Genomic DNA, 41505 nt, shown 5'->3' with positions numbered 1-41505 from the left:
TGGTGAGTACACGCCAGGTTTTATCCAGTGTCCACGGGGCTTGTTTGAATTTGTGCGCCTTTTGCGGGGTGTCACCTTCGAGTTTGGTTTCGATATAGGTGTAGATATCGGTCCAGACGGTCTGGAAGCAGAAGTAGCCACAAAAGACGCGACCGGCCACGCTGGTGACGGCGGCCAGTAAAATGGCGAAAAACAGCAGGGTCAGCGACAGCATCCAGATGTCCTGAGGAAATACGGTCAGGTCAAAAAAGCGGAACTGACGGTCGGGGATATCAAACAGAATCGCCTGCTGACCGTCCCAACGCAGGTAGGGCACCAGAAAAAACAGTGACCACACTGACATCCCCATCCATTTACGCAGGCGAAAACGCCCTTTCAGCCGCTTCGCCACCACCTTTTCTTCCCCGGTGTTGATGTGCCAGTCGGCGACTTCTTCGTAAATATTCGAGGGGTTCTCGATCTCATGCATATCTTTCACGGACATAGAATTACCTGTTAGCTTTAATGTCACTTCGGGTCATTACACGACTACCCGCTGTGGTTGATCGATCTGGCTGGATAGTTCAGCCAAAATGCTAAGCGCCTGGCTGAGTGTGCCGCTGTCCGTAGCGATACCCAGTGAGATTCTGACAGCTTCGATTGGTGTCTGAGTGATAGCAAACTGACTCGCTGGCACGATTGTCACACCGCGGCTGGAAGCGGATTTGGCATAGCTATCGGCCTGCCAGTGCGATGGTAACCTGAGCCAGATATGATGACCGTCCTGATCAGCCGTAAAACGCTGTCCGCTCAGGAGTGTCGCCGCCAGTTGCTGGCGCTGATTATTTTCATGCCTGATTGCAAAAGTAATATCATCCAATGTGCCGTCGTATATCCAGCGTGTAACCAGCGCGCACATCAACGGCGGTGCCATCAGATTGGTTGCACGTAAAACAATGGCTAATTGCTGAGCTGAGTATTTGTCGGGCGTGATCACAAAAGCGACCCGCAAGGCCGGGGTTGCACACTTGGATAAGGTCGCAATATGCCATGTCAGTTTTGGTATCAGGCTGCTGAAAGATGCCACCGGCTGAGTTTGTAGTGGCGAATAGGGATCATCTTCGATCACCGGCATTTGGAAGCGTTGCGCGATATCGGCAAGCGACTGACGGCGTTGCAGAGACAGGGTCGTCGTCGTCGGGTTATCCAGTGCAGGAATCAGGTACAGTGCTTTCGCCTGACCTGCCTGGCAGACAGTGGCTAAAGCTTCAGGAATAATACCCTCAGCATCACAGCTCACAGGCTGTAATTGAATCCCCAGTTGAATCGCAACCGCTTTCAGACCGGGATAACTGTATTCTGGGGTCAGTAAGGTCGCTCCCGGCGGCACCAGATACTTGCAGATGGCATAGAGGGCACTCTGCGCGCCGGCAGCAATTAAGACCTGTTCTGTCTCTACCTGTGTTTTATGCTGATTGAGCCAGTAAACCGCCGCCTCACGATCAGCCGGGTTACCGGCACTGTCCTGGTATTGCAACTGCAACATCCTGCGCTCATCGGCAATCAATCCGGCTATACCTTCCGGCAAACGTTGTTGTAACAGAGCGGTGACAGGCTGTGGCGGATTATTCATGCTGAGATCCAGCATGGACTGTTTTTCTGCGATTAACTGTTGCTGAACCGAGTCTCTAATAAAAGTGCCGCTGCCTTTATTACCCTCAACCAGACCACGGCGTTTGGCTTCATTAAAGGCACGGGTAACGGTGGTCAGGTCTACATGAAGCGTCTCGGCGATAGCGCGTTGAGAAGGCAGCCGATCACCTGGCTTGACACGACCGGCATAGATATCTGCCTCCAGTGCCTTGACGATGCCCAGATATTTTTTACCCGCTTCTGCTTGAAGATGTGGTTGCCAGATTGCCATCGCTACATGTATGCAAAAAATATACATACAATATACGCTGAATTTTCTGCTGAACCAATCCTTTTTTGATTTTTATTTCATTAACTTAATAACTGATAATCATTTACATACACTAAAGACAACCAGTCAACACAAACGAACTCATGCTTACATGTATGCATATTTAAAGCATACAATAATCCGAATAAAAAAAGGGTGGCACCCGAAGGTACCACCCCATCTCCTTATACAAGGAGATTCGCGCAGATAGGAGCTGACGACAGGTCAGTGACCGTCAGCATTATCTCTGACTGGTAATATCACCATTTTATCCATTGAAAAATATGAAAAAAAACCGCTTATTGATTCAGGGTCTAACAAATCTACTGGACTCATGATATCAGGCGCCTTAGTTCAAACTGGGCCAGGTGGCAATGAGGGAAAGCAAAAAAAAACCAGTTCACCGGGAATGAACTGGTTTAGAAGGTGGAGTGAACTGTCATTGATAGTTCGTAATCGAGCTTATCAGTTTGATGCGAAATTTACGTGAAATGGCTCAAGCTTAATCAGGAAATGATGCAGTTTGCTGGAGTCAGACTTTTAGCACTTTGATGGAGCAATTATGTATCTTCACAAACTCCCTGAGTTGCTGATGCCCTTTGACACCAAACTTCAATGGTTTGCCTTTTAGATGGTACAGGATGCCGGTTCTGGTAACTGCAATACCCGTTTTGGTTTTTGCGTTATAGTCGACATGAGCCAGCTCCTGGGTAATCACATCAAAGCCATAAGCACTGGCATAACCAATGATATGTTTATCGCCACTTTCGACGACTTCAAACAAGCCCCAGCTCATTAGTTGGCCGCATTCAGACTCGGCTCTTGCTTCCATACAAATCCTCACTCAAAGTGGGCGGTGTTCCCTGCCGGATGAATCAATATTCAAGTGCAAACTTAACCGATCACAAACTGTGATACAAGTCACAGTTTACAAATGAACTGATGAAGGATGTGGAATGATACAACGTCGATAAGATAATAATGGTCGGGACAGAAGGATTTGAACCTTCGACCCCCTGCACCCCATGCAGGTGCGCTACCAGGCTGCGCCATGCCCCGACTGTATGCGTGTTAACGTTTGGGAATGTCCGGAAGGACTTGGTTAACGACGGCGTGTATCTTAGCAAAACCCGGCCTGAAAAGGTAGACCGGGCTTTACCAAATATCACATTTATTTTTTTGAACTGATGTCAGCCAGTCTCTGCCAGGTACTGACGACGGTATCTGGGTTCAGCGAAATACTGCTGATACCGCGTTCCAGCAGCCATTCTGCCAGATCGGGATGATCCGATGGGCCCTGACCACAAATACCGACATATTTACCGGCATCACGACAAGCTTTGATAGCCATATCCAGCATTTTAAGTACTGCCGGGTTACGTTCATCAAATGATTCGGCCACCAGCGCTGAGTCACGGTCAAGACCTAAAGTCAGCTGAGTCATGTCGTTTGAGCCGATAGAGAAGCCGTCGAAGTACTCGAGGAAATCCTCAGCCAGCACCGCATTGGAAGGCAATTCACACATCATGATCAGACGCAGGCCGTTTTTACCGCGTTCCAGACCGTTTTCTTTGAGGATATTAATGACCGATTCTGCTTCCTTAGTGGTGCGGACAAACGGAATCATCAATTCGACATTAGTCAGGCCCATTTCATCACGAACGCGCTTCATGGCCTCTGCTTCCAGCTTGAAGCACTCAGCAAAGTCTTCAGAGCTGTAACGTGACGCACCGCGGAAACCAATCATTGGATTTTCTTCATGCGGTTCGAACAGTGGGCCACCGATCAGGTTGGCGTATTCGTTCGATTTGAAATCTGACATCCGCACAATGACGGTTTCCGGATAAAATGCTGACGCAATGGTGGAAACACCCTCGGCAATACGGCTGATGTAGAATTCTACCGGGTCGCCATAAGCGGTGGTGCGCTCAATAATTGCCTCTTTGACCTCACCTTCCATCTCATCCGCGTTCATCAGCGCTTTCGGGTGAATACCGATCATGTTGTTGATGATGAATTCCAGACGCGCCAGACCCACACCTTTGTGCGGCAGTTGGGCAAAGCTGAACGCACGATCCGGATTACCAACGTTCATCATGATCTTGACCGGCAGTTCGGGCATGTTATCGAGTTCTTCAACGCGATGTTCGAATTCCAGCAGGCCGTTGTAAATATTACCTTCGTCACCTTCGGCGCAGGAAACGGTAACCTGGCTGCCTTCTGCGACTTTTTCTGTGGCATCACCACAGCCAACCACAGCCGGGATACCGAGTTCACGGGCAATAATCGCCGCGTGACAGGTACGACCACCCCGGTTGGTGACAATCGCTGAAGCCCGCTTCATGATCGGCTCCCAGTCCGGGTCAGTCATATCTGTGAGTAGCACGTCGCCGGCTTCAAACTTGTCCATTTGGTCCAGGCTGTTAAGCAAACGCACTTTACCCTGACCAATCTTGCTGCCAATGGCACGACCGACGGAAAGTACTTCACCTTTCTCTTTCAGCAGGTACGACTCACGGATATTTTTGCTGCGGCTCTGAACCGTCTCAGGACGCGCCTGCACGATATAGATGCGACCGTCATTGCCATCTTTGGCCCACTCCACGTCCATTGGACGCTGGTAGTGTTTCTCGATGGTGACGACCATTTTTGACAGCTCTTCCACTTCCTGGTCGGTCAGACAGAAGTGCAGGCGATCGTTACCCTCTACATCAATGGTTTTGACCGGAGAGGCTTTATCACCAGAGTAAACCATCTTGATGGCTTTCTGACCGACAGTACGACGCAGTACAGCAGGTCGACCGGCAGCCAATGTTTCTTTGTGAACATAGAATTCATCGGGATTGACGGCGCCCTGCACCACCATTTCGCCCAGACCGTAGCTGCCGGTAACAAACACAACATCGCGGAAACCACTCTCGGTATCCAGCGAGAAAGCTACACCGGCGCTGGCGATGTCAGAGCGGACCATTTTCTGTACACCGGCTGACAAAGCCACTTCGCTATGATCAAAGCCCTGGTGATCGCGATAAGCGATGGCGCGATCATTAAACAGGGAAGCGAAAACTTCACGGATTTGTTTTTTGATGTTGTCGAGGCCGGACACATTGAGGAATGTTTCCTGCTGGCCGGCAAAAGAAGCATCCGGCAAATCTTCTGCCGTGGCAGAAGAGCGAACCGCATAACTGGTTTCAGCACCGTACTCTTTTTCCAGCGCCGAGTAGGCTTCATCAATCGCCTTTTCCATCGCGGCCGGATAAGGGATAGTCATAATCCAGTCACGGATTTGACGACCGGTTTTTTGCAAAGCAGTAACGTCATCGACATCCAGATCACGCAGCAGGTCATTGATTTGATCCTGCAGGCCATCATGGGCGAGAAACTCTCTGTAAGCATCAGCGGTTGTCGCAAAACCACTAGGAACAGCCACACCCAGTGGTGCCAGGTTTTGCAGCATTTCACCCAAAGAGGCGTTCTTGCCACCGACTCTGCCTACATCCTCCATGCACAGCTGTTCCAATGGGACAACGTATTCGGTCATAGTAATAACTACCTTGCTTTCTTTAATTTATTAAATTTTAAAACTGATTCACGCACCCGCTCCCGCCCGAGCCCAAGGGCACGAACAACGCGACTGGAAATTTCTTCAATTGAAGTATTCGTGGTCTCGAAAACCGGAATGCCGACTTTGTCGAACATCGACTGAGCTTTTTCCAGTTCCGCCTGGCAGATTTCCAGTGACGAGTAGTTACTGTCCGGCCGACGCTGGCGTCTGATGCGACTCAGCGGCACCGGCTTGATCGTCAATCCGACAAGCTTGTGGACATTGTCCTGCAGACATTGAGGCAGTTCCTCTGAGCCCAGATCTTCCGGTGTCAGCGGATAGTTCGCCACTTTTAATGAGAAGTTCATCGCCAGATACAGGCTGGTCGGGGTTTTACCACAACGGGAAACACCGGCCAGAATGACATCCGCCTCTTTATATTGATCCGGGCGAACACCATCATCATGCATCAGCGAGAAATCAATCGCATCAAGCCTGCGCTGGTAGGTCGTATCGCTCAGTTTGATTCTCGAGACCCCAGCTTTTTGCGAGGATTCTACACCAAAATAACCCTCAAGGGAGCCTATAAAGCTATGAAACAGGCTGATCACGCAGGCATCTGCACTCTCGATGATGTACTGCTGCTGATCCTGAACCAGGGTGCTGAAAACCACCGGCTTTAATTCTGCTTCTTTACTGGCCTCATTGATCTGATCGCGCGCGATTTCGGCCTTTTCAACCGTGTCGACGAAAGCCAGCGTGATGGTTTCGAATTCCAAATCCGGAAACTGTGCCAGTAGGCATTTTCCGTAGGATTCAGCGGTGAGTCCTGTCCTGTCAGAGACGAAAAAAACTTTCCGACCGTGCTCAGATTGATGCTTTTCGTTGTCTTTCATGCGCTAATCATGTGCTGAAAAGCATCGATTGATCAACAAAAATTTAACGCTGAGACTGTTCCACCGCTATCTGCGGACTCACCTCACGACGCAGAATCTTACCGTTTTTTGTACGGGGAAAATCCCGGGCGATATAGAGCTTTTTAGGCGCCTTGTAGGCAGCCAGATGTTGTTGACCAAAGGCATGCAGTTCATCGGCAGTGACTGACTCGCCTTCATGCAAAATGACATAAGCCACCACCAGCACTTTATCCTTAGCGATTTCCTCGCCCACTGCTGCACAATCACTGACTGCCGGATGCGATTTATAGACCCGCTCTATTTCATAAGGCGACACGCGATAGCCAAAGCTCTTGATAATGTCGTCTTTGCGTCCGAGGAACCAGACATAACCGTCTTTATCCAGGCGGGCGTAATCGCCGGTAAAGAACCAGCCATCATGGCGCAGCTTGGCGGTTTCTTCCGGCAGATTCCAGTACGCCAGAAACAGACCCGGGTCCGTGTCCGGCACACAGATCATGCCTTCTTCCCCCACTTTTACCGGTTTAAGCGTGTCCGGATCGAGTAGACGGATATCATGGCCAGGCTGGGGAAAGCCGGCTGATCCTGGTCGAATCGGCCTTGATTTGGTCTCGCACAGATAATAGGAAAACTCCGACATGCCTACCGCTTCATAGATGTCGATGCCGAAACGCTGCTTCCACTGGGTTAAAACTTCATCTGACAAATGCTCACCGGCGCTCATGCAGTGTCTGAGGCTGGGGACATCGTCCCTGCTGAATTCCGTTTTCTGCAGGACCTGCCGGTAAATCGTGGGCACACCGATAAAAATCGTCGCTTCGTGCTTGGCAATCAGTCTTGGCCACAGGGTCGGATCATTCTTGCCTTCATGGACAATAACTGTTTTGCCCAGATAAAGCGGGTCCATCAGACCGGAGCCTAGTACATAAGTCCAGTTAAACTTGCCGGAATGCAGAATTCTGTCCTGCTGATTATCGGCAAAATCAAACCAGTAACTCGACGCTGGTGTACGGCCGATCATCGCCCGATGAGCATGCAAAACACCCTTGGGATAACCGGTTGTACCTGAGGTGTAAACAAGATAAGCCGGATCTTCGGCCAGCGTTTCTTTGGGTGGTAACCATTTATCGATTGCTGCGACGGACGCATCCAGATCCAGCACTTTGAGGCCTTGTACCTGCTCACAATCGCCGCGGCCGGATAACAGCACCAGTTCAATCTGTGGGCACTGAGCCATTTCTTTTTTCAGTTCACCCCAGAATGCTTTATCGGTCACAAGCACCCTGGCACCGGAATCCTTGGCAAGATAAATCACTTCTTCCACTGTCAGCAGCGTTGAAGTCGGAACCGACACCGCGCCGAGTTTCATCGCCCCCAGAAACGCGGTGGGATAGTTCAGACAATTCGGCAAGCGGATCAGCACTCTCTCACCGGCCTCAATATTTTCGTGCCGCAGTAACTGAGCGAATTGATTAGTTCGGCGTGATAGCTGGGCATAGCTGATTTGATCGGTGCCGAGTTCATCATCCTCGACAATCATCGCGGTGGTTCTGCCCAGTGTGCTGGCAAGATGCTTATCGGTACAGGCCACACCAATATTGAAATGGGTCGGCACTTGCCAGTGCCAGTGTGGGAAAGCAGGCAGATTTCTCATAATATCGCTCCGTATGGCCAGTTCTCACGAATCACCTGAGCCGGCATCAGTTGCAATACCTCGATGGCAAACTGGCGATCTTCCGGTTTCAGGGCTTTTAGGGCATTGGCCCGTAACAGGGTTTGCAGGGCTTTACCGAACATCGGCGGGTCCAGCATCTCCCCCTCAAACTTGATAGCACCACCCAACAGGGCATCGGCTTCAATAGCCGCCTTGAGAATGGCGATTTTCTGATTGATATCCGTTGGTGACGGGGTATAAGCGACTTTGCACAGGTGAATATGACCGGGGTGAATCACCTGTTTGCCGGTCAGGCCCATCGCGGTCTCCTCACAGGCATGCTTATAAACGATGCGGGATTCTTCTTCGCCATGTAAATCCAGCCAGCGCCGGACATCATGTGGCTCGACAAATTTTTCCGGCATGCTGGATGAACCAATCAGGGTTTCCACCCCACCGATTACGCCTTTACCGGCGATCCGTGCTTCAAACATGATTTGATACAGAAAATGCTTGAGTTCTTCAGTCCATTTTTCCGGCGTGATATGGATACCCATCGCCTTGGAAAAGTCATGAATACCGAACACCACATGCTTAACCGTGCTGTACTGCATTAAATCCGGCGCGATTTTGAGCGATTTGGGATGCTCGATAATCGGCTGTATGGTGATCTTGTTATTGATACTGACCAGCAGATTGGACAAGTCCCGTACTTCCGGCGCGCCATAGGCTTCACCCGCCTTGGCCAGCATCACCACGTCAATGCAGTCGCCCATATCACGGACCAGATCCATGTCCTGCTCATATTCATAGGTACGGAAAGGATTCACCCGCACAGCAATGGTCACGTCTTTGTTATATTGGCGAAGCCCCGGCAATTCCTGACGCAATAAAGTCCGGCTCATCTCTTTCTGTCTGCAGCCGTCTTCCAGATCGAAAATCAGGGTGTGGGCCCGGGTTTCATAGGCGTGTTTTTTGATCCGCTGCGACGCCTGCTCCAGATCCTCATAGATACCCAGTGACGGGGCATACTTCACCGGTGGGTAATAAAGCTGAATACCGGGCCAGTAATCGCCGAGTACCGTGTTGTTGAAAACCCGGCAGAAATCAACATCTGCAAACGGTTCGGCATATTGTTTATTGGGATATTCCATCAGCTTCCCCCTGTTATCAGTGCAGGCTATGAGCCTGTTTTTTGTGCCAGCATCGCCTGTTCCTGCAGGCTGGCCACACACACCGCTTCTGACACGCGCTTTAACAGCCGCGGATCAAATGGTTTGGGAATAATGTAATCAGGGCCGAATGTCAGCGTGTCCAGGTCGTAGGCTTCCAATACCGAATCCGGCACCGGCTCTCTGGCTAGTTCCGCCAGTGCATGCGCGGCGGCAATTTGCATCGCCTCACTAACCTGCGGCGCCTTGGCATCAAGCGCACCGCGAAACAGATAGGGAAAGCACAGCGCGTTATTCACCTGATTTGGAAAATCGGAACGGCCTGTCGCCATCACCAGATCCTCTCTGGCCGCTTTAGCCAGGTCCGGCAGGATTTCAGGATCGGGATTGGCCAGGGCGAATACCACCGGTTTTGCAGCCATGGTTTTGAGTAGCTCAGGTGGTAAGGCATTGGCTGCCGAGACGCCGATAAAGACATCAGCGTCTATCATCGCATCGGCCAGCGTTCTGTCTGTTGTATTTCTGAGTAAGTCACTGACTTCCTCACTGACGCCGCTTATGCCTTTGAATAAAACACCGGATTTATTGACCAGCGTGATATCGCTGGCCCCCATGGCTTTGAGCAATCTGGCGGTCGCCATACCGGCCGCGCCGGCACCCAGGAAAACAATTTTGGCTTTGGCCAGCGTTTTTTCCTGTAAAGCCAGCGCATTAATCAGCGCGGCACAGATAACAACGGCGGTGCCATGTTGATCGTCATGAAATACAGGAATGTTGAGCCGCTGCCGTAATTCCCGTTCAATGCGGAAACAGTGCGGTGCGGCGATATCTTCAAGATTGATCCCGCCGAAAGTCGGCGCGATATTGACCACTGTCTCAATAAAACTCTCAACCGAAGGCGCATCGACTTCAATATCAAACACATCAATATCAACAAAGCGTTTAAATAAAACCGCTTTACCTTCCATCACCGGTTTGCTGGCCAGCGGTCCGACATTGCCCAGGCCCAGCACCGCAGTGCCATCGGTGATGACGGCAACAAGGTTACCTTTATTGGTATAACGATAGGCAGTTTCAGGGTCACGATGAATTTCACGCACCGGTTCCGCCACGCCCGGCGTATATGCCAGAGACAACTCGGCCCCGGTGGCGCAGGCTTTGCTGGATTCCACGCTGAGTTTGCCGGGCCGTGGAAACTCATGATAATCAAGCGCGCGCTGTTTGTAGCTAGGCTGGTTGTCTGTCATCGGGTTTACTCCAGTTCGTTCATATAATGATGTTCATCGGTGACGCAGAGACCGACACGCCACTCCATCGGTTTGTCGCCGTAGGTGTAGGCTACCCGCTCCACTTTGAGCAGTGGAAAGCCGGGTTCTACCTTGAGTAATTTGCAGTCTTCGGCGCTGGCAGCGACCGCAGTCAGTTTTTCTTCTGCACGCACCATCGGAATGCCATAAACCGTTTCGTACATGCTGTACAAAGAACCGTTATGGTCGTTAATACGTGCACTGTTGAGGCCACGGAAAAACTTGGCCTGAACGATGATGTAATCCAGGATTTTAGGTTCACCGGAAAAAGTCAGCAGGCGCTGAATTTCAATCACTGCAGTCCCTTTTTTAAGACCGGTCAGTTTTGAAATCTCAGCCGAGGCCTTGAGGCGTTTGCATGACAGCAGTTCGTTATTCAGCGGCTGCTTGTGACCATCGGCCGCGGTCAGACGCAGAAAACGCAGTTTGCTCTGCTCTTCTTTATGGGTGGCGACAAAGGTGCCCTTGCCCTGACGGCGGATCAGAATATTTTCCATGGCCAGCGCATCAATCGCTTTCCGCACCGTGCCCTGGCTGACATTGAAACGCGCCGCCAACTCAATTTCACTGGGGATGCTCTCGCCGGGCTTCCACTCCCCTGCAATCAGGCTCTGAGTCAGAAATACCTTGATCTGCTCATAGAGTGGTTTGAAAACCGGCGCACTCGCTGATTTGCTCATTATCATTCCTGTTTGGTTATCGAACATATCTCATAGCCTACCAAACCACTCTTATATAAGACACAAGTAATTCGTGTCGCCTTCACAGTCATATTCTGACTTTTCTGCTGAAACTAATAACTATCAGCCCCTGATCAATGATTTCTTTAATCAGGCGTAATCACTGTGATTGTCAATCTATATCAGTTATTTCAACTTGTCTAGTGTTTTATATCTTATATAAGACATAAGATAAATATTGACACTCTCAAAATAACGGGGATAGAATCATTTCACGCATCAGCAGATGCTGATATCAAGGTGAGATTGTTATGACTGACTATTACCGGCCAAGACGTTCCATGCTGTATGTGCCGGGTTGCAACCCGCACTATCTGGAGAAAGCCCGCAGCCTGCAGGTTGATTCCATTATTCTGGATCTGGGCGCCCCTATTCTGCTCTCTGCCAAAGAAGAGTCCCGCGCCAATGTGGTGAAGGAACTGAAAAAAGGCGGCTACGGCAATCGCGAGGTCGTAGTGCGGGTCAATGATCTCGACTCTGAGTGGGGTTATGACGACGTCAATGCCGTCGCCAACCTGGGCGCTGATGCCATCCTGTTTTCCAGTATAGAAAACCAGGATGATGTCATGGCCGCCATCAATGCCATGGAGGAAGCCGGTAATACCGAAACCCCGATTATGGTCATGATCGAGAGCCCACTGGCCGTTTTGCATGCTGAAGAAATCGCCCGGGCTTCAGATCGTATTGCTTGTATGGTGCTGGCCACGTCGGATCTGATTTCCGACCTGCATGCCAGACCCACGCTGGAACGCACCGCCATTCGCACCAGTCTGTCATGGGTTGTCCTGGCAGCACGTGCGTATGGCCGTGCAGTTATTGATGGTATTCACAGTGATCTGAAAGATATGCAGGCCTTTGAATATGCCTGTCGTATCGGAAGAGATATGGGCTTTGACGGCAAGTCACTGGTTCACCCCTTCCAGTTGCCCTATGCCAACGATGCTTATACCCCCAAACCCGCCGAAGTAGAAATGGCGAAGGAAATTATCGAAGCCCTGAGTGAAGCGAATAAGGCAGGTCGAGGCACTGTGCTGGTTAATGGCAAGCTGGTTGAACATCATCATGTGACCGCGGCCAAGCGCTTCCTGCTTCTCAGTGACATGATCAAAGAGCTGGAGTTGGATAATGACTAAGCCGCAATTCAATCAGGGCCGTTTTTTCGAAGATTTCAGCTTGGGAGAAACGATTGTGCATGCTACGCCCCGCACCATTACCGAGGGCGATGCGGCACTGTATATCGCTTTGACCGGGTCCCGCCATATCGCCCACTGTGCGCAACCGGTCGCCCATTCACTGGGCTTTGCTGATAAAACCATCGATGATCTGCTGACTTTCCACATCGCCTTTGGCAAAAGCGTGCCGGATATCTCGGTCAATGCCGTTGCCAATCTTGGCTATGCCGAAGTCCAGTTTCAGCATCCGGTCTATGCCGGTGACACGCTGACGACTGAAACCGAAGTTATCGGTCTCAAGCAGAACTCGAGTGGCAAGAACGGTATCGTCTTTGTTCGTTCCACCAGCTTTAATCAGAATCACAAAGCAGTGTTGTCCTGGGTCCGTTGGGTGATGGTGCATAAAAAGGATGTCAATGCCCCGGCACCGGAGACCGTGGTGCCGGAACTGGCTCAGGTCGTCGCCGCAGAGAACTTATTCATTCCAGCTGAGCTTGATGCCAAAGACTTCGAAGCCACTGTCACCGGTTCCAGCCGTTTCTGGGAAGACTTTGAAGCCGGCGAAAGACTCAACCACCCAGCCGGAATGACCGTTGATGACAGCGATCATACTCTCGCTACCAAGCTCTATCAGAACAACGCCCGGCTGCACTTTGATGATTTGATGATGCAGCAAAGTGCTTTCGGCAAACGGCTTATGTATGGCGGCCATGTCATATCGGTCTGCCGGGCGCTCAGCTATGACGGCCTTGAGAATGCCCTGTTTATCGCCGCAATTAACGCTGGGACCCATGCCAACCCCAGTTTCGGCGGCGATACTTTTTATACCTGGACCGAAGTGCTGGAAAAATGGCCCCTGCCCGGTCGCTCAGATCTGGGCGCACTTCGGCTGAGAATGGTCGGCCTGAAGAACCAGACGGCTGACAGTCTCGACTCCACCCACATCGATATTGATGGTAAACGTCAGTATCACCCTAATGTCGTGCTTGATCTCGACTACACCGTGTTAATGCCGCGTAAGGCATAAGGAAGAAGCAGGCTATGAATATGACTAAACTGACTCATCCCAGCGAAGCGCTGTTTGAAGGCGAACGCGCGTTCCCGATTGTTCCCAGTTGTGAGCATTTTGCCGGCAGTGAAAAGCTGATCACCAAGGCTTTAGGCCTGCAGGACAGTATCGGCCCGGTATTTGATATCACCTGTGACTGTGAAGATGGCGCCGCCGCGGGTACTGAAAAAGCGCATGCCGAGATGATCGTGCGCGTGCTTAACTCGGACCTGAATAAACATAAAATGGCCGGTGCCCGTATCCACGACTATACCCACCCCTGCTGGCAGCAGGATATAGAGATTCTGGTGCCGGGTGCCGGAAATGTCCTCAGCTACATCACGATTCCTAAAGCAACCTCGGTCAACCAGGTTGCAGAGATGATTGGCTTCATCCAGAAAGTTGCCCGTCAGCACGGTATCGAACGCGAAATTCCGGTTCATGTGTTGATCGAAACCCACGGCGCTTTGAGAGACGTGCATCAGATCGCCGCCCTGGACTGGATTCAGGTACTGGATTTCGGTCTGATGGATTTTGTCAGCGCTCACCACGGCGCTATTTCTGCTACCGCTATGCGCAGCCCCGGCCAGTTTGATCACCGTCTGCTTGCCAGAGCCAAGGCGGAGGTGGTTGCCGCTGCCCTCGCTAATGGGGTCGTGCCCGCCCATAACGTGACACTGGACCTGAAAAACGAAGAAGTGACTCACTCAGATGCCACCCGTGCCCGTCATGAATTCGGCTTTCTACGGATGTGGAGTATTTACCCGACACAGATTAAAGCGATAGTCGATGCGATGAAACCGGATTACAGCGAAGTGCTTGCCGCCGCGTATATCCTGCTCAGCGCACAACAGGCTGACTGGGGGCCGATTCAGTATGAAGGCGAGCTGCACGACCGCGCGACCTACCGCTATTTCTGGGAATTACTGCAGCGTGCCAAACAAACCGGTGTAGACCTGCCTGCTGAGGCGGATAAAGCCTTTTTCGGATAAGGACGGATTATGACAAACATTTCAGCTGGTGCCCGTTTCAGACAGGCGGTCGCCGAAGAACATCCCTTACAGGTCATCGGTGCGATTAATGCCTACCACGCCCGTATGGCTGACAAAGTCGGTTACCGCGCGCTTTATGTTTCAGGCGGTGGTGTCGCGGCCGGATCGCTGGGCCTGCCGGATCTGGGCATCTCCACGATGGATGATGTGGCCACAGACGTCGAGCGCATCACCAATGTCACCGACAAACCGGTACTGGTTGATATTGATACCGGCTTTGGCGGCGCTTTTAATATCGCCCGTACGGTGAAAACCATGATTCGTGCCGGCGCAGGCGCTGTGCATATTGAAGATCAGGTACAGAATAAACGCTGTGGTCACCGACCTAACAAGGCGATTGTCAGCCAGCAGGAAATGGTCGACCGCATCAAGGCCGCAGTGGATGCCAAAACCGATGATGATTTCGTGATTATGGCCCGCACCGATGCCCTGGCCGTGGAAGGACTCCAGTCAGCTATCGAGCGTGCCTGCGCCTGTGTTGAGGCTGGTGCGGATATGATTTTTCCTGAAGCCATGACTGAACTGGACATGTATCAACAGTTCGCCCGGGCAGTGAAGGTACCGGTACTTGCCAATATCACGGAATTCGGCAGTACACCTTTATTCACTGTCGATGAACTGGCCGCCCATGACGTCAGTATGGTGCTTTATCCCCTTTCCGCTTTCCGGGCGATGAATGCCGCCGCGCTCAGAGTCTATCAATCCGTTCGTGAGCATGGTACGCAGCAGCATGTCGTCGATTTGATGCAAACCCGCAGTGAACTCTACGACTACCTCGATTACCACGCTTTCGAACAGAAGCTGGATGAACTTTTTAACAACGATAAATAAATGCAAGCAATGATTTAACAGGCAGCTCGGCTGCCGGGAGAAGACCATGACTCAAGTTCAGAAAAAGAAAAAAGGCGTTGCCCTGGCAGGCGTATCAGCCGGTACCACGGCAGTCTGTACCGTCGGCCATAGTGGCAATGATCTGCATTACCGTGGTTATGACATTCTGGATTTGGCGGCCAAGGCCAGCTTTGAAGAAGTCGCCTTTCTGCTGATTCATGGACAATTACCCAATCAGGCTGAGCTTAATGCCTATCACGCAAAACTGAAAAAACTCAGAAATATCCCTGATGCACTGAAAGTCGTGCTGGAACAATTGCCTCCGACCGCCCACCCGATGGATGTGATGCGCACAGCCACCTCCATGCTGGGTACGCTGGAACCGGAACAGGCCGATCACAGTGCCGAAGGCGCACGCAATATTGCAGACCGTCTGATTGCCTGTCTCGGCTCGGCCCTGCTTTACTGGCATCATTTCAGTTTGCATGGCAAGCGAATTGAACTCGATACCGATGATGATTCGATTGCCGCGCACTTCCTGCACTTATTGCACGGCCAGTCACCGTCTGATTTACATATTGCCGCCATGAATGAATCTCTGGTGCTCTATGCGGAACATGAATTTAATGCGTCGACCTTCACCGCCAGGGTGATTGCTGGCACGCTGGCAGATTTTTATTCTTCTATCACCGGGGCTATCGGCGCTCTCAGCGGACCCAAGCATGGTGGTGCCAATGAGGCCGCGATGGAAATCATTCAACGATATGCCTGTCCGGATGAGGCAGAGAACGACATCATGCGGCGCATGGCCAATAAGGAAATCATTATTGGCTTCGGCCACCCGGTTTATACCATTTCTGACCCGCGCAATGTTGCCATCAAAGAAGTCTCCCGCCGGCTTTGTGAGGACGGGGACAATATCAATCTGTTCAATATCTCCGAACGTATTGAACAAGTCATGTGGCGGGAGAAAAACATGTTCCCCAACCTCGACTGGTACAGTGCCTCCAGCTACCACATGATGGGCATTCCCACCGCCTTTTTCACGCCGATCTTCGTGATTTCTCGGGTCACAGGATGGGCCGCTCATATTATCGAACAGCGGATTGATAACAAGATCATCCGTCCCAACGCCGAGTATACCGGCCCGGCCGACCGGCCGTTTACCCCTATTAGCGAACGCGGCTAAGCCCGTTTTAGACTGAGGAAATTTTTATGACCGCTGCTTTTTCCAATGTTCGCCCGGCACCTGACAAGGTCCTGGTCGACATCGCCGACTACGTCAGTGACTATCTGGTCACCAGTAAGGAAGCCCTGGATACCGCCCGTTATTGCCTGATGGATACTTTGGGCTGTGGCTTTGAAGCCCTTTCCTACCCTGCCTGTACTAAATTACTGGGTCCGATCGTGCCGGGCACGATTGTCCCCAACGGCAGTAAAGTACCGGGCACGCAGTTTCAACTGGATCCGGTTCAGGCTGCCTTCAATATCGGTGCCATGGTGCGCTGGCTGGATTTTAACGACACCTGGCTGGCGGCCGAGTGGGGTCACCCGTCGGATAATCTGGGCGGCATTCTGGCTATCGCTGACTTTCTGTCACGTAATCGCAGCGATGATCAGCCCCAAATCACCATGCGTGATGTGTTGATTGCGATGATTAAAGCCCATGAAATTCAGGGTGTACTGGCGCTGGAAAACAGCTTTAACCGGGTTGGCCTGGATCATGTGGTGCTGGTAAAAATCGCCTCCACTGCCGTCGTCACCGGTCTGCTCGGTGGCAGCAAGGACGATATTATCAATGCCGTTTCCAATGCCTGGGTCGATGGTCAGAGTCTGCGTACTTATCGCCACAGCCCCAATACCGGCTCGCGTAAATCCTGGGCGGCGGGTGATGCGACCAGTCGTGCCGTTCGACTGGCTCTGATGTCGATGAAAGGAGAAATGGGTTATCCCACCGCACTGACCGCCAAGACCTGGGGCTTTTATGATGTCTTTTTCAAAGGTCAGCCATTTAAATTCCAGCGCCCCTACGGCAGTTATGTGATGGAGAATGTCTTATTCAAAATCTCCTTCCCTGCGGAGTTTCATGCCCAGACCGCAGTAGAGTGTGCCTTCCAGTTGCATCCCGAAGTTGCCGATAAAATCGATACACTGAAAAAAATCGAGCAAATCGACAAGATTGTACTGACCACTCATGAGTCTGCAATTCGCATTATCGACAAACAGGGACCGCTCAATAACCCGGCCGATCGGGATCACTGCCTGCAGTATATGACGGCAGTAGGACTACTCAAAGGCAGCCTCACAGCGGCGGATTACGAAGATGCGGTTGCCGCTGATCCGCGTATTGATGCCCTGCGCGACAAGATGGTCTGTATTGAAAACCCGGAGTACACCAAAGATTATCTGGACCCTGAGAAACGCTCGATTGCCAATGCAGTACAGGTGTTTTTCAAGGATGGTTCACACTCCGAACAAATCGCAGTGGAATATCCTATTGGCCATCGCCGTCGGCGTGCTGAAGGGATTCCGGAACTGGTCCGGAAATATAAAACCAATCTGGCACGTCGCTTCCCTGAACGTCAACAAAAAGCGATTCTCGATGTGTGTATGGATGAAGCCAAGCTCTCAGCCATGCCGGTGAATGAGTTTGTTGATTTGTTTGTAATCTAAGGCGCAAATAAAAAGGCCAGCTTCGAAGCTGGCCTTTTGGGTTCTGCAATCAGTTGAGCAAGGTCCGCAGGTCTTCCAGCTCTCTGAGAAGCTCACGCACCAGATCTTTCTGATCCTGCTTGTTGGTAGTAACCATTTTCACTTCACCGGATGGTGTCAGTTGCTGACGGGCACCGCCGATAGTGAAACCCTGTTCATAGAGCAAAGCACGGATTTCACGAATCAGAATCACGTCATGACGCTGGTAATAACGACGATTACCACGGCGCTTGACCGGTTTGAGTTGGCTAAATTCCTGTTCCCAGTAACGCAGCACGTGGGGCTTCACGCCACACAGTTCACTCACTTCACCGATGGTGAAATAGCGCTTACTCGGAATGGGCGGTAATTCGTTGTTGTTACTCGCTTCCAGCATAACTGTCCACCCTCGCTTTCAGTTTTTGTCCGGGTCTGAAAGTCACCACACGACGGGCAGAGATGGGGATTTCTTCACCGGTTTTAGGGTTACGACCAGGCCGTTCACTCTTGTCTCTGAGCTCAAAGTTACCGAAACCGGATAATTTAACCTGCTCACCTTTTTCCAGTGCGGTACGAATCTCTTCGAAAAACATTTCAACCAGCTCTTTGGCTTCACGTTTGTTAAAACCCAGCTCATCGTAGAGTTGTTCCGTCATATCGGCCTTAGTCAGTGCCATGTATACCTCTAAATTCTTCTTTTAATAATACTAATCAGGATCTTATCGTTGCACCGACAGCCTGTTCCAGTGTGTCAGTCACAGTTTTGATCAGCGCATCGACTTCATCATCTTTGAGCGTACGTTCACCGTGCTGGAGGTGGAAAGCCATGGCGAGACTCTTCTTACCGAGCTCGACTCCATCTCCAGTATAGACGTCAAATAGTTGAAATGACTTAAGAATATCAGAATCAATTGCGCTCAGGCAATCTTCTATTTGACCGGCGGTGACCGCCTCGTCAACCACCAGGGCCAAATCCCTGCGTATTGCCGGATATTTGGATAAGGCAGTAAATTCAGGGATTTGGGCCAGCAATACCGCAGGCAGACTCAATTCGAACAGATACACCCGGCCATTCACATCAAGCGGCTTCTGCAGTTTTGGATGCAGGGCACCGAGCCAGCCGATGGCTTCTCCGTTCTTGTAGATTCTGGCTGTCTGGCCCGGGTGCAGCGCAGGATGCGTTTCAGCCTGGAAGCGAATGTCGCCACCGGTGACACCGAGTAATGCTTCAACATCGGCCTTGGCATCGAAAAAGTCGACTTCACGGGCTTTTTCAGACCATTGTTCAGCATCTTGATCACCATAGATCAGGCCGCCGATACGACGCTCCTGTTCGATGTTGTCGAGATCACCTTTAAACACGCGTCCGACTTCAAACAGACGTACCCGTTCATGCTGGCGATTGGCATTATAGACCAGCGCCTGCACCAGGCCCGGCCACAATGAGGTGCGCATCACCGATAAATCCGCTGAAATCGGATTGGCCAGCTTAATCGGGGCTAAATCGTCTTCAGCCAGTAAAGACTGCAGCTTGGGTTCGACAAAGCTGTAGGTCACCGCCTCGAAATAGCCGCGATCGACCAGCAGATTCTGCAGTCGTTCAAGCTGCGTCAGCCGTTCAGTGATATTACTGGTCAGTACCGTGCCCTGCGGACGGGTTTCCGGCAGTCTGTCATAACCATAAAGGCGACCCAGTTCTTCAATCAGATCCACTTCAATGGCCAGATCAAAACGGAAGCTCGGCACAGTCACCTGCCAGCCGTCTTCAACCCGGGTTAAAGCCAGTCCCAGACGACTCAATTGATCACTCACTTCAGCGGCTTCGAGGCTGATTCCCAATACCCGTTTAATCCGGTCTTCACGTAAATGAATGGATGCTGTTGACGGTAAATCTTTGTCACTAAGCACTTCTGTCACAGGGCCTACTTCACCACCGACAATGTCTAACAGCAAAGCTGTTGCCCGCTGCATGGCTTGTTGGGCCAGTGCCGGATCGACACCACGCTCAAAACGGTGTGATGAATCGGTATGCAGCCCATATGCGCGGGCTTTACCGGCAATGGCATCGGGACTGAAAAACGCTGCTTCCAGGAACAGATTATGGGTTGTTTCAGTCACACCGGACTGTTCGCCGCCCATAATACCGGCCAGTGCCAGTGGACCGTTATCGTCAGCAATCAGCAAGGTCTCTGGCTGAATCTCAACCTCCTGCCCATCAAGCAGGGTCAGCTTGTCGCCGTCCTCTGACAGTCTGACGCTGATGCGCTTATTCAGCTTATCCAGATCGAAAGCATGCATGGGCTGACCCAATTCCAGCATGACATAGTTGGTTACATCGACAACCGGACCCAGACTGCGCAGACCACTGCGACGCAGTTTCTCCTGCATCCAGACTGGCGTTTCCGCCTGCGGATTAACGTTCTCGATAACACGGCCCAGATAGCGCGGGCATGCAGCCGTGGCAGTAACTTTGACAGGGAAAGTTTTATCCGAACTCGCCTTAACCTCGTCACAGTTGACTTGGCAGACATCGGTAGAAGTCAGTACACCGACCTCGCGGGCGACACCGGCCACACCAAGGCAGTCACTGCGGTTGGGTGTCAGATCAATATCAATCGAGACATCATCGAGCCCCAGATAAACGCGAAAGTCCTCTCCTACCGGCGCTTCATCTGCCAGTTCCATCAGGCCGTCAGCAGATTCAGTGAGGCCCAGTTCTTTGGAAGAACACAACATACCGAAAGAAGGCACACCGCGCAGTTTGGCTTTCTTGATTTTGAACTCGCCCGGTAGCACCGCGCCAACCACGGCCACGGGTACTTTCAAGCCTTCACGCACATTACTGGCGCCACAGACAATTTCAAGCAACTCGGCATCACCAACATCGACCCTTGTCAGACGCAGTTTATCGGCATCCGGGTGCGGTTCCACCGATTTCACCTGGCCGACGCGCACGCCATTGAAATCACCGGCGACCGGTTCGACGGCATCAACTTCCAGTCCGGCATTGGTCAGTTTTTCTACCAGCGCAGCGGTGTCCAGTTCTGGATTCACCCACTCGCGTAACCACTTTTCACTAAACTTCATTGTTAATTATTCCCGCCGATTATTTGAACTGACTGAGGAAACGCAGATCGTTATCAAAGAACAGACGCAGGTCATTGACGCCATAACGCAGCATCGCCATCCGCTCGACACCAAGACCAAAGGCAAAGCCCAGGTATTTTTCACTGTCGATATTCACATGTTCAAAAACATTCGGGTGCACCATGCCGCAGCCGAGGATCTCAATCCAGCCGGTGTGGCTACAGACACGGCAACCCTCGCCGCCACAGATCACGCACTCAATATCCGCTTCCGCTGAAGGCTCGGTGAATGGGAAATAAGAGGGACGGAAACGCACCTTCAATGGCTTTTCAAAAAAGGCCTGCAGAAAGTCGGATAACACACCTTTCAGATCGGTAAAGCTGATGTTTTCATCCACCATCAGGCCTTCAACCTGATGAAACATGGGTGTATGCGTCAGATCCGAATCACAGCGATAGACACGGCCGGGCGCAATCAGTCGCAATGGCGGCTGATTCTCTTCCATCACCCGGATTTGTACCGGCGAGGTATGGGTGCGCAGCAGCTTATCGGCATCAAAGTAAAAGGTGTCGTGCATCGCACGGGCCGGATGGGTCTCCGGAATATTCAATGCGGTGAAGTTATGGTGACTATCTTCGATTTCAGGGCCTTCGGCGACATCAAAACCGATGTTACGGAAATACCGCTCAATCCGTTGCAGGGTACGGGTCACCGGATGCAGACCACCTACTTCGCTGTTGCGTCCCGGCAGCGTGACATCAACAGTTTCCGCTTTCAGCGCAGCCTGCATCGCCGCTTCAGCCAGCGCTTTGCCACGTTGTTCGACCAGACCGGTGACTTCCTGCTTGGCCAGATTCACTGACTTACCAATGACCGGTCGATCTTCAACACTGACATTACCCAGCTGTTTCAGGTATGCCGTGATTTTGCCTTTTTTGCCCAGGTATTCGACGCGGACATCATCCAGTGCCCGGTTATCCTGTGCTTCCGCCACAGCCTGCCTGGCTGTTGCCGTAATTTCTTCTAAAGCCTGTAACTGTGACGACAGTTCAGCCATATTTCCCCCTCATCAGAAACAAAAAAGGGCCGTGGTTGCGGCCCTTTTTTAGTCACTACAGCACTAAGGCTATCGCTCTTTACAGGCGATTTACTTAGCCAAAGCTGCTTTTGCTTTTTCCGCGATAGCTGCGAAAGCCGCTTCATCATGCACGGCGATATCAGCCAGTACTTTACGATCGATTTCAATTGACGCTTTTTTCAGGCCATCGATCAGACGGCTGTAGGACAAACCGCAATCACGAGCAGCCGCGTTGATACGCGCAATCCACAGGGTACGGAAGTTACGTTTTTTCTGACGACGGTCACGATAGGCATATTGACCGGCTTTGGTGACAGCCTGGACGGCAACACGGTAAACGTTCTTACGACGACCGTAATAACCTTTCGCTTGATCCAGAACTTTTTTATGGCGTGCGTGTGCAGTTACGCCGCGTTTTACTCTAGGCATCGGAAAACTCCTTAATTACAGATTTGGCAGCATTTTACGGACTGACATGTGATCTGCTTTGCAGACTGTCAGGGTAGAACGCAGCTGGCGTTTACGCTTAGTGCTTTTCTTGGTCAGGATATGACTGGTAAAAGCTTGTGAACGCTTGAATTTTCCGCTGCCAGTGCGTTTAAAACGCTTGGCGGCACCACTGTGGTTTTTTAACTTAGGCATTGTATTTACAACTCCGCATTCAAATTTATGTAGTTATTTTTTACTGATTGGCGACAAAACCATGATCATCTGCCGACCCTCTTTTTTGGGACGCTGCTCGACACTTGAAATCTCGTCCAAATCTGCCGCCACTCGTTCGAGTAATTTCAGACCCAGATCCTGATGTGCCATTTCACGTCCGCGGAAGCGGAGGCTGACTTTCGTTTTGTTACCGCTTTCAAGGAAACGTACCAGGTTGCGTAGTTTTACCTGATAATCCCCTTCTTCTGTGCCAGGCCGGAATTTGACTTCCTTAACCTGAATTTGTTTTTGTTTTTTACGAGCTTCGGCTTTTTTCTTGCCTTCCTCAAACAAAAACTTGCCGTAATCCATGATACGGCAAACCGGTGGTTTTGCCTGAGGGGCAATTTCCACCAAATCCAAATCGGCATCCTCGGCTTTCTGAAGTGCTTCCTTCAAGGAAACAATACCGAGTTGCTCACCGTTAGAATCCGTCAATCGTACTTCTTTGGCTGTGATTTCACCATTCAGCCGTTTCTGATCTGTAGCGATGTTCTAGTCCTCTAAAATAATTCGACCGCGGCGAGCGACGTCTTCATTCAGCAAGCTGGCGAAGTCAGAAACCGGCATGGCGCCGAGATCTTCACCCTTGCGTGTACGTACCGCCACGGCTTGATTCTGTTCTTCGCGTTCACCGACAACTAATAAATAGGGAACGCGGCGAAGTGTATGCTCGCGTATTTTAAAGCCAATTTTCTCGTTTCTCAAGTCTGTATCGACTCTAAAGCCTTGTTTCTGCAAATCCTGAGCAACTTGTTTGACGTAATCGGCCTGTTTATCACTGATGCCCATCACCATGGCCTGCTTGGGTGCAAGCCAGGTTGGGAAGGCACCGGCATACTCTTCAATCAGAATACCAATAAAACGTTCCAGTGACCCCAGAATCGCCCGGTGCAGCATCACAGGGACCTGTTTACTGCCGTCATCGGCAACATAACTGGCATCCAGACGGCCCGGCATGGAGAAGTCGACCTGGATGGTGCCGCACTGCCAGACACGACCCAGGCAATCTTTGAGCGAGAACTCAATCTTGGGACCGTAGAATGCCCCCTCGCCCGGTTGCAGATCCCAGTCCAGTTCTGCTGCATTGAGCGCCTGTTCCAGTGCGTGCTCCGCCTTGTCCCAGACTTCATCACTACCGACGCGGTTTTCCGGCCGGGTGGATAATTTAACAATGATTTCGTTGAAGCCGAAGTCTGCATACACTTCATGCAACAATTCTATAAACGTCGCCACTTCTGACTGAATCTGATCTTCAGTACAAAAGATATGCGCATCATCCTGGGTAAATCCGCGCAGACGCATCAGGCCATGCAATGTACCCGAGGGTTCGTTACGGTGACAGGAGCCGAATTCGGCCATACGCAACGGCAGATCACGGTAACTTTTGAGGCCCTGATTAAAAATCTGAATGTGGCACGGGCAGTTCATCGGTTTGACCGCGTAGTCACGGCTTTCCGAGTGGGTGCTGAAAATCATGTCACCGAACTTGTCCCAGTGGCCGGATTTTTCCCATAAAGTACGATCGACCACCTGTGGTGTGCGCACTTCCTGATAATCGTTGTCACGCAATACGTCGCGGATATAGTTTTCCACCACGCGATAAATCTGCCAGCCGTTGTCGTGCCAGAAGATCATGCCGGCCGCTTCTTCCTGCAGGTGGAACAGGTCCAGGCTCTTGGCGATTTTTCGGTGGTCGCGCTTTTCAGCTTCTTCCAGGCGGTGCAGATACTGTTTCAGCGCTTTCTTATCCTGCCAGGCTGTGCCGTATACCCGCTGCAGCATTTCATTATCGGATTTACCACGCCAGTAGGCACCAGCGAGTTTCATCAGTTTGAAGGCTTTCAGTTTACCGGTGCTGGGCACATGCGGTCCGCGGCACAAGTCGACAAAGTCGCCCTGACGATACACCGACAGCGTTTCGTCTTTGGGAATATCTTCCAGGATCTCGGCTTTATAGATTTCGCCCATATCGCGGAACATGTCGATACCGGCATCGCGCGAGATTTCTTCGCGGCGCACTGGCAGGTCTTCTTTGACCAGTTCTTCCATGCGCTTCTCGATCTTTGCCAGGTCGTCCGGGGTGAATCCCTCTGGATAAGAGAAGTCGTAATAGAAGCCGTCTTCAATGACCGGGCCGATGGTGACCTGTGCTTCCGGGTACAGCTGTTTGACGGCCTGTGCCATCAGATGTGAGGTCGAATGACGAATGATATCCAGGCCTTCTTCATCACGATCAGTGACAATCGCGACTTCAGCATCATCATTGATGACGTGGGATGTATCTACCAGTTTGCCGTTGACTTTACCTGCCAGCGCAGCACGGGCCAGACCGGCACCGATGTCATAGGCGATATCGTGAATGGAAACAGGATGATCAAACTGGCGTTGACTGCCATCGGGAAGGGTGACTGAAATCATGTTCAATTCCTTGGTTGTGGCCTATACGAGGGGCCTTAAAAACCAAAAAAGCACCTAGCGGTGCTTTTGGAAAACTGGTAGGCACGAGTGGATTCGAACCACCGACCCCCACCATGTCAAGGTGGTGCTCTAACCAACTGAGCTACGTGCCTGCCGGAGAAGCTGCGAAATTATACGCAGCCTGAGTCATATTGCAAGCCTTTTAAACCGCAACCGGTCCGATAGCCACTTTACGCAGATGTTCCAGTTCATCACGCAGCCTGGCGGCGTCTTCAAACTCAAGGTTTTGCGCATGCTTATACATAGCCTGCTCGATTTGATTGATGCGTTTGGCCAGTTGCTGCGGCGTGAGCGAGGCATATTCGGCCTGTTCTTCGGCGACTTTGGCAAACTGTTTTTTGCCGCCTTTTTCGGGCACTTCGTCCATGCCGGTGCGAATCGCCTTTTTAATGCCCTGCGGGGTAATACCGTGCTCTTCATTGAAGGCAATCTGTTTTTCACGGCGACGCTCGGTTTCCTCAATCGCTCTCTGCATCGAGCCGGTGATTTCATCGGCATAGAGAATCGCCTTACCATTCAGGTTCCGGGCGGCACGACCAATTGTTTGAATCAAAGATCGGTCACTACGCAGGAAACCTTCCTTGTCGGCATCGAGGATCGCCACCAGCGAGACTTCCGGAATATCCAAGCCTTCCCGCAACAGGTTGATGCCCACCAGCACATCAAATTCCCCCAGACGCAGGTCACGGATGATCTCGACCCGCTCCACCGTGTCGATATCGGAGTGCAGATAACGGACTTTGACGTTATGCTCGCGCAAATATTCGGTGAGGTCTTCCGCCATGCGTTTGGTCAGGGTTGTGACCAGTACCCGTTCGTTAACCGCAGTGCGTTTGTTAACTTCGGACAGGAGATCATCGACCTGGGTCCCGACCGGGCGGATTTCGACCTGCGGATCGACAAGCCCGGTGGGTCTGACTACCTGCTCGACCACGGTGCTTGAATGCGCTTCTTCATATTTACCCGGTGTCGCCGACACAAAAATCGTTTGAGGTGCCAGCTTCTCCCACTCTTCGAACATCAAGGGGCGATTGTCCAGGGCCGATGGCAGTCGGAAACCATAATCGACCAGCGTCTGTTTACGTGAGCGGTCACCTTTGTACATGGCACCAATCTGCGGCACCATGACGTGGCTTTCGTCGATCACCAGCACCGCATCATCCGGCAGGTAATCAAACAGGGTCGGCGGCGCTGCACCGGGATCGCGTCCAGACAGGTGCCTTGAGTAGTTCTCGATACCATTGCAGTAGCCCAGTTCCAGCAGCATCTCAATATCAAAGCGAGTGCGCTGTTCCAGCCGTTGGGCTTCCACCAGTTTGTTCTGTTCGTTTAACTCCTGCAGTCTCTCACGCAGTTCTTCCTTAATCGCATCAACGGCTTTGAGCAGATTTTCCCGTGGCGTGACATAGTGGGTTTTCGGGTAGATGGTGATCCTGCTCATTCGCTGCAACAATTCACCGGTGAGCGGATCGAAATAGCTGATTTGTTCGATCTCATCATCGAACAGCTCGACCCGTACCGCATCGCGTTCGGATTCCGCCGGAAAGATATCAATGACCTCACCCCGCACCCGGTAAGTACCTCTGTGCAGTTCAATATCGTTACGGGTGTATTGCAGTTCAGTCAGCCGCCGCAGAATGTCGCGCTGGCTGATGACATCGCCCTGCACCAGATGCAGTACCATTTCCAGATAGGCGTCTTTTTCGCCCAGACCGTAAATGCAGGACACGCTGGAGACGATAATCGCGTCCCGACGCTCCAGCATCGCCTTGGTCGCCGACAGCCGCATCTGCTCTATCTGCTCATTGACCGAGGCATCCTTGTCGATAAAGGTATCGGATGAGGGCACGTAGGCTTCCGGCTGATAGTAGTCATAGTAGGAAACAAAATATTCCACCGCGTTATCCGGGAAAAAGTCTTTCATTTCACTATAAAGCTGGGCAGCCAGCGTTTTATTGGGGGCCAGCACCATGACCGGACGCTGCACCGCTTGCGCAACATTGGCGACGGTAAACGTCTTACCCGAACCGGTGACCCCGAGCAGCGTCTGCCACATTTCACCGTTCTCCAGGCCTTCGATCAAAGCAGCGATTGCGGTCGGCTGATCACCGGCCGGAGAAAACTCGCTGACTAACTGCAATTCTTTACTCATACGTCTTTAGCATCGATTTAGTTTGGCGTATATTACAAGGGTTTATTTATCTTTCGGCGCGCTTTTTCAAGTTCGGTTGAAGGATAAATCTGGCCTTTTTGCTTAATTTAGTAACGTTTTACTGAAGGAAAGATTTTGACTATCAAGCTCTCCCAACGCGTTCAAAACATCAAACCCTCACCTACCCTTGCGATTACTGCCCGTGCTGCCGAGCTGCGGGCCGAAGGGAAAGATGTGATTGGTCTCGGTGCGGGTGAACCCGACTTTGATACACCAGAACACATTAAACAGGCTGCTATCAAAGCCATCAACAGCGGCATGACCAAATACACCCCGGTTGATGGCACTGCTGATTTGAAACAGGCGATTATCAAAAAGTTCGCCCGCGACAATGGCCTTGATTACGAAGCCAAACAGGTTCTGGTTTCAGTTGGGGGCAAACAGAGCTTTTTCAACCTGGCACAGGCCTACCTTCAGGCGGGTGATGAAGTCATCATACCGGCACCGTACTGGGTTTCCTACCCGGATATGACCCTACTGGCTGATGCCAAGCCGGTGATTATCGAAGCCGGTCAGGAAAATCAGTTCAAGATTACGCCGGAACAACTGGAAGCCGCCATTACTGACAAAACCCGTCTGTTTGTGATTAACAGTCCGTCCAATCCGACCGGTATGGCATACAGCCGGGCTGAACTGGAAGCCCTGGGTGAGGTGCTGCGCAAACATCCGGATATTCTGATCGCCACCGACGATATGTACGAGCACATCTACTGGGCGGATGAGCCTTTCTGCAATATCGTTAACGCCAATCCAGACCTGTATGACCGCACTCTGGTCATGAACGGTGTTTCCAAAGCCTACTCGATGACCGGCTGGCGTATCGGTTACGCCGCAGGCCCGGCTGAGCTGATTGCCGCCATGAAAAAGGTCCAGTCACAAAGCACCTCCAACCCCGCATCGATTTCACAGGCTGCTTCGGTCGAGGCGCTGAACGGTGACCAGGCCTGTATTGATGAGATGCTGGTCGAATTCAAGAAACGTCATGATTTTGTGGTGTCAACGCTCAATAGCATTGAAGGCATCGACTGTCTGGAAACCGACGGTACCTTTTATGTCTTCCCCAATATTGCCGGTGTACTCGATCAGAAACCGGCGTTGAAAGACGATATGGACTTTGCCGAAGCCCTGTTGGTAGATAAAGGCGTTGCCGTCGTACCGGGCAGCGCGTTTGGCCTTAAGAACCATGTACGCCTGTCTATTGCCACCAGTGAAGACAACCTGCGCAATGCCCTCGATCGCATTGCCGCCTTTATCGCTGAATAATCAGCTTTTCTGTTCTTTCTCGGACAGTTCCTCCTGTGGGGAGCTGTCCGACTCTGAACTGCCGGTTCTGCTCGGTTTTAAATCATTCTCGATCCATTCCCTGACCACATCCTGATCCCGCTTTCTGGTCAATTGCTCAGTATGGATATTGATAGGTTGAATCCGTGTATGCGGGCGATGCTCAATTCGAAATGAACGTCTCGCTCCCACCGGGAACCGACTCGGTCCATGGATCACTGCCACCCGCAACTCCAGTGCTTCAATCTCGTTCAGAGAACTGTGACTGTTAACCTCTTTGTGCTCAGCAAGCAACATGTTGCGGAAAGTCCCCAAGACAATGTAACCGCCGGAAAGTAACGGGCCCTGTCGCAGGCTTTGCTGGACATTTTGCTGCTCAGGATTGATACGCTGAAAATCGGTAACCGTGCTGGTTTGCGTATGGCCGTCCTGATAATGAACCGTAGCCTGTACGGTCTGCACATGGACCGGAAGTTCGCCCATGTTGACCAGCAGACAAATTGCATCCGGGTTATCGTTCTGGGCGTGATGAAAAACCAGGTAAGGCCGGCTGTTGCGACGATACTGCAAAAAAAACAGCTGGAAATAGATCACCCATATCACAGCCATGATCGCTGTGCTGATCGGTGCCAGAAACTCCACGCAAAACCTCCTGAATCGATCGTTTGTTTAGCGCAATTGAGTCAAACCTTACCGGCTTTGAAAACCGAAAATCAAACACTTAAGCCGGCTGTTTGTCTGATGGCTTTATGAATTGGAAAAAAATAGGGCTAATCCTTGACGCCCCCGGTTCAAGCCTCTATCATACGCATCTTTCTGTTCCCCGATAGCTCAGTTGGTAGAGCAAATGACTGTTAATCATTGGGTCGCTGGTTCGAGTCCAGCTCGGGGAGCCAAACAAGATACCCGAAAGCCCTGAAAACCTGTTTTCAGGGCTTTTTTGTTTCTGCTTCCGCCAATCATCTCCCCGCCTCACGATATCGATAATCTATGACTGCCTTCTCTTCTCTGCCCCTGTCCGTTCCACAGCTGGATGCACTGCGATCACTCGGTTACGAAACCATGACTGAAGTGCAGACACAGACATTGCCCCTGACACTCCGGGGTCAGGACATCATTGCTCAGGCCAAAACCGGCAGTGGCAAAACGGCTGCCTTCGGCATCGGACTCCTGCATCAGATCAATCCGCGCTTTTTCGGTGCTCAGGCCCTGGTCTTATGTCCTACCCGTGAACTGGCCGAGCAAGTGGGTAAAGAGATCAGAAAGCTCGCCCGCTTTATACCCAATATCAAACTGGTGCTGCTGTGTGGCGGCAAACCTATCGGACCCCAAATCGGATCTCTGGAACATGGTGCCCATATCATCGTGGGTACGCCAGGGCGCATTCAGGACCACCTGCGTAAAAACACCCTGAAACTGGATGGGCTGAAAACTTTGGTTTTGGATGAAGCTGATCGCATGCTGGATATGGGCTTTGCCGAGGTAATGAAAGACATCATTTCGCAGATACCGGCATCGCGTCAGACGCTGCTTTTCTCGGCGACTTACCCTGACGGTATCCAGCAAATCAGTCAGCAGATTCAGCGGAATCCTACCCACATTCGTGTCAGCGCCGAGCATCAGTCGACTGTGATCGAGCAGACTTTCTATGAAGTCGGCGAATCACAGCGCGATGACGCACTGATCGCCCTGTTTCAACACTACCAGCCTCAAAGTTGCGTCGTGTTCTGCCATACCAAGAAACAATGTGACGCGGTAGCACTGCTACTTCAGAAGCACCGGATTACTGCCCTGGCGTTGCATGGTGACCTGGAACAACGACAACGTGACCAGGTGCTGGTTCGATTTGCTAATCAGAGCTGCCCGGTGCTGGTAGCTACTGATGTCGCAGCACGAGGATTGGATATCAAATCACTGCAGATGGTTATCAATTACGAACTACCCCGTGATCCGGAAATCTATGTGCATCGTATTGGACGCACCGGTCGCGCCGGCGAAACAGGCCTGGCGATGAGTATTGTGACACCGCCGCAGACACCCCGGATTCATGCCATTGAAAAATACCGCGACCATACTTGTCACTGTGATGTGCTCTCATCACTTAAACCAAAGAATGACTTTGCGCTGACAGCGTCTATGGTGACGATACAAATCGACGCTGGTAGAAAAAACAAGCTCCGGCCTGGAGATATTCTGGGTGCACTCACAGGTGACGCAGGTTTGGCCGCTAAGCATATCGGTAAAATTGATATCTTTGACTTATCCAGTTACGTCGCCGTTGAAAGCGCCGTATTCAAGCAGGCTTTAAATTATCTGAATAAAGGTAAAGTGAAAGGACGCCCTATCAGGGCACGAAGTCTGCTGTGATCATAGTGGCAAAAGTGAATGTTACAGAGCCCGATATAAAGCCAGCCTTGTTCAGTAGACTTCCTCACTCCCCACATAATGGGGATGGCAGTGAAGCTTCGAATCAAAGATGATGACTTCAGGAATAAGAACCTTGTCACCTGGACGATGAGGTTCTGACAAGGACGTTACCCCCCCCCCCACCATCACAATAAAAACCTGACTGAATTTCGGCATCAGACTGAAACATGTTCTGTTCCAAATCGGCCAATTCAGACATCACTAAAGCCTGTCGTGCCGTTGGGTATGTGCTCTATTTCCAAGCCTATGAAAATGAGGTATATTTTTTACATAATAAACAAGGAAGTGAATTATGTTACCTACCCCAATCTACAATGCCATGCCTTTCATTTACCTGGGAACAGGTTTCTCTATTCCGTTCGCATTGGAAAACGTCTTTGCTTTCGCATCAGGCGTCAGCTTTGGTGTTGCCGCTTGTCTGATCATGCGAGCGCGCATGTGGATATAAACGGCTGGTCTTAACTGACGCGATCAGTCCGGCAGTATTGATCTTCATGGCGGGGCAGCATTGATAGTATCAGCAGGCTGATGACTATCAAAACATCAGTCCGACACCGAACAGCTTTTGACTGCCCCCATCGCTTCGTTGACAAGCGTTAGCCCTTTTCAGCGCAAGCAAAAGCCAGCGGGAGGGAAAACCCGACATCCAGAGAAACCACCCTGCGTTTAGCAGAAATCCAGGCTCAGACCGAAAAGTCATTGCCTGCCACTACCGCTATCTTTCAATCAGTAGTCTGGCAGCGATAATGCCCTGATAAAGGGAGGCTTAGGGCAAAGCCCATACTTTCAGGGCATCGCCCCCTTTAAAACCGAACAGTTTGTTTCCACCAGCTACAGCCGCAATATACTGCTTGCCACCAATCTGATAACTGATAGGGGGCGCATTCACGCCAGCTTCTGTGGCTCCGGACCATAGTTTTTCACCGGTTTCAGCATTCAGCGCAAACAATTGGCCGTTACCTTCACCACTGAAAACCAGTCCGCTGGCGGTGCTGAGCACGCCGCCCAACAACGGTTCGGGTGTTTTATGCTGCCAGACCAGTTCTCCGGTATCAATATCGATAGCACTGAGCAAACCATAACGCTCATCGGTGTTGACGGGTGACATGGAAGAATATTGCACACCGGCTTCCCCATCTTTGCCCTCCAATTGGTGCAGGCTGTAGGTGACCGGCCAGTGAATACCGGCAATAAACACCAGACGGCGTTCAGGATCCAGCGATACCGGGGACCAGTTAGAGCCACCCAGCACGCCAGGATAAATCACAGTCCCCTCTCTGGACGGAGACTGGAACATGTTCTGCTGAGGCACGTAGGCTTCACTTTTGAATATGAGTTCGCCGCTATGGCGGTTCAGCACATAAAACCAGCCGGTTTTGCCAGCCTGACCGACAGCCGGAATCGACTGACCATCACGTTGCACATCAAACAACACTGGTGGACTGGCGACATCATAACCCCACATATCATGCGGTACCTGCTGGAAATACCATTTCAGTTCACCGGTGGTCGCATCCAAAGCGACCAGAGAGGATGTATACAGATTATCACCGGGTCGAGATGACCCTTCCATCTGTGGCGATGGATTGCCGGTCCCGAAGTACAGGGTATCAGTCTCATGGTCGATGGCCGGTGTACTCCAGGCGGAGCCACCACCATAACGCCAGGCATCGGCATATTGATCAGCACTGGCTTTTTCGGATTCGATATCTCTGGGCAGTTTTTCACCATCCGGCGTGGCCTGAACAAAGTCCCCTTCCCAGCCCTGCTCCGGAATGGTATCGAATTGCCACTGCTGTTCACCGGTTTCAGCATCATAAGCTGCCATAAAACCACGGCGGCCGTATTTACCGGCAATTCCCACCACGGCGCCCAGAGGCGCATTCGGATCCGGTGAATCCAGGTGCAGGCCATAGCCGACACCGGTGATACCTATAATAACTTTGCCTTTGTACACCATGGGCGCCATGTTGAGGCCTGCACCAGAGGTCCCGGAAACTTCACCCTCGGTATCGCCCTCGAGAAGAGAGACATCTTCACGAATGCCACTCTTGCCCTTGGTGACATCCTGATCCCAGAGTTTGTTGCCGGTTCGTGCATCCAGCGCAATCAGACGTCCATCCACTGTGCCCATAAATACACGGCCCTGAGATACAGCCACACCACGATTGGCTGGACCACAGCACATTTTGCGGGTTTCATCCCAGTCATGCTGGTAACGCCACAAACGCTCTCCACTGGTTGCATCCAGAGCAACCACATCATTAAAAGGCAGGGAGACATACATGACACCGTTTTTAACAATGGGGGTCGCCTGGAAGGTGGCTTCAATACCACTGTTAAACTCCCAGGCTGGTTCAAGTTCTGCAACGTTGTCAGGGTTAATCTGGGTTAGCGGACTGTGGCGCTGGTGTAGCTCGTTACCCCCAAATAATGGCCACTCTACCTCTGTTTCCACCGAACAGGCCGGGATCAGCACGGCGCAGGTCAAAGCCCCCAGAATCTGCCTTATCCGCATTGTTTTCCTCTCAAAAGTTATTGCTTTCCTGAACAGGACAACAGTTCAGGCTGATTATCACCAAGCCAACGCAAATTTTCCAGTCACTGAGCGTCACTGCCTGACTGCTGCATTTTTGGTGCTTATTATATTTTTCCAACTAGAATAACATGGTCCTAATGAGTCTGACCTGCAGATATGGGCACATCCACGATAAGGAGTTTGAATGAGTCACAAGTTGCCAGATGAACATGCGATTCTCAGAATTATGGCACGGCCCAATGACGTCAATATAGCCGGTGATATTTTCGGTGGTTGGCTGATGTCACAGTGCGATATTGCCGGTGGCATTGTCGCCAGCCGACGCGCATCAGGGCGTGTAGTTACCGTGGCGGTCAAAGATTTCCGTTTTATCGCTCCGGTGCTCGTCAGTGATATTGTTAGTATTTATGCCGATGTTATCAGTGTCGGCACCAGTTCGGTCAGCATCAGTATTGATGTGTATGTAGAACGCAGACAGGCCGGTGAAGAAATCATCCTGCCCGTGGCCAAAGCAGAAATTGTGTATGTTCATATCAATGACGCCCGGCAACCGACGCCCATCGACTAAGTCATGTCATTAAAATATAGCTACGCGTTGAAAGTCGAAAACAATACAGTGTATTAGTACTGATTTTGTCAGGACGATATCAACCGGGTTAACCGTCCTGACTCTCGGTTCAAGCAACTGGCTTTAGTTCCTGCTCACAGCCGGTTTCAACCAGTCTCCTGATTCTGGACCAGTTCAAAAACAGCCTCCCCTGCTTATACCGAAGAGGGAAAAGGTCAGTCACCCTGAACGCAAAGGACGAACTCATTGGTTCGCTTCTTGCCAACCGTATTGCTGGGTTCAAGCGCTTGTTGCCGCCTGCTGTTTTTCAGCTGCCGCGCGATCCAGAATATTAACCGCCTCACTGGCGATGGGACTCAGCGCTTCACCATCAGACTGTCGATATTCGATAATCATTGTTTTCATACTTCGAGCCCAGAAGCGTTGGATATGGCTAGCTACACGCTCGGCAGCCTCCTCATCAGGATAAGCACCATTATTCGCCGCGATCTGATTGATCATGCGGATCAGGGTATCCAATTGGTTGTGACTCATTCCGGTAATTCCTCAGACTGCCCGGCGGGCTTTCTCATGTTGATCCTGACTATCTGGATCGTGATAAACAATATGGCGGCCATCGCGGGCAAACCCCACCAGCTTCATACCGACTTCCTGCGCCTGTTCCACAGCCAGTGACGTTGGTGCTGAAACGGCCACCAGGCAACCGAAACCGGCACTGGCGCTTTTCTGAACCATTTCATAACTGGCGCGGCTGGTCACCAGAACAAAGCCGTCATCTCGCGCATAGTCAGTTTTGGTAAAGGCACCAATCAGTTTGTCCAGAGCGTTATGACGACCGACATCTTCCCTGACCAAAAGAATATTTCCATCAAGATCGCACCATGCCGCGGCATGGGTTGCCCCTGTTGCCTGCTGTAATGGCTGGTGCTGATTCACTTCGGACAGGGCTTTCTGAATGGCTTCATCGCTGACCGCGACACTTTGAACCGGCTCAATGGATCTGATGGCCTGTTTCAGACTTTCCACGCCACACAACCCGCAGCCGGTTCGGCCCACCATATTCCGGCGGCGTTCACGCAGGGCTTCAAAGCGCTCATCGCTGATCTGAAGCCGCACAGTGATGCCGTTTTTGCCGGATTGCACATGGATATGACTGACTTCCTCGGCGTCAGCAATAATGTCTTCGGTAAGGCTGAAACCCAGGGCGAAATCCTGTAAATCATTGGGCGTGGCCATCATCACCGCATGCGAGATGTAGTTATAGACCAGCGCCACCGGCACTTCGACGGCAATATCGTCGTGCGTCCAGCGAGTCGCACGTTCATCTTCATGAACCGCAACTGCGAGATTGATGGCGTTTTCGTCTTTAATCTGCATCTATTGATACCTGTTTATACGTGTGTTTTGTGCTCATCACCGTGCAACAGTTTGAGCTGCAATTCCTCAAATGATTTGAAGTTCTGCTGCCACTCCGAGGGCTGGCTGACACGCTCGACCTGCACCGCGGTGACCTTGTATTCAGGACAGTTAGTCGCCCAGTCCGAGCTGTCGGTAGTGATGACATTGGCCCCACTGCCTGGATGATGGAAAGTGGTATAGACAACACCTGGCAACACTTTATCCGTAATCCTGGCCCGCAGTACAGTTTGACCGGCACGGCTGGTAATGCCTACCCAGTCATCTTCTTTGATACCGCGGACTTCTGCATCATGCGGATGTAGATCCAGTCGGTCCTCATCATGCCAGACCTGGTTGTCGGTTCGGCGTGTCTGCGCCCCGACATTATACTGCGACAGAATCCTACCGGTGGTCAGCAACAGCGGGAATCGACTGTTAGTTCGTTCATCGGTCGCCACATACTCGGTGACACTGAAACGACCCTTGCCAATCGGGAAGTCATCCACGTGCATGGTGGGCATACCGACCGGGTTTTCTTCATTACAGGGCCATTGGATACTGCCGAGTTCATCCAGACGCTGATAATTGACACCGGTAAAGGTCGGCGTCAGGCTGGCGATTTCATCCATAATTTCCGAAGGATGATTATAGTGCATTGGGTAACCCAGTGCATTGGACAAATCCATCGTGATTTCCCAGTCTTCCTTACCCGCCACAGCAGGCATCACCTTGCGCACCCGGTTAATACGGCGTTCAGCATTGGTGAAGGTGCCGTTTTTCTCCAGGAAAGAGGACCCTGGCAGCAAGACATGGGCGAACTTGGCCGTTTCGTTCAGGAACAGGTCCTGCACAATCAGACATTCCAATGAGCGCAGTGCTGTTTCCACATGCTGTGTGCCCGGATCCGACTGGGCGATATCTTCACCCTGCACGTAGAGAGCTTTGAAAGTACCGGCAATGGCTGAGTCAAACATATTGGGAATCCGCAGCCCCGGTTCATCATCAATCGGCACGCCCCAGACTTTTTCGAAATGGGCGCGGGCTTCGGCATTGGAGACATGCTGATAACCCGGCAGTTCATGCGGGAAGGAACCCATATCGCAGGAACCCTGCACATTGTTCTGCCCACGCAACGGATTCACACCGACGCCTTCGCGGCCGATGTTACCGGTCGCCATCGCAAGGTTGGCAATGCCCATCACCATGGTCGAGCCCTGGCTGTGTTCGGTAACACCCAGGCCATAGTAAATGGAACCGTTTTCGGCGTTGGCATAGGTCAGCGCCGCTTCACGTACCGCAGCAGCAGGAACACCGGTCACCGCTTCCACAGCTTCCGGTGAATGACGATCCTGCTTAATAAACTCACGCCAGGCGTTGTAACTATCCTTATCACAGCGTTTATCAACAAAGGCTTTGTCTTCCAGCCCTTCTGTCACTACCACATGAGCCATGGCGTTGATCAACGCTACATTGGTACCTGGTTTCAGCGCCAGGTGCTGTGCATTTTTCAGGTGCGGTGTTTTCAACAGATCGATATGGCGCGGATCAGCCACGATCAGCTGTGCGCCCTCACGCAGACGGCGACGCATCATCGAGCCGAATACCGGGTGGGCATCAGTTGGATTAGCCCCAATCACCATGATCACATCGGATTTCATCACCGAATCAAAGTTCTGGGTACCGGCTGACTCGCCCATGGTGACTTTCAGGCCATAGCCGGTTGGCGAGTGACAGACCCGGGCGCAGGTATCGGTGTTGTTGTTACCAAAAGCCGTACGCACCAGCTTCTGCACCAGATAGGCTTCTTCGTTGGTGCAGCGTGACGAGGTAATACCGCCGACACTGTCACGGCCGTATTTGGCCTGAATGCCTTTCAATTTCTCGGCAGCAAAGGCATAAGCTTCGTCCCAACTCACCTCCTGCCAGGGCTCATTGATGGCATTACGAATCATCGGCGATTTGATACGATCCTTATGGGTCGCGTAGCCGAAGGCAAAACGGCCTTTAACGCAGGAGTGACCATGATTGGCATCACCACCTTTGTACGGCACCATGCGCACCACTTTATCGCCTTTCATTTCGGCTTTGAACGAGCAGCCCACACCGCAGTAGGCACAGGTCGTGACCACACTGTGTTCAGGCTGGCCCATGTCGATGATGCTCTTTTCCATCAACGTCGAGGTTGGGCAGGCCTGAACACAGGCGCCGCAGGAAACACATTCGGAATCCATAAAGTCCTGGTTCTGTCCGGCAGCGACCTTGGAGTCAAAGCCCCGGCCGTCAATGGTCAGGGCAAATGTGCCCTGTGTTTCCTCACAGGCACGCACGCAGCGTGAGCAGACAATACATTTGCTCGGATCGAAACTGAAATACGGATTGGACTCGTCTTTTTCACTATCCAGATGATTTTCGCCACTGTAGCCGTAGCGCACTTCCCGCAGACCGACATCGCCGGCCATATCCTGCAGTTCGCAGTTGCCATTGGCCGGACAAGTCAGACAGTCCAGCGGATGGTCGGAGATATAAAGCTCCATCACGTTACGTCGCAATTTGCCCAGTTTTTGGTTCTGAGTGGTCACTTTCATGCCATCGTAAACGGTGGTGGTACAGGAAGCCGGATAACCCCGGTGCCCCTCAATCTGCACCGCACACAGACGGCAGGAACCGAAAGATTCCAGACTGTCGGTGGCACAGAGCTTGGGGATATTGATATCCGCGAGTGCCGCTGCACGCATCACCGACGTGCCTTCAGGTACCGTAATTTCGATACCATCTATCTGTACTGAGACCAGCGTTTCCGATAAACGCGCCGGTGTCCCGTAGTCTTTATCAGGGTTGAATCTTTCTACTCTCATACTGTCTCTCCTTGAGCTCTCAGCTCATCGGGGAAATATTTCATCACGCTTTGCACCGGAAACGGGGTCATGCCGCCCATGGCGCACAAGGAACCATCAATCATGGTTTCACAGAGATCTTCCAGCAACGTCCAGTTGTTATCGGCATTGTTGCCGGCACGGATGCGGTCAATTACCTCCACGCCGCGGGTGGAGCCGATCCGGCACGGGGTACATTTACCGCAGGACTCGACTTTGCAGAACTCCATTGAGAAACGGGCCTGTTCGCCCATATTGACGGTGTCATCGAACATGACCACACCGCCGTGGCCGAGGACCGCACCGACAGCAGAGAATTCCTCATAATCGACCGGTGTGTCCCACTGACTGGCAGGCATATAGGCGCCCAACGGTCCTCCCACCTGCACGGCTTTCAGTGGTCTTTCGGTCAGGGTGCCACCACCGAAGTCCTCCATCAGTTCACGCAGGGTGATACCAAAAGCCAGTTCTACCAGTCCGCCCTGCTTAACATTACCAGCCAGTTGCAAAGGCAGGGTACCGCGGGAGCGGCCCATGCCGTAGTCAGCATAAGCCTGACCGCCTTTATCCAGAATGAAAGGAATGGCTGCCAGTGATAGCACGTTATTAACAACGGTCGGTTTACCGAACAGACCAATAATCGCCGGTAGCGGCGGCTTGGCTCTGACTAAACCACGCTTGCCTTCCAGGCTGTCCAGCAGTGAGGTTTCTTCGCCACAGATATAAGCGCCGGCACCAAGGCGAACTTCCAGATCAAACTGCTTACCGGAGCCCAGAATATCGGCACCGAGATAACCCGCTTCATAGGCCTTATCAATGGCCTCATTAAGCAATTTATGAGCGACTGGATATTCCGAGCGCAGATAGATATAGCCCTGCGTGGCGTGCACAGCGAGGCCAGCGATGGTCATGCCCTCAATCAGCATGAAAGGATCGCATTCCATGACCAAACGATCGGCAAACGTCCCGGAGTCGCCTTCATCGGCGTTACAAACGATATATTTCTGCGCTGATGGCGTATCGAGCACGGTCTGCCATTTGATGCCGGTCGGAAATGCGGCACCACCCCGACCACGCAGACCGGAGGTTTTAACCTCATCAACAATCTGCTGTGGCTCGAGATTAAGCGCATTTTTCAGTCCCTGATAACCATCATGGGCTTCATAATCAATCAGTGACACCGGATCAGTGATGCCGGCACGGGCAAAGGTCAGTCTCTGTTGTTTTTTCAGATAAGGCAGTTCTTCAACCAGGCCAATACAATGCTGATCTTGCTGGCTGCCACTGGTAAACCCGGCATCAAACAACGCTGATACCTGTTGAGGCTCAACAGCCGCATAACCTACCCGGCCCTTGTTAGTCTCAACCTCGACCAGCGGCTCCAGCCAAAGCATGCCCCGAGAGCCGTTGCGGATAACTTCAACGCTGATATTACGCTTTTCAGCTTCCAACTGAATCGCTTCGGCCACTTTATCTGCGCCTAAAGAGAGCGCAGTAGTATCACAGGGCACAAAAATTCGGGTGCTCATCAGCCGGCCTCCTTCATCTCTTTCTGATGCTCGGCGACAAGCGCATCAAATTTATCGAGGCTGACCCTGCCGTGAATCTCATCATCGATACGAATCGAAGGGGCGGTGGCGCAGTTACCCAGACAGTAAACCGCTTCCAGTGAAAAGCTGCGATCAGCCGTAGTCTGATGATAATCGATGCCCAGTGTATTTTTAGCGTGTTGCTCAAGCGCGCGGCAGCCCATCGCCTGACAGGCTTCAGCCCGACAGATTTCGATAGTGTGCTGCCCCGGCGGCGTGGTGCGGAAATGATGATAAAAACTGATCACACCGTGGACTTCGGCACGGGTCTGCAATAATGACTCGGCGATCTGACTGACCGCCTTGTCCGGGATATAACCGACTTCATCCTGAATCGCATGCAGGATAGGCAGCATCGCACCGGGTTTATGCTTAAGTTTATCGATAATCTGTTGAATGGACTGCGTTGTCCACTCTTTGGCTGAACTCATTGTCTCTCTCCATCCGATATATGCATTTTCATGCATAATTAATGTTGTTTTTATGATTTTTATCTGGACATTAGCATAGAGACATCTAGATAAAAATATGATATTTGGATCATATTTAAATGGAGATTCAGCCTTATCGCCCGGGTCGATTATTGTCGCGTTTTTGAGTGTTTAAGTAGCTATCAATCAAGCTAAATCAGCAGCGGTTTAAGATAGTGCAGGAAAGCCCCCAACTGCACCTGGAATGTGCAATAAACAGCTATCATCTTTTTAGAAAAAACCTATCTCATTGAATTATAAGTACTATATTTTTTGGCACAGCTAATGCAAATAATCCAGTACAAACAATTTTTTCAGCTGCATGTTGTTTGTAATTTCTCTCTTGTCTACGTGCTGAGCCTTGGGGTGAACTGATGTTCACCCCTTTTTTTTGCTTGTGCGCTCGGTGCCTGAAGACTCTGTTAGCATAAGACAGTCATCTGTTTATCAACGAGGATTTCATGCACCAACACACCGTTGAACGCTGGCAACAGGACCATGATTTTGTCATCGTCAATAAACAGGGTGAAAAACGCACCCGGTATGTATTGCTGCTGACCGCAGTGACCATGCTGGCTGAAATTGTGGCTGGTCTGGCTTTCGGCTCCATGGCATTGTTGGCAGATGGCTGGCACATGGCCACCCACGTTGCCGCTTTCCTGATTACCCTGTTCGCCTATCACTACGCCAACAAACACGCCAAAAATCCGGCTTTTGCTTTCGGCACAGG

At 51.6% G+C, this 41505-nt stretch carries 35 protein-coding genes and 3 tRNA genes (1 of these 38 cut by a window edge); 11 read left to right on the top strand and 27 right to left on the bottom strand.

The features are described 5' to 3' along the window. From OMQ46_RS16150 to OMQ46_RS16105, 10 genes are all read right to left on the bottom strand, one after another. Nucleotides 1-484, bottom strand: a 484-nt coding sequence (locus OMQ46_RS16150; protein ID WP_266238526.1) for a 4Fe-4S binding protein, incomplete at its 3' end; no start/stop codon positions are given. Between the two features lie 36 nt (nt 485-520). After that, nucleotides 521-1903: a PLP-dependent aminotransferase family protein gene (locus OMQ46_RS16145; protein ID WP_266238525.1), complete on the bottom strand. Its 1383-nt coding sequence runs from the start codon at nt 1901-1903 to the stop codon at nt 521-523. Between the two features lie 571 nt (nt 1904-2474). Further along, complete coding sequence (locus tag OMQ46_RS16140; protein WP_266238524.1) at nt 2475-2774, bottom strand: hypothetical protein; 300 nt, start codon at nt 2772-2774, stop codon at nt 2475-2477. A 150-nt stretch (nt 2775-2924) separates the two neighbouring features. Further along, nucleotides 2925-3001, bottom strand: a tRNA-Pro gene (locus tag OMQ46_RS16135). 112 nt (nt 3002-3113) lie between these two features. After that, entirely contained in the window at nt 3114-5483 is a 2370-nt protein-coding gene (ppsA, locus tag OMQ46_RS16130; RefSeq protein ID WP_266238522.1) for a phosphoenolpyruvate synthase, read from the bottom strand. A gap of 8 nt (nt 5484-5491) precedes the next feature. Continuing rightward, the gene (locus tag OMQ46_RS16125) at nt 5492-6382 is read right to left on the bottom strand and encodes a pyruvate, water dikinase regulatory protein (RefSeq protein ID WP_266238520.1); all 891 of its coding nucleotides are present in this window, start codon (nt 6380-6382) and stop codon (nt 5492-5494) included. A 43-nt stretch (nt 6383-6425) separates the two neighbouring features. Beyond that, nucleotides 6426-8057 (bottom strand): acyl-CoA synthetase, encoded by a 1632-nt coding sequence (locus tag OMQ46_RS16120; protein ID WP_266238519.1) that lies wholly within the window; start codon nt 8055-8057, stop codon nt 6426-6428. Next, a complete protein-coding gene (locus tag OMQ46_RS16115; RefSeq protein WP_266238518.1) occupies nt 8054-9211 on the bottom strand; it encodes an HpcH/HpaI aldolase/citrate lyase family protein in 1158 nt (385 codons plus the stop codon). Before OMQ46_RS16115 ends, OMQ46_RS16120 begins: the two co-directional genes overlap by 4 nt. A gap of 26 nt (nt 9212-9237) precedes the next feature. Continuing rightward, on the bottom strand, nt 9238-10476 hold the full coding sequence (locus OMQ46_RS16110; RefSeq protein WP_266238517.1) for a malic enzyme-like NAD(P)-binding protein: 1239 nt from the start codon (nt 10474-10476) through the stop codon (nt 9238-9240). Between the two features lie 5 nt (nt 10477-10481). Continuing rightward, nucleotides 10482-11216 carry a GntR family transcriptional regulator gene (locus OMQ46_RS16105; protein ID WP_266238516.1) on the bottom strand — a complete coding sequence of 245 codons (735 nt, stop codon included), beginning with the start codon at nt 11214-11216 and terminating at the stop codon, nt 10482-10484. Between the two features lie 311 nt (nt 11217-11527). Between OMQ46_RS16105 and OMQ46_RS16100 the strand changes: the two genes are divergently transcribed. From OMQ46_RS16100 to OMQ46_RS16075, 6 genes are read left to right on the top strand one after another with little or no spacing between them, the layout of a single operon-like run. Then, the gene (locus OMQ46_RS16100) at nt 11528-12409 is read left to right on the top strand and encodes an HpcH/HpaI aldolase/citrate lyase family protein (RefSeq protein WP_266238514.1); all 882 of its coding nucleotides are present in this window, start codon (nt 11528-11530) and stop codon (nt 12407-12409) included. Beyond that, complete coding sequence (locus tag OMQ46_RS16095; protein WP_266238513.1) at nt 12402-13475, top strand: MaoC family dehydratase; 1074 nt, start codon at nt 12402-12404, stop codon at nt 13473-13475. Before OMQ46_RS16100 ends, OMQ46_RS16095 begins: the two co-directional genes overlap by 8 nt. A gap of 14 nt (nt 13476-13489) precedes the next feature. Next, the gene (locus tag OMQ46_RS16090; RefSeq protein ID WP_266238512.1) at nt 13490-14488 is read left to right on the top strand and encodes an HpcH/HpaI aldolase/citrate lyase family protein; all 999 of its coding nucleotides are present in this window, start codon (nt 13490-13492) and stop codon (nt 14486-14488) included. Nucleotides 14489-14497: 9 nt separating this feature from the next. Continuing rightward, a complete protein-coding gene (gene prpB / locus OMQ46_RS16085) occupies nt 14498-15379 on the top strand; it encodes a methylisocitrate lyase (protein ID WP_266238511.1) in 882 nt (293 codons plus the stop codon). A 46-nt stretch (nt 15380-15425) separates the two neighbouring features. Further along, complete coding sequence (gene prpC, locus OMQ46_RS16080) at nt 15426-16568, top strand: 2-methylcitrate synthase (RefSeq protein WP_266238510.1); 1143 nt, start codon at nt 15426-15428, stop codon at nt 16566-16568. A gap of 26 nt (nt 16569-16594) precedes the next feature. Then, complete coding sequence (locus OMQ46_RS16075) at nt 16595-18052, top strand: bifunctional 2-methylcitrate dehydratase/aconitate hydratase (protein ID WP_266238509.1); 1458 nt, start codon at nt 16595-16597, stop codon at nt 18050-18052. A gap of 49 nt (nt 18053-18101) precedes the next feature. On the opposite strand, the gene OMQ46_RS16070 is transcribed toward OMQ46_RS16075, so the two are convergent. The 10 genes from OMQ46_RS16070 to uvrB form a co-directional block, all read right to left on the bottom strand. Beyond that, complete coding sequence (locus OMQ46_RS16070; RefSeq protein WP_266238508.1) at nt 18102-18467, bottom strand: MerR family transcriptional regulator; 366 nt, start codon at nt 18465-18467, stop codon at nt 18102-18104. Next, on the bottom strand, nt 18451-18747 hold the full coding sequence (ihfA, locus tag OMQ46_RS16065) for an integration host factor subunit alpha (protein ID WP_266238507.1): 297 nt from the start codon (nt 18745-18747) through the stop codon (nt 18451-18453). The genes OMQ46_RS16070 and ihfA overlap by 17 nt, the downstream gene beginning before the upstream one ends. Before the next feature lie 34 nt (nt 18748-18781). Then, nucleotides 18782-21157, bottom strand: coding sequence for a phenylalanine--tRNA ligase subunit beta (pheT, locus tag OMQ46_RS16060; RefSeq protein WP_266238506.1), 2376 nt, complete (start codon nt 21155-21157; stop codon nt 18782-18784). Between the two features lie 19 nt (nt 21158-21176). Continuing rightward, nucleotides 21177-22214 (bottom strand): phenylalanine--tRNA ligase subunit alpha, encoded by a 1038-nt coding sequence (gene pheS / locus OMQ46_RS16055; protein ID WP_266238504.1) that lies wholly within the window; start codon nt 22212-22214, stop codon nt 21177-21179. A 90-nt stretch (nt 22215-22304) separates the two neighbouring features. Next, nucleotides 22305-22664 carry a 50S ribosomal protein L20 gene (rplT, locus tag OMQ46_RS16050; RefSeq protein ID WP_266238502.1) on the bottom strand — a complete coding sequence of 120 codons (360 nt, stop codon included), beginning with the start codon at nt 22662-22664 and terminating at the stop codon, nt 22305-22307. 15 nt (nt 22665-22679) lie between these two features. Beyond that, nucleotides 22680-22877, bottom strand: coding sequence for a 50S ribosomal protein L35 (gene rpmI, locus OMQ46_RS16045; RefSeq protein WP_266238501.1), 198 nt, complete (start codon nt 22875-22877; stop codon nt 22680-22682). A 33-nt stretch (nt 22878-22910) separates the two neighbouring features. After that, complete coding sequence (gene infC, locus OMQ46_RS16040; protein WP_266238528.1) at nt 22911-23429, bottom strand: translation initiation factor IF-3; 519 nt, start codon at nt 23427-23429, stop codon at nt 22911-22913. 3 nt (nt 23430-23432) lie between these two features. Beyond that, a complete protein-coding gene (gene thrS / locus OMQ46_RS16035; RefSeq protein ID WP_266238500.1) occupies nt 23433-25358 on the bottom strand; it encodes a threonine--tRNA ligase in 1926 nt (641 codons plus the stop codon). 75 nt (nt 25359-25433) lie between these two features. Then, nucleotides 25434-25510, bottom strand: a tRNA-Val gene (locus OMQ46_RS16030). A 50-nt stretch (nt 25511-25560) separates the two neighbouring features. Next, nucleotides 25561-27570, bottom strand: coding sequence for an excinuclease ABC subunit UvrB (gene uvrB, locus OMQ46_RS16025; RefSeq protein WP_266238499.1), 2010 nt, complete (start codon nt 27568-27570; stop codon nt 25561-25563). A 135-nt stretch (nt 27571-27705) separates the two neighbouring features. Between uvrB and OMQ46_RS16020 the strand changes: the two genes are divergently transcribed. Continuing rightward, a complete protein-coding gene (locus OMQ46_RS16020) occupies nt 27706-28893 on the top strand; it encodes a pyridoxal phosphate-dependent aminotransferase (protein WP_323135170.1) in 1188 nt (395 codons plus the stop codon). Here the strand turns inward: OMQ46_RS16020 and OMQ46_RS16015 are convergent, their stop codons facing one another. Further along, the gene (locus OMQ46_RS16015) at nt 28894-29553 is read right to left on the bottom strand and encodes a hypothetical protein (RefSeq protein WP_266238498.1); all 660 of its coding nucleotides are present in this window, start codon (nt 29551-29553) and stop codon (nt 28894-28896) included. A 178-nt stretch (nt 29554-29731) separates the two neighbouring features. Between OMQ46_RS16015 and OMQ46_RS16010 the strand changes: the two genes are divergently transcribed. Then, a tRNA-Asn gene (locus tag OMQ46_RS16010) sits at nt 29732-29807 on the top strand. Nucleotides 29808-29901: 94 nt separating this feature from the next. Then, nucleotides 29902-31278 (top strand): ATP-dependent RNA helicase DbpA, encoded by a 1377-nt coding sequence (dbpA, locus tag OMQ46_RS16005; protein WP_266238497.1) that lies wholly within the window; start codon nt 29902-29904, stop codon nt 31276-31278. 826 nt (nt 31279-32104) lie between these two features. On the opposite strand, the gene OMQ46_RS16000 is transcribed toward dbpA, so the two are convergent. Then, nucleotides 32105-33856 carry a pyrroloquinoline quinone-dependent dehydrogenase gene (locus OMQ46_RS16000; protein WP_266238496.1) on the bottom strand — a complete coding sequence of 584 codons (1752 nt, stop codon included), beginning with the start codon at nt 33854-33856 and terminating at the stop codon, nt 32105-32107. A gap of 205 nt (nt 33857-34061) precedes the next feature. Here OMQ46_RS16000 and OMQ46_RS15995 point away from each other — a divergent pair, with 205 nt between their 5' ends. Then, complete coding sequence (locus OMQ46_RS15995) at nt 34062-34445, top strand: acyl-CoA thioesterase (RefSeq protein WP_266238495.1); 384 nt, start codon at nt 34062-34064, stop codon at nt 34443-34445. 279 nt (nt 34446-34724) lie between these two features. Here OMQ46_RS15995 and OMQ46_RS15990 read toward each other — a convergent pair whose 3' ends face one another. The 5 genes from OMQ46_RS15990 to OMQ46_RS15970 are packed head-to-tail and all read right to left on the bottom strand — an operon-like array spanning nt 34725 to nt 40736. Continuing rightward, the gene (locus tag OMQ46_RS15990; RefSeq protein WP_266238494.1) at nt 34725-34979 is read right to left on the bottom strand and encodes a formate dehydrogenase subunit delta; all 255 of its coding nucleotides are present in this window, start codon (nt 34977-34979) and stop codon (nt 34725-34727) included. 12 nt (nt 34980-34991) lie between these two features. After that, nucleotides 34992-35822, bottom strand: a complete 831-nt coding sequence (fdhD, locus tag OMQ46_RS15985; RefSeq protein WP_266238493.1) for a formate dehydrogenase accessory sulfurtransferase FdhD — start codon at nt 35820-35822, stop codon at nt 34992-34994. A 14-nt stretch (nt 35823-35836) separates the two neighbouring features. Beyond that, nucleotides 35837-38698 (bottom strand): formate dehydrogenase subunit alpha, encoded by a 2862-nt coding sequence (fdhF, locus tag OMQ46_RS15980; RefSeq protein WP_266238491.1) that lies wholly within the window; start codon nt 38696-38698, stop codon nt 35837-35839. Continuing rightward, on the bottom strand, nt 38695-40245 hold the full coding sequence (locus OMQ46_RS15975; protein ID WP_266238490.1) for a formate dehydrogenase beta subunit: 1551 nt from the start codon (nt 40243-40245) through the stop codon (nt 38695-38697). Before OMQ46_RS15975 ends, fdhF begins: the two co-directional genes overlap by 4 nt. After that, nucleotides 40245-40736, bottom strand: coding sequence for a formate dehydrogenase subunit gamma (locus tag OMQ46_RS15970; protein WP_266238489.1), 492 nt, complete (start codon nt 40734-40736; stop codon nt 40245-40247). Before OMQ46_RS15970 ends, OMQ46_RS15975 begins: the two co-directional genes overlap by 1 nt. A gap of 500 nt (nt 40737-41236) precedes the next feature. Here OMQ46_RS15970 and dmeF point away from each other — a divergent pair, with 500 nt between their 5' ends. Beyond that, on the top strand, nt 41237-41505 hold the 5' end (the start) of the coding sequence (gene dmeF, locus OMQ46_RS15965) for a CDF family Co(II)/Ni(II) efflux transporter DmeF (RefSeq protein WP_266238488.1). Its footprint extends 661 nt past the window's final position; the window shows 269 of its 930 coding nt (coding positions 1-269); it begins with the start codon at nt 41237-41239; the stop codon falls past the right edge of the window.

Source organism: Methylophaga sp. OBS1 (assembly GCF_026319365.1).
Note: the sequence above shows the minus strand (reverse complement) of the source record. Positions and strands in the feature narration are given on the sequence as shown.

What these genes read in the sequence shown, in the direction of transcription:
- prpB (WP_266238511.1), top strand. Translation starts at nt 14,498, where the DNA reads ATGACAAACATTTCAGCTGGTGCCCGTTTCAGACAGGCGGTCGCCGAA.
- pheT (WP_266238506.1), bottom strand. Translation starts at nt 21,157, where the DNA reads ATGAAGTTTAGTGAAAAGTGGTTACGCGAGTGGGTGAATCCAGAACTG.
- OMQ46_RS16110 (WP_266238517.1), bottom strand. Translation starts at nt 10,476, where the DNA reads ATGACAGACAACCAGCCTAGCTACAAACAGCGCGCGCTTGATTATCAT.
- OMQ46_RS16140 (WP_266238524.1), bottom strand. Translation starts at nt 2,774, where the DNA reads ATGGAAGCAAGAGCCGAGTCTGAATGCGGCCAACTAATGAGCTGGGGC.
- OMQ46_RS16075 (WP_266238509.1), top strand. Translation starts at nt 16,595, where the DNA reads ATGACCGCTGCTTTTTCCAATGTTCGCCCGGCACCTGACAAGGTCCTG.
- OMQ46_RS15975 (WP_266238490.1), bottom strand. Translation starts at nt 40,245, where the DNA reads ATGAGCACCCGAATTTTTGTGCCCTGTGATACTACTGCGCTCTCTTTA.
- ihfA (WP_266238507.1), bottom strand. Translation starts at nt 18,747, where the DNA reads ATGGCACTGACTAAGGCCGATATGACGGAACAACTCTACGATGAGCTG.
- fdhD (WP_266238493.1), bottom strand. Translation starts at nt 35,822, where the DNA reads ATGCAGATTAAAGACGAAAACGCCATCAATCTCGCAGTTGCGGTTCAT.
- rpmI (WP_266238501.1), bottom strand. Translation starts at nt 22,877, where the DNA reads ATGCCTAAGTTAAAAAACCACAGTGGTGCCGCCAAGCGTTTTAAACGC.
- OMQ46_RS16120 (WP_266238519.1), bottom strand. Translation starts at nt 8,057, where the DNA reads ATGAGAAATCTGCCTGCTTTCCCACACTGGCACTGGCAAGTGCCGACC.
- prpC (WP_266238510.1), top strand. Translation starts at nt 15,426, where the DNA reads ATGACTCAAGTTCAGAAAAAGAAAAAAGGCGTTGCCCTGGCAGGCGTA.
- thrS (WP_266238500.1), bottom strand. Translation starts at nt 25,358, where the DNA reads ATGATTTCAGTCACCCTTCCCGATGGCAGTCAACGCCAGTTTGATCAT.
- OMQ46_RS15990 (WP_266238494.1), bottom strand. Translation starts at nt 34,979, where the DNA reads ATGAGTCACAACCAATTGGATACCCTGATCCGCATGATCAATCAGATC.
- OMQ46_RS16125 (WP_266238520.1), bottom strand. Translation starts at nt 6,382, where the DNA reads ATGAAAGACAACGAAAAGCATCAATCTGAGCACGGTCGGAAAGTTTTT.
- OMQ46_RS16000 (WP_266238496.1), bottom strand. Translation starts at nt 33,856, where the DNA reads ATGCGGATAAGGCAGATTCTGGGGGCTTTGACCTGCGCCGTGCTGATC.
- OMQ46_RS16115 (WP_266238518.1), bottom strand. Translation starts at nt 9,211, where the DNA reads ATGGAATATCCCAATAAACAATATGCCGAACCGTTTGCAGATGTTGAT.
- OMQ46_RS16070 (WP_266238508.1), bottom strand. Translation starts at nt 18,467, where the DNA reads ATGCTGGAAGCGAGTAACAACAACGAATTACCGCCCATTCCGAGTAAG.
- OMQ46_RS16100 (WP_266238514.1), top strand. Translation starts at nt 11,528, where the DNA reads ATGACTGACTATTACCGGCCAAGACGTTCCATGCTGTATGTGCCGGGT.
- uvrB (WP_266238499.1), bottom strand. Translation starts at nt 27,570, where the DNA reads ATGAGTAAAGAATTGCAGTTAGTCAGCGAGTTTTCTCCGGCCGGTGAT.
- OMQ46_RS16090 (WP_266238512.1), top strand. Translation starts at nt 13,490, where the DNA reads ATGAATATGACTAAACTGACTCATCCCAGCGAAGCGCTGTTTGAAGGC.
- dbpA (WP_266238497.1), top strand. Translation starts at nt 29,902, where the DNA reads ATGACTGCCTTCTCTTCTCTGCCCCTGTCCGTTCCACAGCTGGATGCA.
- ppsA (WP_266238522.1), bottom strand. Translation starts at nt 5,483, where the DNA reads ATGACCGAATACGTTGTCCCATTGGAACAGCTGTGCATGGAGGATGTA.
- OMQ46_RS15995 (WP_266238495.1), top strand. Translation starts at nt 34,062, where the DNA reads ATGAGTCACAAGTTGCCAGATGAACATGCGATTCTCAGAATTATGGCA.
- fdhF (WP_266238491.1), bottom strand. Translation starts at nt 38,698, where the DNA reads ATGAGAGTAGAAAGATTCAACCCTGATAAAGACTACGGGACACCGGCG.
- OMQ46_RS15970 (WP_266238489.1), bottom strand. Translation starts at nt 40,736, where the DNA reads ATGAGTTCAGCCAAAGAGTGGACAACGCAGTCCATTCAACAGATTATC.
- pheS (WP_266238504.1), bottom strand. Translation starts at nt 22,214, where the DNA reads ATGGCTGAACTGTCGTCACAGTTACAGGCTTTAGAAGAAATTACGGCA.
- OMQ46_RS16095 (WP_266238513.1), top strand. Translation starts at nt 12,402, where the DNA reads ATGACTAAGCCGCAATTCAATCAGGGCCGTTTTTTCGAAGATTTCAGC.
- rplT (WP_266238502.1), bottom strand. Translation starts at nt 22,664, where the DNA reads ATGCCTAGAGTAAAACGCGGCGTAACTGCACACGCACGCCATAAAAAA.
- OMQ46_RS16105 (WP_266238516.1), bottom strand. Translation starts at nt 11,216, where the DNA reads ATGAGCAAATCAGCGAGTGCGCCGGTTTTCAAACCACTCTATGAGCAG.
- OMQ46_RS16145 (WP_266238525.1), bottom strand. Translation starts at nt 1,903, where the DNA reads ATGGCAATCTGGCAACCACATCTTCAAGCAGAAGCGGGTAAAAAATAT.